Annotated in this window: 52 protein-coding genes and 1 pseudogene; 25 read left to right on the top strand and 28 right to left on the bottom strand. The window is 71.1% G+C overall.

The features are described 5' to 3' along the window. The 4 genes and pseudogenes from KDK95_RS15075 to KDK95_RS15060 all read left to right on the top strand — a co-directional run. Positions 1-421: pseudogene (locus KDK95_RS15075) on the top strand (hypothetical protein); the annotation flags it as partial. Between the two features lie 10 nt (positions 422-431). Next, positions 432-896, top strand: coding sequence for a bifunctional nuclease family protein (locus KDK95_RS15070; protein ID WP_212518780.1), 465 nt, complete (start codon positions 432-434; stop codon positions 894-896). A 516-nt stretch (positions 897-1,412) separates the two neighbouring features. Further along, complete coding sequence (locus KDK95_RS15065; RefSeq protein ID WP_212518785.1) at positions 1,413-1,976, top strand: MerR family transcriptional regulator; 564 nt, start codon at positions 1,413-1,415, stop codon at positions 1,974-1,976. A 237-nt stretch (positions 1,977-2,213) separates the two neighbouring features. Further along, positions 2,214-3,986, top strand: a complete 1,773-nt coding sequence (locus tag KDK95_RS15060; RefSeq protein WP_212518779.1) for a right-handed parallel beta-helix repeat-containing protein — start codon at positions 2,214-2,216, stop codon at positions 3,984-3,986. Between the two features lie 207 nt (positions 3,987-4,193). On the opposite strand, the gene galE is transcribed toward KDK95_RS15060, so the two are convergent. The 5 genes from galE to KDK95_RS15035 form a co-directional block, all read right to left on the bottom strand. After that, a complete protein-coding gene (gene galE, locus KDK95_RS15055) occupies positions 4,194-5,237 on the bottom strand; it encodes a UDP-glucose 4-epimerase GalE (protein WP_212518778.1) in 1,044 nt (347 codons plus the stop codon). A gap of 51 nt (positions 5,238-5,288) precedes the next feature. Beyond that, a complete protein-coding gene (locus KDK95_RS15050) occupies positions 5,289-7,130 on the bottom strand; it encodes a glycosyltransferase (protein ID WP_212518777.1) in 1,842 nt (613 codons plus the stop codon). Positions 7,131-7,134: 4 nt separating this feature from the next. Beyond that, entirely contained in the window at positions 7,135-8,193 is a 1,059-nt protein-coding gene (locus KDK95_RS15045) for an NAD-dependent epimerase/dehydratase family protein (protein ID WP_212518776.1), read from the bottom strand. A gap of 115 nt (positions 8,194-8,308) precedes the next feature. Continuing rightward, a complete protein-coding gene (locus KDK95_RS15040; protein WP_212518775.1) occupies positions 8,309-9,676 on the bottom strand; it encodes a UDP-glucose dehydrogenase family protein in 1,368 nt (455 codons plus the stop codon). A 249-nt stretch (positions 9,677-9,925) separates the two neighbouring features. Further along, positions 9,926-11,005, bottom strand: coding sequence for a hypothetical protein (locus KDK95_RS15035; protein ID WP_212518774.1), 1,080 nt, complete (start codon positions 11,003-11,005; stop codon positions 9,926-9,928). A gap of 118 nt (positions 11,006-11,123) precedes the next feature. Here KDK95_RS15035 and KDK95_RS15030 point away from each other — a divergent pair, with 118 nt between their 5' ends. After that, entirely contained in the window at positions 11,124-13,289 is a 2,166-nt protein-coding gene (locus KDK95_RS15030) for an alpha-galactosidase (protein ID WP_212518773.1), read from the top strand. Positions 13,290-13,384: 95 nt separating this feature from the next. Continuing rightward, positions 13,385-14,497, top strand: a complete 1,113-nt coding sequence (locus KDK95_RS15025) for an LLM class flavin-dependent oxidoreductase (RefSeq protein WP_212518772.1) — start codon at positions 13,385-13,387, stop codon at positions 14,495-14,497. A gap of 269 nt (positions 14,498-14,766) precedes the next feature. Here KDK95_RS15025 and KDK95_RS15020 read toward each other — a convergent pair whose 3' ends face one another. From KDK95_RS15020 to KDK95_RS14985, 8 genes are all read right to left on the bottom strand, one after another. After that, positions 14,767-15,546, bottom strand: a complete 780-nt coding sequence (locus tag KDK95_RS15020; RefSeq protein WP_212518771.1) for a VOC family protein — start codon at positions 15,544-15,546, stop codon at positions 14,767-14,769. A gap of 277 nt (positions 15,547-15,823) precedes the next feature. Beyond that, positions 15,824-16,615, bottom strand: a complete 792-nt coding sequence (locus tag KDK95_RS15015; RefSeq protein ID WP_212518770.1) for a class I SAM-dependent methyltransferase — start codon at positions 16,613-16,615, stop codon at positions 15,824-15,826. 57 nt (positions 16,616-16,672) lie between these two features. Continuing rightward, entirely contained in the window at positions 16,673-17,254 is a 582-nt protein-coding gene (locus KDK95_RS15010) for a YdeI/OmpD-associated family protein (protein ID WP_212518769.1), read from the bottom strand. A gap of 296 nt (positions 17,255-17,550) precedes the next feature. Beyond that, positions 17,551-17,757, bottom strand: a complete 207-nt coding sequence (locus KDK95_RS15005) for a DUF5302 domain-containing protein (RefSeq protein ID WP_212518768.1) — start codon at positions 17,755-17,757, stop codon at positions 17,551-17,553. Positions 17,758-18,042: 285 nt separating this feature from the next. Next, entirely contained in the window at positions 18,043-20,280 is a 2,238-nt protein-coding gene (locus KDK95_RS15000; RefSeq protein ID WP_212518767.1) for an ArnT family glycosyltransferase, read from the bottom strand. Between the two features lie 119 nt (positions 20,281-20,399). Continuing rightward, on the bottom strand, positions 20,400-21,518 hold the full coding sequence (locus KDK95_RS14995) for a hypothetical protein (protein ID WP_212518766.1): 1,119 nt from the start codon (positions 21,516-21,518) through the stop codon (positions 20,400-20,402). Between the two features lie 151 nt (positions 21,519-21,669). Further along, complete coding sequence (treS, locus tag KDK95_RS14990; RefSeq protein WP_372463327.1) at positions 21,670-23,382, bottom strand: maltose alpha-D-glucosyltransferase; 1,713 nt, start codon at positions 23,380-23,382, stop codon at positions 21,670-21,672. Between the two features lie 327 nt (positions 23,383-23,709). After that, the gene (locus KDK95_RS14985; RefSeq protein WP_212518784.1) at positions 23,710-25,368 is read right to left on the bottom strand and encodes an MFS transporter; all 1,659 of its coding nucleotides are present in this window, start codon (positions 25,366-25,368) and stop codon (positions 23,710-23,712) included. A gap of 148 nt (positions 25,369-25,516) precedes the next feature. Here KDK95_RS14985 and KDK95_RS14980 point away from each other — a divergent pair, with 148 nt between their 5' ends. Beyond that, on the top strand, positions 25,517-26,824 hold the full coding sequence (locus KDK95_RS14980) for an MFS transporter (protein WP_212518764.1): 1,308 nt from the start codon (positions 25,517-25,519) through the stop codon (positions 26,822-26,824). Here the strand turns inward: KDK95_RS14980 and KDK95_RS14975 are convergent. Continuing rightward, complete coding sequence (locus KDK95_RS14975) at positions 26,809-27,843, bottom strand: hypothetical protein (protein ID WP_212518763.1); 1,035 nt, start codon at positions 27,841-27,843, stop codon at positions 26,809-26,811. The two genes, KDK95_RS14980 and KDK95_RS14975, sit on opposite strands and share 16 nt — an antisense overlap. A 41-nt stretch (positions 27,844-27,884) precedes the next feature. On the opposite strand from KDK95_RS14975, the gene KDK95_RS14970 reads away from it, so the two are divergent. Genes KDK95_RS14970 through KDK95_RS14960 form a run of 3 tightly spaced genes read left to right on the top strand, consistent with a single transcriptional unit; the run spans position 27,885 to position 29,473 of the window. Beyond that, positions 27,885-28,667 (top strand): alpha/beta hydrolase family protein, encoded by a 783-nt coding sequence (locus tag KDK95_RS14970; RefSeq protein WP_212518762.1) that lies wholly within the window; start codon positions 27,885-27,887, stop codon positions 28,665-28,667. A gap of 38 nt (positions 28,668-28,705) precedes the next feature. Further along, positions 28,706-29,179: a GNAT family N-acetyltransferase gene (locus KDK95_RS14965; RefSeq protein ID WP_307844362.1), complete on the top strand. Its 474-nt coding sequence runs from the start codon at positions 28,706-28,708 to the stop codon at positions 29,177-29,179. Positions 29,180-29,239: 60 nt separating this feature from the next. Next, positions 29,240-29,473: a DUF2277 domain-containing protein gene (locus tag KDK95_RS14960; protein ID WP_212518761.1), complete on the top strand. Its 234-nt coding sequence runs from the start codon at positions 29,240-29,242 to the stop codon at positions 29,471-29,473. Here the strand turns inward: KDK95_RS14960 and KDK95_RS14955 are convergent. Together KDK95_RS14955 and KDK95_RS14950 are read right to left on the bottom strand one after the other, a co-directional pair. Continuing rightward, positions 29,436-30,002 carry a UTRA domain-containing protein gene (locus KDK95_RS14955; protein WP_212518760.1) on the bottom strand — a complete coding sequence of 189 codons (567 nt, stop codon included), beginning with the start codon at positions 30,000-30,002 and terminating at the stop codon, positions 29,436-29,438. The two genes, KDK95_RS14960 and KDK95_RS14955, sit on opposite strands and share 38 nt — an antisense overlap. A 30-nt stretch (positions 30,003-30,032) precedes the next feature. Further along, a complete protein-coding gene (locus tag KDK95_RS14950) occupies positions 30,033-31,133 on the bottom strand; it encodes a hypothetical protein (RefSeq protein ID WP_212518759.1) in 1,101 nt (366 codons plus the stop codon). 136 nt (positions 31,134-31,269) lie between these two features. On the opposite strand from KDK95_RS14950, the gene KDK95_RS14945 reads away from it, so the two are divergent. Then, positions 31,270-31,863 carry a hypothetical protein gene (locus tag KDK95_RS14945; protein ID WP_212518758.1) on the top strand — a complete coding sequence of 198 codons (594 nt, stop codon included), beginning with the start codon at positions 31,270-31,272 and terminating at the stop codon, positions 31,861-31,863. Between the two features lie 15 nt (positions 31,864-31,878). On the opposite strand, the gene KDK95_RS14940 is transcribed toward KDK95_RS14945, so the two are convergent. The 4 genes from KDK95_RS14940 to KDK95_RS14925 all read right to left on the bottom strand — a co-directional run bounded on the left by KDK95_RS14940 (position 31,879) and on the right by KDK95_RS14925 (position 35,770). Beyond that, on the bottom strand, positions 31,879-32,532 hold the full coding sequence (locus KDK95_RS14940) for a class E sortase (protein WP_212518757.1): 654 nt from the start codon (positions 32,530-32,532) through the stop codon (positions 31,879-31,881). 109 nt (positions 32,533-32,641) lie between these two features. Then, positions 32,642-33,424 carry an alpha/beta fold hydrolase gene (locus KDK95_RS14935; protein ID WP_212518756.1) on the bottom strand — a complete coding sequence of 261 codons (783 nt, stop codon included), beginning with the start codon at positions 33,422-33,424 and terminating at the stop codon, positions 32,642-32,644. 68 nt (positions 33,425-33,492) lie between these two features. After that, positions 33,493-34,773, bottom strand: coding sequence for an MFS transporter (locus tag KDK95_RS14930; protein ID WP_212518755.1), 1,281 nt, complete (start codon positions 34,771-34,773; stop codon positions 33,493-33,495). 130 nt (positions 34,774-34,903) lie between these two features. Next, positions 34,904-35,770 (bottom strand): alkaline phosphatase family protein, encoded by an 867-nt coding sequence (locus KDK95_RS14925; protein WP_307844361.1) that lies wholly within the window; start codon positions 35,768-35,770, stop codon positions 34,904-34,906. An 85-nt stretch (positions 35,771-35,855) separates the two neighbouring features. On the opposite strand from KDK95_RS14925, the gene KDK95_RS14920 reads away from it, so the two are divergent. The 8 genes from KDK95_RS14920 to KDK95_RS14885 all read left to right on the top strand — a co-directional run bounded on the left by KDK95_RS14920 (position 35,856) and on the right by KDK95_RS14885 (position 43,957). Beyond that, positions 35,856-36,941 carry a WD40/YVTN/BNR-like repeat-containing protein gene (locus KDK95_RS14920; RefSeq protein ID WP_212518754.1) on the top strand — a complete coding sequence of 362 codons (1,086 nt, stop codon included), beginning with the start codon at positions 35,856-35,858 and terminating at the stop codon, positions 36,939-36,941. Positions 36,942-36,952: 11 nt separating this feature from the next. Then, positions 36,953-37,387: a MoaD/ThiS family protein gene (locus tag KDK95_RS14915; protein WP_212518753.1), complete on the top strand. Its 435-nt coding sequence runs from the start codon at positions 36,953-36,955 to the stop codon at positions 37,385-37,387. Between the two features lie 108 nt (positions 37,388-37,495). Next, a complete protein-coding gene (locus KDK95_RS14910) occupies positions 37,496-38,251 on the top strand; it encodes a nucleotidyltransferase family protein (RefSeq protein ID WP_212518752.1) in 756 nt (251 codons plus the stop codon). A 625-nt stretch (positions 38,252-38,876) separates the two neighbouring features. After that, positions 38,877-39,602 carry a phosphatase PAP2 family protein gene (locus tag KDK95_RS14905; protein WP_212518751.1) on the top strand — a complete coding sequence of 242 codons (726 nt, stop codon included), beginning with the start codon at positions 38,877-38,879 and terminating at the stop codon, positions 39,600-39,602. Positions 39,603-39,725: 123 nt separating this feature from the next. Next, on the top strand, positions 39,726-40,166 hold the full coding sequence (locus KDK95_RS14900; protein ID WP_212518750.1) for a BlaI/MecI/CopY family transcriptional regulator: 441 nt from the start codon (positions 39,726-39,728) through the stop codon (positions 40,164-40,166). A 10-nt stretch (positions 40,167-40,176) separates the two neighbouring features. Then, entirely contained in the window at positions 40,177-41,133 is a 957-nt protein-coding gene (locus KDK95_RS14895; protein WP_212518749.1) for a M56 family metallopeptidase, read from the top strand. 442 nt (positions 41,134-41,575) lie between these two features. Next, positions 41,576-42,397, top strand: a complete 822-nt coding sequence (locus KDK95_RS14890) for a hypothetical protein (RefSeq protein WP_212518748.1) — start codon at positions 41,576-41,578, stop codon at positions 42,395-42,397. A 639-nt stretch (positions 42,398-43,036) separates the two neighbouring features. Then, on the top strand, positions 43,037-43,957 hold the full coding sequence (locus KDK95_RS14885; RefSeq protein WP_212518747.1) for an NADP-dependent oxidoreductase: 921 nt from the start codon (positions 43,037-43,039) through the stop codon (positions 43,955-43,957). A 165-nt stretch (positions 43,958-44,122) separates the two neighbouring features. Here KDK95_RS14885 and KDK95_RS14880 read toward each other — a convergent pair whose 3' ends face one another. Both KDK95_RS14880 and KDK95_RS14875 read right to left on the bottom strand, forming a co-directional pair. Continuing rightward, positions 44,123-44,644, bottom strand: coding sequence for an ATP-binding protein (locus KDK95_RS14880; protein ID WP_212518746.1), 522 nt, complete (start codon positions 44,642-44,644; stop codon positions 44,123-44,125). A gap of 14 nt (positions 44,645-44,658) precedes the next feature. Further along, positions 44,659-44,838 carry a hypothetical protein gene (locus tag KDK95_RS14875; protein WP_212518745.1) on the bottom strand — a complete coding sequence of 60 codons (180 nt, stop codon included), beginning with the start codon at positions 44,836-44,838 and terminating at the stop codon, positions 44,659-44,661. A 152-nt stretch (positions 44,839-44,990) separates the two neighbouring features. On the opposite strand from KDK95_RS14875, the gene KDK95_RS14870 reads away from it, so the two are divergent. Continuing rightward, on the top strand, positions 44,991-45,731 hold the full coding sequence (locus KDK95_RS14870) for a GntR family transcriptional regulator (protein ID WP_212518744.1): 741 nt from the start codon (positions 44,991-44,993) through the stop codon (positions 45,729-45,731). On the opposite strand, the gene pta is transcribed toward KDK95_RS14870, so the two are convergent. Continuing rightward, entirely contained in the window at positions 45,728-47,854 is a 2,127-nt protein-coding gene (pta, locus tag KDK95_RS14865) for a phosphate acetyltransferase (protein ID WP_212518743.1), read from the bottom strand. The two genes, KDK95_RS14870 and pta, sit on opposite strands and share 4 nt — an antisense overlap. Positions 47,855-47,887: 33 nt before the next feature. Next, positions 47,888-48,214: a GNAT family N-acetyltransferase gene (locus KDK95_RS14860; RefSeq protein WP_212518742.1), complete on the bottom strand. Its 327-nt coding sequence runs from the start codon at positions 48,212-48,214 to the stop codon at positions 47,888-47,890. A gap of 78 nt (positions 48,215-48,292) precedes the next feature. On the opposite strand from KDK95_RS14860, the gene KDK95_RS14855 reads away from it, so the two are divergent. From KDK95_RS14855 to KDK95_RS14845, 3 genes are all read left to right on the top strand, one after another. After that, entirely contained in the window at positions 48,293-49,270 is a 978-nt protein-coding gene (locus KDK95_RS14855; protein ID WP_212518741.1) for a pirin family protein, read from the top strand. A gap of 179 nt (positions 49,271-49,449) precedes the next feature. Next, positions 49,450-50,082, top strand: a complete 633-nt coding sequence (locus KDK95_RS14850; RefSeq protein ID WP_212518740.1) for a class I SAM-dependent methyltransferase — start codon at positions 49,450-49,452, stop codon at positions 50,080-50,082. A gap of 311 nt (positions 50,083-50,393) precedes the next feature. Continuing rightward, positions 50,394-51,200 (top strand): isocitrate lyase/PEP mutase family protein, encoded by an 807-nt coding sequence (locus tag KDK95_RS14845; RefSeq protein ID WP_212518739.1) that lies wholly within the window; start codon positions 50,394-50,396, stop codon positions 51,198-51,200. Positions 51,201-51,438: 238 nt separating this feature from the next. Here the strand turns inward: KDK95_RS14845 and KDK95_RS14840 are convergent, their stop codons facing one another. Then, the gene (locus tag KDK95_RS14840; protein WP_212518738.1) at positions 51,439-52,236 is read right to left on the bottom strand and encodes a nuclease-related domain-containing protein; all 798 of its coding nucleotides are present in this window, start codon (positions 52,234-52,236) and stop codon (positions 51,439-51,441) included. A 321-nt stretch (positions 52,237-52,557) separates the two neighbouring features. Continuing rightward, positions 52,558-53,523: an NAD-dependent epimerase/dehydratase family protein gene (locus tag KDK95_RS14835; RefSeq protein ID WP_212518737.1), complete on the bottom strand. Its 966-nt coding sequence runs from the start codon at positions 53,521-53,523 to the stop codon at positions 52,558-52,560. A 400-nt stretch (positions 53,524-53,923) separates the two neighbouring features. Between KDK95_RS14835 and KDK95_RS14830 the strand changes: the two genes are divergently transcribed. Together KDK95_RS14830 and KDK95_RS14825 are read left to right on the top strand one after the other, a co-directional pair. Continuing rightward, complete coding sequence (locus KDK95_RS14830; RefSeq protein WP_212518736.1) at positions 53,924-54,796, top strand: helix-turn-helix transcriptional regulator; 873 nt, start codon at positions 53,924-53,926, stop codon at positions 54,794-54,796. A gap of 32 nt (positions 54,797-54,828) precedes the next feature. After that, positions 54,829-55,452 (top strand): DUF1349 domain-containing protein, encoded by a 624-nt coding sequence (locus tag KDK95_RS14825; RefSeq protein WP_212518735.1) that lies wholly within the window; start codon positions 54,829-54,831, stop codon positions 55,450-55,452. A gap of 146 nt (positions 55,453-55,598) precedes the next feature. Here the strand turns inward: KDK95_RS14825 and KDK95_RS14820 are convergent, their stop codons facing one another. Together KDK95_RS14820 and KDK95_RS37710 are read right to left on the bottom strand one after the other, a co-directional pair. Then, positions 55,599-55,964, bottom strand: a complete 366-nt coding sequence (locus KDK95_RS14820; RefSeq protein WP_212518734.1) for a DUF488 domain-containing protein — start codon at positions 55,962-55,964, stop codon at positions 55,599-55,601. A gap of 15 nt (positions 55,965-55,979) precedes the next feature. Continuing rightward, positions 55,980-56,930, bottom strand: coding sequence for an MOSC domain-containing protein (locus tag KDK95_RS37710; protein WP_212518733.1), 951 nt, complete (start codon positions 56,928-56,930; stop codon positions 55,980-55,982). Between the last annotated feature and the right edge of the window lie 141 nt (positions 56,931-57,071).

The following is a 57,071-nucleotide window of genomic DNA, read 5'->3' as shown; positions in this document are numbered from 1 at the left end:
GCTCCCCGACGAGGAGTCCGCGTCAGCCGGATCGCCCAATCCCGCCCGCCGCCGCGGACGCTGGCCCGAGCCCGAGTACTTCACCCCCGAGCTCGGCGAGGTCTCCCTCGGCCGCGAGGGGCTGGCCAGGGCCGCCGGGATCGCCGAGGAGTGGCTGGACGAGCTCGCCGCCCACGGACTGATCAGCGGCCGCGAGCCGGCCACCGGCGCCGACCTGCTCGTCGCCCGTGCCGCGGCCGAGCTGCTCGGTTTCGGGATCGAACCGCGCCACCTGCGCCCGGTGGCCGCTTCCGCCGCCCGCACGGCCGCGCTGGTCAAGGCCGCGAAGGGCGGCTCCTCCCGCTCCGCGGGCGCGCAGACGGCGGCCGCGATGGTCCGCTTGGAGGCGGCCCTGCTTCGCGCCGGGCTGCTGGACGACTAGGCTAGAGCACGTGAACGAGCTCGATGTCGTTGGAGTGCGCGTCGAACTGCCCTCGAATCTCCCGATCGTGCTGTTGCGGGAGAGCTCCGGGGAGCGGTACCTGCCGATCTGGGTGGGCCAGTCGGAGGCGCAGGCGATCGCCGCCGCCCTGGAGGGCGCGCAACCGCCGCGCCCCCTCACCCACGACCTGTTCCGGGACACGTTGAAGGCCCTCGGCCGCCGGCTGACCGCGGTGCACATCACCGCGCTCCGGGGCGGCACCTTCTTCGCCGAGCTGCTGTTCGACGGCGGCGTCACGGTCTCCTCGCGGTCCTCCGACGGGATCGCGCTGGCGCTGCGCTGCGGAGCCAAGATCTTCGCCGCCGAGCCGGTCCTCGCCGAGGCGGGGATCCTGCTGCCGGACGACCAGGAGGACGAGGTCGAGCGGTTCCGCGAGTTCCTCGACCAGGTCTCCCCGGAGGACTTCGAGTCCTGAGGCGGAATCGACGGTACGGTGTGAAGGGTGCGGAGAACGACCGGAGCGTCCGCCGGCGGCCCGCGAGGCCTTGTATCGGACAGTCCGGGTCGATGATGGACGTCCGAAGTCCGGCTCGACGCGGAGTCGGCGTAGCTCCGTCGCGGGTTCCACCCCGGATTCCCGGCGGACCGGCCGCGGATTCCCGGCGATTGCACGCCGGATCGACGGCGAATCGCCGCAGCGTGCGCGATACTGCATTCGGGTGGCGTAATTCCCGGCGCGGCGGTCGTTGACGGAGCCCGGGCGGCGTGCGTAGCGTCGTGCCGTTCGCGCGGTCCCGTCACCGGTTCGGCCGGTCGGGAGCGCCCGTGGGGATTGGACACGCCGCCGACGGGACAGGATCAAGCTGAGGTGCATGTGCATCCCGGCGGAGCGTGAGCGGGCCGTCGGCGGCCCGCCGGGTGGGCGCGGCGGCCGTCGGACACGGCCCGGAACAGCCGGGTGGCAGGTGCGATCGGCGCCGCTGGTGGAGAGGTGGTGGGTGTGGGCACGCGGAATGAGGAGGCCGCCGGGCGCGAGCCTGCGACCGCGGCACGTGCGGCCTTCGGCTACCGCGGCACGGTCGCCTGCGCGGCGGCCGGCATCACGTACCGCCAGCTGGACTACTGGGCCCGCACCGGCCTCGTGGGGCCCACGCTCAGGGCCGGCAGCGGACCGGGCCTCTACAGCTTCCGCGACGTCGTCATCCTGAAGATCGTCAAGCGCCTCCTGGACGCCGGCGTCTCCCTCCACAACATCCGCGCCGCGGCGGGCCACCTCGGTACCCGCGCGGCCTCCGAGCTCGCCGGCATCACCCTCATGAGCGACGGCGCCGCCATCTTCGAGTGCTCATCCCCGAACGAGGTCATGGAGCTGCTCGAGGGCGGCCAGGGCGTCTTCGGCATCTCGGTCGGCGCCGTCTGCGCCGAGATCGAGGAAGTCCTGCGCCAGCTCCCCGGCGAGGAGCCGACCTCCGACGAGGTCGAGGTCCCCAGGGCCGTCCTCCCGCCCGGCGTGGTCGACGAACTCGCCGAGCGGCGCCGATTTCGCGCCGGCTGAACCGGATCGGCGGCCTGAGCGGCGCTGAATACCGCTCGGCAACGGCCTGTCGGCAGGACAAGACCGCTGCCCGGGCTGCGATCCCGGGTGCGCTCGCCCGCGTCGCCCGGCCGCTCGATGGAAAGAAAGGTTCTTTCATTCACATCTGCGTGTCGTGAACCGCCCGATCGCCGCCTGCCTGGGAGATTGGAGCCCAGTGCGCCGACCGGCGCACGGCGGTGGGCCCCAGGAGGCGTGATGGGCGAGACGGGGAGCGAGCGGAATTCGACGGCGGCCCGGCTGCTGGAAGCAGAGCCCCCGCGATCGCCTGCGGCGCCGCCGGCGGCGGCCGTCCGGCGGCGGGAACCCTCTCGGCGGATTGCGCTGGCCGCCGTACTCGTCGCGGCCCTTCTGGCCGTGGGGGGCTACCGCGCGCTGTGGCCGCGCGGACCGCTGGTGGCGTTCAGCACGGGCGACCGCCTCTTCGGTCCCCGCACGTTCTACCTGTCGCCGGACGGGAGTGATTCCGCCGCGGGCACCTCGCCGGAGAGCGCGTGGCGCACCCTCAGGCAGGCGGACAAGCATGCGTTCAAGCCGGGTGAACGGCTGCTTCTCCAGGGAGGCGCGCGTTTCACCGGAAGCCTGACCTTCCATCGCGGCGAGGCCGGTGATCCGCGGGACCCGGTGATCGTGGGCTCGTACGGCTCCGGCCGGGCTACCATCGCCGCCGCCGGCGGCCCGGGAGTGGACGTCTACGACACGGCCGGCATCGATATCGGGAGCCTGGTTCTGACCGGCGGGACGCCGGCCGACCGCACCGTCAGCGGTATCGCGCTTTTCAGCGACCTGGTCAAGGGCCCCAAGCTGCAGCACGTTTCGGTGACCGATGTGGACGTATCCGGTTTCCGCGTGGGGGTGTCGATGGGCGGTGCTTCGGTCGGCGCCGGTTTCCGCGACGTGCAGGTGACGGACAGTGTGCTGCACGGCAACCGGGACAGCGGACTGAGCAGCTTCGGCCCGCACTTCGACGCGGCCTCGCCGCAATACGCCAACGAGAACGTGCTCGTCTCAGGCGTTCAGGCGTTCGCGAATCTCGGCAACCCGCTCGACCATCTGCACAACACCGGCAACGGGATCGACCTCGGCAGTGTCCGCGACGCGATCGTCGAACGATCGGTCGCACACGGCAACGGCAAGTACTGCGACGCGCCCGAAGGGCCGGTCGGCATCTGGGTCTACGACTCCACCGGCGTGGTGATCCAGCACAACGTGTCGTACGACAACTACTCCGGCGGGTATACCGATGGCGGTGGATTCGACCTGGACCAGAACGTGTCCGACTCGGTCGCGCAGTACAACTACTCCCACGACAACGACGGTCCCGGCTTCCTGCTCTACACCGGAGCTGACAACAACGCATTCGCGCGCAACACCGTGCGTTTCAACGTCAGCCGGGACGACTCCCGGAAGTTTCCGCTCTACGCGAGCTTCGCGCTGGTGGGCCGGATCATCGACGCGAGCGTCTACCACAACACGGTGCTGACCCACGGCGATGCCGACGCCGCCCCCGTGCTGCGACTCGGGGACGGCCTGCGGGGCGTGACGATCCGCGACAACATCTTCGAGACCTCCGGCAGCGAGATGATCGCCGCCTCCTATCGCTTCTCGCCGGCCCAGGTCCTGCTCCAGGGCAACGACTACCACGTCGGGGACACGGGAACGTGGCTCGTCGGCTGGGGCGCAAGGTCCTTCCACTCGCTGGCCGCCTGGGCCGGGCGGACCGGTCAGGAAACGGCCGCGGCAAGGCTCGTCGGCTGGGATCTCGATCCCGGCCTGGTGCTGGTCGCGGCGCCCGCCTGGGACCCGACCCGCACGCCGCTGCCGGCGCCGCGGACCGGTTCGCCGATCACGGGCAGCGGCCTGGACCTGCAGGCCCGGTTCGCGGTGGACATCGGCCCGATGGACTACTTCGGCGCGGCTCCGGGCTCCGCCACCACGCCGGGGGCCGGCCAGCCCGCCCCCGCGCCCTGAGCGGGAAGTTCAAGCGATCAGTCCTGATAACCGTTCGGGTTGAGCTGCTGGAACCGCCACGGCCGGGGGCCGGCCAGCCGGCCCCCGCCCCCTGAGCGGGAAGCTCAAGCGATCAGTCCTGATAGCCGTTCGGGTTGAGCTGCTGGAACCGCCACGGCCGGGGGCCGGCCAGCCGGCCCCCGCGCCCTGAGCGGGAAGTTCAAGCGATCAGTCCTGATAGCCGTTCGGGTTGAGCTGCTGGAACCGCCACGCGTCGGCGCACATGGCGGACAGGTCCCGGGTCGTGTGCCAGCCCCACTCCCGCGCGACGGCCGTGGGATCGGCGACGAGATGGGCGACGTCTCCCGCCCGTCGGCCGACGATCTCGTACGGCAGCCGCTGCCCGCAGGCCGAGCTCATGGACTCCACCAGCTCGAGAACCGACGTCCCGACCCCGGTGCCGAGGTTGAGGACGTGCAGCCCGGGATGGACCGAGGATGCTTCGGGATACAGGCGTTCAAGGGCCTCGCGATGGCCGTCCGCGACGTCCATCACATGGATGTAGTCGCGAACCGCCGTTCCGTCCGGTGTGCTGTAGTCGCCGCCGAAGATGCTGAGTCTTTCGCGCCGTCCGATCGCGACCTGCATCGCGTACGGCATGACGTTGTTCGGCACCCCTCGCGGATCCTCGCCGAGCAGGCCGCTGGTATGGGCTCCGGCCGGATTGAAGTAGCGCAGCGAGAAGACGGTCAGCTCCGGCCACGCCCGGCACGCGTCGGCGAGAATCTCCTCGCACATCAACTTCGAGCGCGAATACGGATTCGTGGGACGCGGCGGCTCCTGCTCGCCGAGCGGGATCGGACGTGCGTCACCGTAGATCGAGCATGACGAGGAGAAAACGAGCCGGTGCACCTCGTGCCGGTGCATGGCGCGCAGCAGTGAGATCAACCCGGAGACGTTGATGGAGTAGTAGTCGAGCGGAATCCCGATGGACTCGCCGATGGCCTTCTTCGCCGCGAAGTGGACGACGGCGTCGATGCGATGGTCGCGGAAGACGCCGTCCAGCGACGCTTCATCGCGCACGTCCAGCGGGTAGGTCGCGAGGAGCGGACGTCCGGCGACCTTCTCCACGCGGTGCAGCGCGCCGGGGGAGCTGTTGGAGTGATCGTCGACGACGATCACTTCGTAGCCGTGCTCCAGCAGATCGACACAGGTGTGGCTTCCGATGAAACCGGCGCCTCCGGTGACCAGGACAGTCGCGGATTCGGTCATGACGATGTTGCCTCCTGCTTGTGCGGGAACGGAATCGCGGACGGGTGGGACTCACCAGCCCAGAACCCTCATCCCGTAGGCCGGGTAGTCCGCGGCGGCCAGTGCGAGGGGGGCTAGTGCGGCGATCCCGATCCCGATCGCGCCCCCCGCGGTTCTGAACGCCGCGCCGAGGGTCAGTCCGAAGGACCTTCTGGCCTCTCTGATGTGCAGCAGCGGTACGGCGAGCCCGACGACGCAGTAGCACGCGGCGCCCAGGACGCACAGCAGGATGTATCCCGGAGTGTGCCGTCCGAACTGCTCCCCGGCGTACGCGGCCAGCGACAGCGCCGCGGCGATGATCGCGTAGGGCGCGAGAAGGCGTGCGGGCAGCGTTTGGACCCCGCTGCCCGCTTTGGGTGTCACGCGGAACGTCAGCTGCTTGGGCCGGAACCTCTGGATGGTGGCGCTCAGGACGCCCAAACCGACGTACGGCCAGCGGGTGAACGTGAACAGCCAGTTCTCCCAGCTGATCACGGGCACGGACTGCGGGCGCATCAGTCCGCGCCGCCGGAGCAGCAGCACCAGAAGGATCACCCACACCGAGAGGCTGCTCAAGTGCGCCAGGAACGCCAGATAGTTGACCTTCATCCAGGTGATGCCGGTGACCGCCGAGATGACGGGCAGGGCGAGGCCGGCGACCGTGGACACCAGCAGCAACGGGTAATAGCAGAGGGCGTAGACGAAGCGGAGCGCCAGCCCCGGACTCATCCGCTTCAGGTGGGGCGGGAAGAGGTCGCACATCAGCGTGGTCAGGCTGCGCGACCACTGGAACTCCTGGGTGAGCATGTCGGCGAACGTGAGCGGCCCGTCCCCGCGCGCGATCGCGTCGATCGCGAAGCACCCGTGCCAGCCGGCCGAGTTGAGCAGGAAGGTGGTGGAGAAGTCCTCGGCCAGCTCCGGACCGAGGCCGCCGATCTCGCCGAGCGCCGCGGTCCGAACCGCGTAGTGCGAGCCGATGCAGATGGGCGCGAGGCCGAGGTTGTGGCCGAGTTGGATCGGACCGTGCCAGGTCGCCTCCCGGTGCAGGCGCCCGCGAGCGGCCCAGGAGTTGGCGGCGTTCAGGTCGCAGACACTGGGTGCGGCGACGTAGCCCACCGACGGGTCGGTGAAAGGGCGGACCATGGCGGACAGGTAGGTCGGGGCGGGCACGTGGTCGCAGTCGAGTTGGGCGACCACGTCGTAGTCCCGGTAGCCCCAATGGTCGTAGAAGTACGCCAGGTTCCCCTCTTTGCACTTGGTGCGCCTGGGCCAGGTGGCCCGATGGTATTCGGCGACTCCCGACCGGGTGGACAGCCGCACGCCGTGCTCCGCGCACCAGGCACGCACCTCGTCGGCGGGGGCCTCGTCGCACAGCCAGACGTCGAAGGCGGCCGAGCAGTCCTGGGCCAGCATCGCCATGAGGGTGTTCCGGGCCGTGGGCCAGGACTCGGAGGGCGCCTTGGTGACGACGAAGGCGATGCGCAGCGGCGGCACCTCGATGGCCGGATCGACGTGGCGCAGATGGGCGACCGCAGCCAGGAAGTAGCCGGGAACTCCGGTGAAGTAGAGCAGCAGCGCGCTGTTCACGGTGAACGCGGCGGTTCCGACCCGGTGGGCCGGTTCGAGCCACCAGGACCAGAACGCGATGAAGCAGACCAGCCAGGCCGCGGACAGCGCTCCGACGGCCACGCGGTCGGTGGCCTTGAGCGTCGCCACGAAGATGGACCCGTCGACGACCCGCTTCGGCCTCGGCGGCCCGAATTCCGGGCCGCCGGGCCGGACCCGGACCACCGTGCCGCGCGAGACCGCCCGGATGTGCTCTTCCGGGCAGAGTTCGAAGGACGGCTGGGCCGGGATCGCGTCCAATCGCGTCATGACGTCAGACCTGGGCCGAGGCGGCCTGCTCGGTGGCGGGCAACGGCTGAGCCTGCACCGGCAGCTGGTCGGCGGCCGGGCGGACGCGGTCCGCTCCCGACTGGCCGCCGCGCAGGGCGAGCGCGGCCGCCGCGACCGCGTCCGGACGGGCGGCGAACCACTGCACGGTTCGCCGCAGGCCCTCCTCGATCGAAACCTCCGGCGACCAGCCGAGGGCGTCCCGCACCCGGGTGACGACGGGGCGCCGCCGCGTCGGATCGTTCTGCGGGAGGGGGTGGTATTCGACGGCCGATGACGATCCGGTGATCTCCAGGACGAGCTGGGCGAGTTCCCGCACCGTCAGTTCCTGCGGATTGCCGATGTTGAGCGGTCCGGCCTCCGCGGAATCGATCATGGCGACCAGGCCGCGGACCAGATCGTCGACGTAGCAGAAGCTGCGCGTCTGATCGCCGCTTCCGTACACGGTCAGCGGCTCGCCGCTCAGCGCCTGGACGATGAAGCTGGACACGACGCGTCCGTCGCACGGGCGCATCCGCGGACCGTACGTGTTGAAGATGCGCAGGATTCCGGTGTTCGCGCGACGCCCCCGGTACGCCGTGGTGACCGCCTCCGCATAGCGCTTCGCCTCGTCGTAGACGCTTCGCGGACCGATCGGGTTGACGTTGCCCCAGTACTCCTCGTGCTGGGGATGCACGAGGGGGTCGCCGTACACTTCGCTGGTCGAGGCGAGAACGAAACGCGCCCCGTGCTGCGTCGCCAGGCGCAATGCGTTCTCCGTCCCGCGGCTGCCGACCGCGAGTGTCTCCAACGGCAGCCGCAGGTAGTCCGGCGGTGAAGCCGGGCTGGCCAGATGGGCGACCGCGTCGACGGTGCCGGACACCTCGAGCGGCATCGTCACATCCGCCCGCACGAACTCGCACCCGAGGTGCCGCAGGTGCTCGATGTTCTCCAGCCGTCCCGTCGAGAGATCATCGGCGCAGACCACGGCATCGCCGCGCCGAACCAGGGCTTCACACAGATGCGACCCGAGAAAACCCGCGCCGCCCGTCACCACGACCCGCATTCCAACCTCCAGCGTCAGTACCCGTCATGATCTGTGCCCGGGGCGCGGTGCCGTCCCAGGGCAGGCATAAATACGTAGGCTTGAAAATCGCTTGGTTCGTGTGGTCGGGCGGCGCTCAGCGAGCTCCGGCGCCCGCCGGAGCGGCGATGCCGTGCTGCGGGTGCAGAGCCGGGCGGCCGAGCTGCCAGACGTGCCAGCCGTTCGCCGACCACGGGTCGGCCTCGACCGCGTTGCGCACATCCACGAGAACGCGGCCCCGCGCCGCGGCGCTGGCCAGGGCCGGCAGCGAGGCGTCCTTGGTGAACTGCGGCCACTCGGTCGCGATGACCACCACGTCGGCGCCGGTGAGCGCTTCTTCCACCGTGTCCGCGCACCTCAGGTCGGGCCGCTGCCGCCGGAGGCCCGGGATAGCCTCGGGGTCGTGGATGACCGGCCGCGCGCCGAGCGCGATGAGCCTGTCGACCAGCGCGAGCGCCGGCGAGTGGCGCAGGTCGCTCGTCCCGGCCTTGAAGCTGGCGCCGAGGAAGGCGACGGGCACGCCGTCGAGCGGACCGCCGTGGGCCCGCTCGATCAGCTCGACCGCGATGGCGATGCGGGCCGCGTTGACGTCCCGGACCGATTCCAGCAGCGCCCGGGCCCGATCGGCCCCCAACTCCCCGAGGCGATGCGAGAAGGCGGCCACATCCTTGGGGAGGCAGCCGCCGCCGTAGCCGATGCCGGGCCGCATGCCGGCGTGCCCGATCCGCTCGTCGATCCCGATCGCGTGCGCGACGGTGTTCACGTCGGCATCGACCAGGCTGCACGCTTCAGACAGGGCATTGATATATGAGATCTTGGTGCACAGGAAGGCGTTGGCGGCGGATTTGACGAGCTCGGCGGTCGCCGGATCGGTGACGATCATCTCCACGCCGCGGGCGAGGATGGGCGCGTATACCTCCTCCATCGCCTTCTGGGCGGCTGCGGAGCTCACGCCCACCACGATCCGGTCCGGGCTGAGACTGTCCTGCACGGCGTGGCCTTCGCGCAGGAACTCCGGGTTCCAGACCAGCTCGATCTCGCCGATCGTCGACCGGGCGTCGATGATCCGCTGAAGCGCCGCCACCGTGCCGATCGTGATGGTGCTCTTGCCGACGATGGTGCACGGCCTCCACAGCAGGGGCGCCAGGGACTCCACAACGCCGGTAAGACAACTGATGTCGTAGCCGCAGCCGTCCTCCCGCAGCGGGGTGCCCACCGCGAGGAAGTGCATTTCGGCGAAGTCCGCCGCCTCGGCGAGGTCGGTGCTGAAACGCAGCCTTCCGGACCCGACGTGCTTGGCCAGCAGCTCGCCGAACCCGTCCTCGTAGAAGGGCGCGATCCCGGCGCTGAGAGCCGCGCACTTGTCCTTGTCGAGCTCGACGCCGATCACCTCATGCCCGAGCTCTGCCATCGCAGCAGCGTGCGGCGCACCTAAGTGGCCGCATCCGATCACGGAAACACGCATGAACGCCACCCGTCTCTGTCGTCTGTTATGGAACCAGCCGAGGACGGGCGACTCCGTGTCCGCGGTGCCCCTGGTTCCAGGCACGGGATGATCCCGTGCCGACCAGGCTGTCATGGTGTCGGCGAGCCAAGGCGGGCAAAACGGGTCATTAGCGAAAAATTAGAGCAAAATGCCCCGTTTGTACTATTCGGCCTACGGATTGCCCGCGCGGCCGAATGACGCTATTCGGCGCATTGGCCCGGGTAATACTTAGGCCGGCGTCGAGACCAATTGGGCCAGGGCCCTGACCGTGCTGCGGACCTCGAGGAGATACTTGGTGGCGGAGTAGTGCGAGAGGGCGATACGGGGACGCTCGGTGGGCTTGCCGCCGATGGTGTCCACCTCGACGCCGTAGGGGAGCGCGAGGATGCGCAGGGCGGCGACGTGCTGGGGGAGGACGTAGATGGCGGTGCTGATCAGCAGGAGGCGTTCGCCGCGCTTGAGGTTGGCCACGTGGTCGGCGAAGAACTTGTAGGAATCGGCTGAATTAGCACGCCTTGTGCCGGGTTCGGAGGAAGGGGCGGCGACGACGCGGACGGGGAGGCCGTCGGCGGTGCGGTAGTGCTTGACGCCCCAGGTGCTTCCTATGTCGTCGAAGCGCTCGCCCTCCTCGAACTCGGGCTCGCCGAGCTCGAAGGCGCGGCGGGTACCGGCGTCGAGGGCCTCGTACTCCTCGGTGAGGTCGCCCCAGCCGAGTTCCGCCGCCTGCTCGAACTCGTTGCCGACGAAGGGGCGGTGGGCGCCGAGGGTGGTGACCTCGCCGGCGGTGATCTCGCGTTCGCGGATGATGTGCGCGGCGTACGAGGGGCGGGCTACGCAGGCGCGGATGAGGCCGCCGAGCATGAGCATGTGGTCGTAGTGGCGGTGCCGTGGCGGGTCGCCGCGCAGGCCGAGGGCGTTCGACGCGTCGATGACCAACGTCTGCTGGGCGTCGGTGAGGTCGAGTTCGGCGGCGAGGTTGCGTTCGAGGCCGCGGCGCGTGTCCCAGCGCTCGGTGAACGTGTCGAGGGCGGCCAGCCGGGCCGGGAGCGGCAGGTCGGGGCGGCCGTGCCGGGTGTAGTCGGCCGGGTCGCCGCCGAATTCGGTGATCAGCGCGCCGAGCGGTTCCGAGGCGAGCCACGCCTCCGTGTCGGCCACCAGATCCCCGCTCGCCCCGATCAGCGGCTGCCGCTGGAAGCCGCGGACGTCGGTGCTCGCGCTGATCGGCGGTTGCGGTTGGGAGTCGCGGGCGCTTGCGCGTGCGCCGATTGCCGGCTGTCGCTGGAAGTCCCCGGCGTCGGTGCTCGGCACGCGCAGTGTCCTCTCGGTTCCCGGCCTCGTGCGGCGCCGGCGGTCGCTGGCGGAAGCCTAGCCGCTTCCCGTAAGCTGCTCGGTGTTTACGTAAACATGACCCCGCGCGAGGAGCACCATGCCGATCGAGACCGGTCCGTCCGGCCGCTTCTGGCTGCTGTCCGGAATCCGTTCCAGCTATGCGATCGGACTCACTCCGGACGACGGGCTGCTCAACCTGCATTGGGGTCCGCGGATCTCGCTCGCCGACGCGGAGGCGCTGGCCGCCGAGCCGGTCCCGCAGGCGCACGCCTTCGAGGGCGCCGCCGACGGGTACGAGGAGTACCCGACGGAGGGCGGCCTGCGGTTCGCCCGTCCCGCGCTGTCGGTGCGCGGGCGTGCGAGGGACTCGGTGATCCGGGGCACTGAGTGGACCTTCGCGGGATTTGAGACCGGGGCTCAGGCGGGACCGGGGGCCGGGACGGAGGCCGGAGCCGGCTCGGACGCCGCCGCGGACGAGCTGCATCTGCGGTTCGTGGATGAGCTTCTCTCGCTGGAGATATCGCTGCACTACCGGCTGCGTGCGGAATTCGACCTCGTCGAGCGCTGGGTGACCGTTGCAGCTCGCGCGACGGCGCCGGCGCCCGTCGAGTTGCTGCGGGCCGATGCGGCGGCGTGGACCCTGCCGTTGCGGGACGAGTGGCGGCTTTCGGAGCTGCACGGGCGGTTCGTGGGGGAGTCGCGACTGGAGCGCGGGACCTTGCTGCACGGCGAGCATGTGTACGGCTCGCGGCATGGGCACACCTCGCACAACCACCTGCCCTGGTTCGCGCTGGACGACGGTTCGGCGGCCGAGGAGCAGGGGCAGGTGTGGAGCGGGGCGCTGGCGTGGTCGGGGAACTGGCGGTTCGCGGTGCAGCTGCTGCCGATGGGGCGGGTGCAGGTCACGGGCGGTGCCGGCGGCGACGAATCGGGACTCGTCGAGTTGGCGCCGGGGGATGTGTATGAGAGCCCTGTCTTCGCCGCGCTCTACTCGGAGGACGGGTTCGGGGGCGCTAGCCGGGCGTGGCACGCGTATCAGCTTTCTTATGTCGTGCCCAAGGCCGATCGGCTGCGGCCGGTGCTCTACAACTCCTGGGAGGCCACGCATTTCGACGTCTCCGAGGCGAGTCAGCGCAAGCTGGCCGACCGCGCCGCGGGGCTCGGCGTGGAGCTGTTCGTGGTGGACGACGGGTGGTTCGGCTCACGGCGCGACGACCGGGCCGGGCTCGGCGACTGGACGCCGTCGGCCGAGCAGTTCCCGGACGGGCTGCGGCCGCTGGCCGAGCACGTGCACGGGCTCGGTATGCAGTTCGGCATCTGGGTCGAGCCGGAGATGGTCAACCCGGACAGCGACCTCTACCGCGCGCACCCCGAGTGGGCGCAGCACTATCCGGGCCGGCGCCGCTCCGAGTGGCGCAACCAGCTCGTGCTCAACCTCGGCCTGCCCGCCGTACGCGACCACCTCTTCGAGCAGCTCGACGCGCTGCTCGGCTCGGCCCCGATCGACTACGTGAAGTGGGACTTCAACCGCAGCTTCTCCGAACCCGGCTGGCCCGGCGAGCCGTACCCGGAGCGGCTCGGGCTCGAGCACGTGTACGGGTTCTACGGGCTGCTCGACCGGCTGCGCGCGGCGCATCCGGACGTCGCGTTCGAGTCCTGCTCGGCGGGCGGCGGCCGGATCGACCTCGGCGTGCTCGCGCGCACCGACATGGTGTGGGTCTCGGACAACACCGATCCGCTCGACCGGCTGCGCATCCAGCACGGACTGAGCCAGCTGCACCCGGCCCGGGTCGCCTCCGCGTGGGTCACCGACAGCCCGAACGCCATCACCGGCCGGGTCACGCCGCTGAGGTTCCGCTTCGTCAGCGCGATGGCCGGGCTGCTCGGGCTCGGCGGCAACCTCGTCGAGTGGAGCGACGCCGAGCTCGACGAGGCGCGCGAACTCGTGGCCCGCTACAAGGAGATCCGGCACGTCGTGCAGCACGGCGCGCTCTACCGGCTGCGTCCGCCGGGCGCCGGCCTGACCGCCGTGCAGTACGTGCTCGGCGACGAGGCGGTGGTGCTCGCCTGGCTCGGCGCGCAGGAGTTCGCGGCGGCGCCCGGACCGCTGCCGCTGGCGGCGCTGGAGGCCGGCGCCCGTTACCGGGATTTGGAATCAGGGGTCGAATACAGCGGGGCGCTGCTGCGGCACCGCGGCCTGGTCACCGGCCTGACCGGGGACTACGCGGCCGGGATCTTCCACCTCCGGCGGACCGCCGGGTAAAGGGCCGGCCATCTCCGGGTATGGGTTCGCGGTGGAATCGGGTGTTCCGCCGGAATTCGTTGACCATGAATCGGCCCTGCTGATATGAAAGATCTGTGCCCGTCGAGTTCCTCGGCTACGCCGCCACCAATGACGGCTCGGAGACCCGTGCGCGCAGCGGGCCGAGTTTCGATCCCGAGTACACGGTCCGGCTGGCTCGCGCGCACGAGGAATGGGGCTGGGACCGGATCCTGTTCGCCTACGGTTCCGGCAGCCCCGACCCCGCAGCCGCCACGGCCTACGTAGCCGCACACACCGAGCAGCTGCAGCTGCTGCTCGCGCACCGCCCGAACGTCTCGTACCCGACGTACGCGGCGAAGACCTTCGCCACGCTCGACCGGATAAGCGGCGGGCGGCTGATGGTGCATTTCATCACCGGCGGGGACGACACCGAGCAGGCGCGCGAGGGCGACTTCCTGAGCATGGCCGAGCGCTACGCCCGCACCGGCGAGTACATCGGCATCGTCAAGCGGGCCTGGACCGAGCGCGAGCCGTTCAGCCACCACGGCTGGTACTTCGACTTCGACTCCTTCGTCAGCGACGTGTTCCCCGCCGCCGGCCACTGCCCGCTGGTCTCGGTCGGCGGCTGCGTCCCCGAGGCGTACGCGGTGGGCGCGGCCCAGGCGGACGTGTACTGCCTGTGGGGAGAGCCGCTGGAGCGCACCTTCGAGCAGATCGAGGCGATCCGCGCCGCGTCCGACGAGGCGGGCCGCGAGGTCCCGCCGCGCATCCAGGTCTCCTTCCGCCCGATCATCGCCGCGACCGAGCAGGCGGCCTGGGACAAGGCGAACCGGATAGTCGCCGAGATCAAGGGCAACCGGGGCCGCCGGCTGTCGATGGTGCCCGCGCAGAGCACCGGAAGCAGGAGGCTGAGCGCGCTCGCCGGGCACAGCGAGCGCTTCGACCGCGCCCTGTGGACGCCGGCCGCTCTCGCCACCGAGGGCGCCGACGCGTCCAACGCGCTCGTCGGCACGCCCGAGACGGTCGCCCAGGCGCTGCTCGACTACTACGACCTCGGCGCGCAGATCTTCTCGGCGCGCGGATACGACCTGCTCGAGGACGCGATCGACTTCGGCCGGCATGTCATCCCGATCGTCCGCGAGGAGGTCGCGAAGCGGGACGCGGCCCTCGGCTCGGCCGCGCGCGCCTACGCGCCCGAGTGCATGTGACGGAGCGGCCCTCGACGCCGGGGAGGGCCCGGCTGACCGGCTGACCGGCTCGGACACGGTGACGAGCTGGCGAATCAGTTTTCTGAGTGTGCCTGCCGTCGCAATCGCGAGCGGCATGCGAGCCTTGGCGCCGTGTGGGCCAGTGGAGCCGCGACGGCGCGGGCCGTGGCGCTCGTCGAGGGGATCGACCTGGTCCGGAGACGCCCGTGGACCGTCGAGGAGGCCGGCCCAAGCGGCTGATGATCATGCGTCCCTGGCCGCGGGTGCACCTAGTCCCCGACTCCCGGGAGGGTGTCCAGGAGGGCGTTGAGCTGGTCGATCGAGCTCTGCGTCTGGCGGACCTCGGGGTCGGTGCGGTGGCGCTCGATCTCGGCGCGGAAGGAGCTGACCTCGGCTCGGAGTTCGTGGACGAGGGCCTGGGTGCGCTGTTCGGCGCGGGCGCGCTCGCGGGCCTTGGCGCGCAGGGCCTCCAGGCCCGGGTGGCTGGGGGAGCGGGCGGCGAGGACGGAGATGTCGCGGTCGAGGCGCTTGCGCTGGGCGGCGATCTCGGCGAGGCGGCGGCGGGCGTGGCCGAGCAGGCGCAGCTGGCTGTCGTAGGCGTGGTCGAGCTCGACGCGCAGGTGCTCGTCGGCGGCGGACTCCAGGGACGGCGAGCGCTCCGCGCGGGAGCGCTCCAGGCAGAATTCATTGCCCTCGGGGTCGGCGAGCACGATCCAGCCGGTGCCGTCAGGCTCGCGGCGATCGTCGACCAGGCGCGCGCCGAGCTCCAGCGCCCGCTGCAGCGCCTGATCCCGGGTCAGCGGAGCGCCGCCGTCCGCGGCGTCCGGCCAGACGTCGAAGTGCACGCGGTTCTTGGCCGCCTTCGGCTCCGGCACCCGGATGAACAGCAGCCCGGCGGTGCCCTGCGGATCCAGGATCAGCGCCTCCTCGGCGTCCCGCGGATTCGGGTCGCGCGGATTCTCCCGGTAGCCGAGCAGATCGGACCAGAAGCGGGCGAGGAGGTACGGATCGGCGCAGTCGAAAGTGATGTGCCTGATGCGAAGGCTCATGTCGCCAGGGTGCCATGGCACTGAGACACGGTCCAGCATACGGACGATCGGCTGCGTCGAGCGGTCGGCCTCGCGCGGTCGGCCTCAAGCAGTCGGCCTCGAGCGGTCGGCCTCGAGCGGTCGGCCTCGAGCGGTCGGCCTCGAGCGGTCGGCCTCGAGCGGTCGGCCTCGAGCGGTCGGCCTCGAGCGGTCGGCCTCGAGCGGTCGGCCTCGAGCGGTCGGCCTCAAGCGGTCGGCCTCACGCGGTCGGCCTCACGCGGTCGGCCTCACGCGGGCCTCACGCGGTGTGGACGACGGCGAGCAGGTGCGCGTTGGCGGCGAGCATGGCGGGCTCGTCCTCCACCTGCCGCGCCGCGCGCACGGCGGCCTCGAAGTACTCCGGCCGGTCCTCGGCGAGGCCGCTCCGGATCAGCGGCAGCAGCGGGCCTTCGATCCCGTACACGGACGGCTCGTCGAGCCCGGCCGCCGCGAAGTCCGCGCGGATCTCCTCGAGGCGGTGGAAGTAGGCGACGGTGAAGCCGGTCCCCGGGTCGTTCGCGCCGGTGTTCCGCAGCCGGCTCACGTGCCCGACCATGGCGTCGTCGTTGATGCGCAGCGTCGCGGCGACGTCGAGGATCGGTGCGTGCCGCGAGATGAAGGCGGCCGCGATCACGCCGCCGCCGGGTCGGACCACGCGGCGTGCCTCGGCGAGGGCGCGGGAGCGGTCGGCGGGATCGACGAGGTGGTAGAGCGGGCCGAGCATCAAGACGACGTCGGCCGACGCGTCGGGCGCGGTCAGAGCCCTGGCGTCGCCGTCCTCGACCGCGAAGGTGCCGAAGATGCGCGCCTGTTCGCGGTGCCGGGCCACGGGATCGACGAGCGTCACGTCGTACCCGATCGTGGCGAGCCAGGAGGCGTACACGCCTGGACCGCCGCCGACGTCGAGCACGCGCGCCGGAGCCGGCGGCAGAAACCGCAGCAGCAGCTCCTTGGTGCGCTCGCGTTCGAGGCGCCCGACCGCGTCGATGCTCAGGCGGTCGATCTCGTCGAAGTCATCGGAGTAGTAGCGGTCGATCTCCGTGTCCACCATGGAGGAATCCTTCCGCCTCCGAGGGCCGGCGCGCCACGGAATTACGTCAGGGGCCGATCACTTCGCGGTGCGGCGCGGGTGGATGGTCTCACCCGCGTGCAGCATGGCGACGAACTTCTCGATCCGCTTGGCACGGGTGTCGGCGCGCTTGGCCTCGTTCACGCGGTAGAGCACGGCGTAGCGGTTCGCGCGGTCGAGGGTCGCGAAGAACGCGGCGGCCTGCGGATCGGCGTCGAGCGCGGCCTGCAGGTCCGCGGGAACCTCGGCCGAGCTCTGGCTCTCGTACGCGGCGTCCCAGCGGCCGTCCTCGCGCGCCCGCTCGACCTCGCGCAGGCCAGCCGGACGCATCCGCCCGGCCTCGATCAGCGCCGTCGCGCGGTCCCGGTTGATCCGCGACCACTTGCTGCGCGGCGTGCGCGGGGTGAAGCGCTGCAGCCAGAACGACTCGTCGAGCGGACGCTTCCGGCCGTCGATCCAGCCGAAGCAGAGCGCCGATTCCAGCGCGGTCGCGTAGTCGATGCTCGGTGTGTCGCAGCCCTTTTTCGCGAGCTTGAGCCACAGGCCGGCCGAGTCGGCGGGCTGGGCCGCGAGCCAGTCCTCCCACTCCTGCGCGGTCGCGAAGATCAGCGTCGGTTCCATAGGGGAGTCAGCCTACGCCGCCGGAGCCCCCTCTGCCGCAGCTTCCCGCCATCCCGCGCATCCGGGACCCGCGTGCTCTGGAACGCCGCCCCCGCGCCCGGCGGACCCCGCGCGCGCCGCCCCACATCAGTTGCACTCGGGCACGCCACCCCCGCGTCCGCGGTCCCCGGCCACGCCGCCCACCTCAGCCGTGCTCGGGCACGCCGCCCCCGCGCCGGCGGTCCCCGGGTGCGCCGCCCCTGTGTCCGTCCATGCCGTCAACGTGCCACAGGGGGCCGGCGCCGTTTCTTCCCGCGCTATCCGGCCTTGCGGCGGAAGGAGCGCTTGCCGCCGGCCTGGCCGTGCGTCCCGTGCGCCTTGCCGGAGTTGCCGGAGCCGCTCTCGGTGCGGTGCGACTGCGCCTGCTTGCGCTCCAGCGCCTCCCGGAACTTCCGCTTGACCTCGTCCTGCTCGGTCTCCGCGGGATCGGCCGGCGCGGCTTGATCGTGTTCAGCTTCGCTCATGGGCCAAGAGTGGCACAGCGGGAAGCGCCGCGGCCAGGACTTATCGGGAATCTCCGGCACGGCGCGGCGCGTCCTGCGGGGCAGTCACGATATAGCTTGACTTTCGAAAGACATGCCATCGCCGACCGCGCAAGGGACTGGCACTCGGAGAACGCCGAGGCGGGCGACCATCGGCCGCCCGCCGTCGACTGCTGATCCCGCACGATCAGCCGTCCTTCGTTCCCTTCACCCGTCCTGCGTTTCCTTCGGCCGTCCCGTTCCCTTCCTGACGGCCCCGGCCTCCGGTCAGCTCGACGAGCACACGTACAGCGTGCCGACGCTCGAGCTGACGGACGAGGACGAGACGGCCTTGCAGTTCGCCTTGACCCAGGACTCGATCGCCGAGGTCGAGCCGGAGCCCGAGCCGCCCATGCCCGCGCCCATTCCGCCGGAGCTGCTCAGCAGCACGTACTTCAGCTCGCCCTTCGCGATCAGCTCCTTGAACTGCGCCAGCGAGGGGTAGCCGTTGTTGCCGCTGAATCCGCCGACCGGCAGGACCGAGGCGCCGGCGTTCGCGATGTAGTCCTCGGCGTCGCCGGAGCTCATCACCGCGAACAGGTACTTGGCGCTGCCCTGATGGGCCTTCAGGTACGTCAGCAGCTGCTCCTGGGCCGTGGACAGCGTGCTGCCGCTGCCGCCGGGGGTGCTGCCGCCTCCGCCGCCCATACCGCCGCCGCCCATGCTCGGCGCTCCGGACGAGCCGGATTCGCTGGAGGACGAGCCCGGGAAGCCGCCGCTCGGCGCGCCGCTGTTCGACGAGCCCGACGAGGTGGAACCGGAGCTGCCCGAGGACGAGCCGGGGAAGCCGCCGCTCGGCGCGCCGCCCAACCCGCCGGACGACGAGCCGGAGCCGGTGTCGCTCGACGAGCCGCCCGGCATCTGGCCGGTGCCGCCGGGGCCGCCGGACGTGCTGCCCGAACCGCCGGGTCCGCCGCTCATCCCGCCGGTGCGCCCCGCGCTGCCGAACTGGCCCGAGTACGGGCCGGCCGCCGCGTTGATCGAGGTGCCGTTGTAGCCGTCCGAGGTGTCGAAGGTGGACAGCGCCCAGGCCGCGGGCGTGGCCACCATCGCCGCGGTGCCGAGCACGATCCCGGCCGCGAGCACCTTGCCGATCCGGCGCACCCGGTACGCGATCAGCAGCAGGATCGAGGCCAGGCCGAGCGCGATCACCAGCGGCGGCAGCCAGCTGAGGAACACGGTGTTCTCGTACGAGAGCCGCGTCGCCCACAGCACCGTCGCCGCGATGGCCGCCGGCAGCAGCCAGCCCAGCTTCTCCCCGTCCCGGAAGGCCCGGAACATCCCGACGATGCCGGCCGCGCCCAGCGCCGCGAGGCCCGGCGCGAGCACCGTCATGTACTGCGAGTGCGGGATCGTGCCCGCGCTGAACGCCAGCGCCGTGATGCCGAGCGTGCCGCCCCACATCAGGTAGCCCGCGCGCACGCCGTCGGCCCGGCCGGCTCCGCGCGCCTTGATCAGGCCGAAGACCAGCGCGATCAGGGCGAGCGGGTAGAGCCAGCCGATCTGCGAGGCGAAGCTCGCGCCGAGCAGCTTGCCCCAGTCGCTGCCCCCGCCGCCGAAGCTGCCGCCGCTCGTGGTCGAGCTGAGCGAGCCGAAGCGGCTGGTGAAGTTGTAGTCGAACACCATCGTGAAGATGTTGTTCGACCCGTTGGACCCGTCGATGAACGGCCGGTCCGCGGCCGGGGTCAGCTGCACGACGACCATCAGCCAGAGCGAGGCCACCGCGGTGACCGCGCCGAAGGCCAGCGTGTGCCGGATCCGCTTGAGCAGCGGGTGCGGCGCGCAGATCAGGTACACCAGGCCGAAGATCGGCACGACCGTCCAGGCCTGCACCATCTTCGTCTGGAACGCCATGCCGATCCAGAACCCGGACAGCGCCAGCGAGCGCAGCCGGCCCTCGTTCGCCGCGCGCTGGAACGCGTCGGTGGCCAGGATCAGGCACATCGTCAGCGCGTTGTCCTCGAGCCCGGAGTGGCCGAACGTGGCCGCCACGATCGGGGTCAGCGTGAACAGGCCCGCCGAGAGCAGGGCGACGTCGCTGCGCCCGGTCCAGCGCCGGGCCAGCCGGTAGAGGACCAGGACGCTGATCACGCCCTCGATCGCCTCGGGCAGGGCCAGTGCCCACGCGTGGTAGCCGAAGATCTTGACCGCCAGCGCCTGGGGCCACAGGAAGCCCCAGAGCTTGTCGATCGTGACCGAGCCCGCCGGGTCGAATGCGCCGTAGAGGAAGTTCTTCCAGCTCATCGACATGCTGCGGGCGTCGGCCGCGTAGAAGTTGTTGGTGGCCGTGTGGAACGCGCCCCAGGTGAAGATGAGCGCGGCCAGCGCGGCCACCGCGAGCAGTCCGGGCCTCGCCCAGCGTGGTTGGTCCGCGGGGAACAACCAGTCTCGGGAGGGCCGGAAACGTGACGGCCGCGGCGGTTCGCTCGCCGGGACCGTGGTGTCTTGCGTTGCCGTGATCGCCATGCCGACCAGGTTGTCCGGACGCGATTAGAGCATCATGAGACCGCGTTAAGGCGCGAGTCCGAATCGGGATCGAAGGTGTTCAGAGCGTATTCGGACCTGCATAACGGATGGTCAGAGCGTCAGAACTGCGCGTCTTCCTCGGCGTTGAGCAGGGCCCGCTGGCTGTAGCCGGCCTCGTGCAGCGTGCCGAACAGCTTCGGCAGCGAGGCCGGGTCGATCGGGTCGTCGGAGGCTGCGTCGACCGCGAGGGCGACGAGGTAGCAGCCGTGCCCGCCGATGTAGAGGCGGTCGCCGGAGCCGTCGTCGGCGACCCAGCGGCCGGCCGAGGTCTGGCTGCAGGAGAACCGGTCGCCCTCCGCGACGGAGTAGTCCGCGCTGCTCCAGTCGACCGAGCAGGGCGAGCCGGTGCCCGGGGCGACGATCACCTCGAGGTCGTCGGCGGCCGGGGTCGGGGTGTCGTGGCCCGAGTAGCTGATCGTGGCGACGCCGTCGACGTAGCCGTACGAGCTCGCCCTATAGCGGCTGGGGGGCTTCACCAGCAGCAGCATCGCGGCCGGGGCCTCGGGCTCGGCGGTCGCGGAGCGGACCGGCATGTCCGCGGCGGTCGCCTGGCCGTTGCCGACGCTCTCCATCGCCAGGCCGCCCGCGAGGACGGCGAGGCACGCGGCGCCGATCGCGTGCGTCCGGTAGCGGAGTATCCAGCGCGGCGCGATGGTCGGCGCGGGCACCGCGGCCTCGGCGGCCTCGCGCGCCGTTTTCGCGCTTACCGTGGCCATGGCCCCGACGGCGGCCACAGCATCCACCACCGGCCGCAGCGCGCGCCGCTGCACGATCGCGGCGGCCGCCGGGTACGGCAGCGTCAGCGCCGCCCACTCGAGCGCGAGCTGGTTGATCGAGGAGCCTGCCGGCAGGTCGAGGAACTGCACGAGCAGCCAGCCGGCGCTGCCGAAGCCGAGCACGAGCGCGGCGCGCTTGGCCGCGACCCTCCAGCCGGTGTTGAGCGTGCTGTGCGTCATCCACACGAACGCGCCCCACACCAGCAGCAGTCCGGCGCACGGCGCATAGGCGCTGCCCGGGCTGAAGTGGACCTGTCCCTCGTCCGCGTCCCCGCTGGCCATCCAGTAGCCCGCGGCGAGCAGCGGGCCGGCCAGCCAGCCGCACAGCGCGGCATAGCCGAGCCAGTGCAGCGGGTGAGGCTGCGTGCTGGCCGGCTTGGTCTGCGCAGCGGAGGGCGGCAAGGGCGGCTCCTACCTTTCTGCGGAGATTGTGCATGACGATCCTGAGTATTCCTAGAGGCGCAACAGCGGACTCCCGGGCACGCAGCGTGCGTGCCCGGGAGTCCGGGGGGTCGGAAACGGCCGGAACCGGCCGCCGGGGCCGGCCGCCGGGTCAGTCGCGCTCGTCCAGCCGGAACCAGAAGAAGCCGTGGCCGGAGAGGGTCAGCGGGTACGGGACGTCGCCGATCTTGCGGAACGGCACGCCGCCGATCAGCTCGACCGGTTCCGTCGCCTGGAAGCGCGCGAGGTCGAGCTCGGTCGGCTGCGGGTAGCGGGAGAGGTTCGTCGCGCACAGCACGGTCGACTCCCGGCCGTCGGGCGCCTTGTCCGCGTCGAGGTGGCGGACGAAGGCCAGCACGGCCGGGTTCGAGGACTCGATCGCGATGTACTCGCCCATGCCGAAGGCGAGATTCTGCTTGCGCAGCTCGACCATGCGCTTGGTCCAGTGCAGCAGCGAGGACGTGTCCTTCATCTGCGATTCCACGTTCGCGCGCTGGTAGCCGTACACCGGGTCCATGATCGCCGGGAGGTACATCCTGCCGGGGTCGCACTGGCTGAACCCGGCGTTGCGGTCGGGATTCCACTGCATCGGGGTGCGCACCCCGTCCCGGTCGGCGAGCCAGATGTTGTCGCCCATCCCGATCTCGTCGCCGTAGTACAGCACCGGGCTGCCGGGCAGCGAGAGCAGCAGGGCGTTGAACAGCTCGATCTGGCGGCGGTCGTTGTCCAGCAGCGGGGCCAGCCGGCGCCTGATGCCGACGTTGGCCTTCATCCGCGGGTCGGGCGCGTAATGCTCGTACATGTAGGCGCGCTCTTCGTCGGTGACCATCTCGAGCGTGAGCTCGTCGTGGTTGCGCAGGAAGATGCCCCACTGGCAGGTGTCCGGGATCGCCGGGGTCTGCGCCAGGATCTCCGCGATCGGCTGCGCGGACTCCTGCTTGACCGCCATGAAGATGCGCGGCATGACCGGGAAGTGGAAGGCCATGTGGCACTCGTTGCCGCCGACCTCCGGGTCGCCGAAGTAGTCGATCACGTCGGCGGGCCACTGGTTGGCCTCGGCGAGCAGGACCGTGTCCGGGTAGTCGCGGTCGACCATTGCGCGGACCTCCTTGAGGAACGCGTGCGACTGCGGCAGGTTCTCCCCGTTCGTGCCCTCCTCGTGGTAGAGGTACGGCACCGCGTCCAGCCGGAAGCCGTCGATGCCCAGGTCCAGCCAGAAGCGCAGCGCCGCCATCATCTTCCGGCGCACCTTCGGGTTGTAGTAGTTCAGGTCCGGCTGGTGCGAGAAGAACCGGTGGAAGAAGTACTGCTTGCGCACCGGGTCGAAGGCCCAGTTCGAGGTCTCCGTGTCGGAGAAGATGATCCGCGCCTGGGCCATGCCCTGGTCGTCGTCGGCCCAGACGTAGAAGTCGCCGTAATGGCCCTGCGGGTCGGTGCGCGAGGCCTGGAACCACGGGTGCGCGTCACTCGTGTGGTTCATCACGAAGTCGATGATCACCCGGATGCCGCGGGCGTGCGCCGCCTCCACGAACTCGACGAAGTCGCCGAGGTCGCCGAACTCCGGCAGGATCCCGGTGTAGTCCGACACGTCGTAGCCGCCGTCGCGCAGCGGCGAGTTCAGGAACGGCGGCAGCCAGATGCAGTCGATGCCGAGCCAGTGCAGGTAGTCGAGGCGCGCGGTCATCCCCCGCAGGTCCCCGGTGCCGTCCCCGTTCGCGTCGAAGAAGGTGCGGACGAAGACCTCGTAGAACACGGCGCGCTTGAACCAGTTCGGGTCGCGCTCGCTCGTGGGCAGGTCCAACGGCGAGTCGGCGACCGGCTCGATCGGCGGGGCCTGGCGCGCCCCCGCTGTGGTGATGTCGGACAACGCAGGGCTCTTCCTTCGCAGACGCGCTCGGCCTCGAGCGGTCGGATGAGTCAACGATGGCTGGTCGTCGGACCGGGCTCCCGGTCCCCGCACCGGCGCGCTGAATCACGCACCGGGTGCGGTGCGGAGTATTCGGGGCCGGACTGCGGCGACCGGCGAGTTCGTCGCCTGATGCTGCGTCATGGCACGAGGATCGGGCTAGTCGGACGATTCGTCAAGTATCCACATAATCGACCGCGAAGCGGCGTAACGCGCGGGCGCGCTTCATGCGAAGAGAGCAGGGGCTCAGTGCGTTCGGGTGACCGGCACCTGCGGCACGCCGGCCGAGCGGCCGTCCGGGTCCTTGGCGGGCGTCGCGCCGCGCAGCATCGAGGCGAGCGCCGCGAGCAGCGCCATTCCGGCGGCCGTGGCGAACACGATCATCAGGCCGTGGTGGAACGGGTCGGAGATCAGGTTCGGGAAGAAGGTCTTGCCGGTGACCGTGGCCCTCGCGGCGGGCGAGAGCGTCTCGAGCACGCCGGTCGGGCCGAGCAGCGTCTGCATCGGGTTGGCGCCGAGGAACGCCGCGAAGACGGTCGAGACCGCCGGGAGCTGCGCCGCGTGGTGCGCGGCGGCCGAGGACACGCCCTGCGAGCTCAGCCCCGAGTAGAGCGCGCCGGGAAGGCGGCCGGCCAGACCCGCGATCAGCAGGGAGAAGAAGACGCCGATCGAGAGCGACATGCCCGAGTTCTGGAACGTCGAGCGCATGCCGGACGCGGCTCCGCGATGAGTCGCCGGGACGCTGCTCATGATCGCCGACGTGTTCGGCGCCGAGAACATGCCGGAGCCGAATCCGTTCAGCGTGATCAGCAGCGCGAACGCCCAGTACGGGAAATCGAGCGGAAGCAGCAGCAGTCCGATGAAGCTGAGCGCGAAGAGCGTCAGGCCGCCGGTCGTGAAGTAGAAGACGCCGTACCGGTCGGACAGGTATCCGCACAGCGGCCCGGCGAGCAAAAACCCGGCCGTGAGCGGCAGCAGGAATATGCCGGCCCACAGCGGCGTGTCCGCGTAGTCGTATCCGTGCAGCGGCAGCCAGATGCCCTGCAGCCAGATGATCAGCATGAACTGCATGCCGCCGCGCGCCACGGAGGCGAGCAGCGCGGCCGCGTTGCCCGCCGCGAAGGCCCGGTTGCGGAACAGCGAGAGCCGGAACATCGGCTGCTCCACGCGCTGCTCGATGAGGCCGAACAGGATCAGCATCACGACGCCGACGATCAGTCCGCCGAGCACGTACGGGTTCGTCCAGCCCATCGAGTGCCCGCCGTAGGGCTGGATTCCGTACGTGATCGCGGCCAGGAGCAGCGCGAGGCCGCCCGCGAACGTCAGATTGCCCCACCAGTCGATCTTCGCGGGCCGCCGCTCGCCGACCTCGCGCAGGCTGCGATAGGCCCAGATCGTGCCGAAGACGCCGAAGGGCACGTTGATCCAGAACACCGCGCGCCAGTCCCAGACCGAGAGCACGCCGCCGAGGACCAGTCCGATGAACTGCCCGGCCAGCGCCGCGATCTGATTGACGCCGAGGGCCATGCCGCGCTGCTCGGCCGGGAACGCGTCGGTGATGATCGCCGCCGAGTTCGCCATCAGCATCGCGCCGCCGACGGCCTGCACCAGCCGCCAGACGATCAGCCAGAGCGCGCCCCCGCCGCCGTGCGCGGGGTCGAAGGAGAGCGCGATCGAGGCCAGGGTGAACACGACGAAGCCGAGGTTGTAGATCCGCACCCGGCCGAGGATGTCGCCGAGCCGCCCGAGCGTGACCACCAGGACCGCCGTGACCAGCAGGTATCCCATGATGATCCACAGCAGGTAGCTGATGTTCCCGGCGGCGAACGGGTCGAGTCCGATGCCGCGGAAGATCGCGGGCAGCGAGATGATGACGATCGAGGCGTCCACCACGGCCATGAACATGCCCAGCGTGGTGTTCGACAGGGCCACCCACTTGTACCGGTCCTCGGACACGACAGCACCTCCCGTGTCGAGGATAATTCCTTAGGAGCGCTAAGCATAGAGTGTTATGCTGAGCTAAGCTCAGTGATTTCGCGCGGGAGGAGATCCGATGAGCGGCACGAGCAGTTCAGCGGCCCGGCCGTCGACGACCTCCACCTTCTCCTCGCTCCGGATCCCCAACTACCGCCGCTACTTCACCGGGCAGGGCATCTCCCTCGTCGGCACCTGGATGCAGATGACGGCCCAGGCCTGGCTGGTGCTCACGCTCACCCACTCGCCCACCGCGCTCGGCCTGGTCACGGCCCTGCAGACGCTCCCGGTGCTGCTGCTCGGCCCCTACGGCGGCGTGATCGCCGACCGCTCCGACAAGCTCAGGCTGATGACCGTGCTGCAGGCGATCATGGGCGTCCAGGCGCTGCTGCTCGGCCTGCTCACGGTCTTCCACGTGGTCCGCTTCTGGGAGATCTGCGTCCTCGCGGTCTTCCTCGGCGTCAACAACGCCTTCGAGAACTCGCCGCGGCAGTCCTTCATCCGCGAGATGGTCGGCGTCGACCAGCTGCGCAACGCGATCACGCTCAACTCCGTCACCGTCAACGCCGCCCGCGCGGTCGGTCCCGGCATCGGCGGCCTGCTGATCGCCGGCGTCGGCGTCGGGATCTGCTTCCTGCTCAACGCGGCCAGCTTCGTCGCCGTGGTCGCCTCGCTGCTGCTGATGGATCGCGGCCAGCTGCGGCCGAGTCCGCCCGCGCCGCGCGCCAAGGGCCAGCTGCGCGAGGGCCTCAGGTACGCGATGCAGACGCGGCAGATCATCGTCCCCCTCGGCATGATGGGCCTCGTCGGACTGCTCGCCTACGAGTTCCAGGTCTCGCTGCCGGTCCTCGCCCAGCGCACCTTCCACGGCGGCTCCGAGGTCTACGGCTTCATGACGGCGTCGATGGGCGTCGGCGCCGCGGTCGGCGGCCTGATCACCGCGCGCCTCGCCCGCACCGGCATCCGCTCGATGGTCCTCGCCTCCCTCGGCTTCGGGGTGACGATCCTGCTGACCGCGTACGCCCCGAACCTGTGGGTCGTCTACGTCGCGATGCTGTTCGCGGGCTGGGCGAGCGTGTCGTTCATCTCCATCGGCAACTCGACGATCCAGCTCGCCGCGCGCCCCGAGATGCGCGGCCGGGTGATCTCGCTCTGGCAGGTCGCGTTCCAGGGCACGACGCCGATCGGCGGACCGCTCGTCGGCTGGATCATCGCCGTCTCCGACCCGCGCACCGGACTCGCCGTCGGCGGCGTCGCGTGCCTCGTCGCGGCGCTCGGCGCCGTGCTGTACGTGCGCCCGGGCCGCTCGACCCCGACGGCGCCGCCGGGATCGACTCCGCCGACGGCGCCCACGGTCGAGCAGCCCCCGGTTCAGCAGCCCGGCTGAGCCGTCGCCGTCGCCGGGCCGGTCTTCGCCGCGGGAGACGTCGAGACGGTCATCGTCACCGGTCCGCCGCAGTACGGCTGGGACGGGATCAGGTTCGCGACCACGTAGTTCGTGCTGCCGGACAGCTGGACGGTCCGGGTGACGGCCGCGCGGCCGCCGGCCCCGGAATACGTGTACGTCAGCGTGAACGGCTCCGAATTGCTCGTCGTGACCGTGGCGACGTACGCGATGTTCTGATTCGACTGATCGCCGCCGACCATCGACAGCGTCAGCCCGGTGACGGTGACGCGCTTCGTCCCTCCCGACGGCGAGGCGCCGGGGTCCTGGCTCGGGCCGATCGGGATCGTCCCGGGCGAGGGCTGCGGCCCGAGCGGCACGCCGGGCGTGGGCTGCGCGCCGATGCCCGCGGCGACCGTCGACTGCGAGGCCGACGGCGCCGCCGACGCGCTCGGCTTGGCCGCGGCGCCCCGCTTCGCCAGCGCCCTGATGCGCTCGGTGCTCATCACGCCGGGGGCGGTGGAGATGGCGTGGCCGATCGACTGGGCGGCCGGGGTGCGCGTGGGGTCGTTCTCGGTGTCCACCGACAGCCGCACGATCGGCGGCCCGTCCTCGTGCAACAGCACCGTGGCCAGCACCGACAGCAGTACGCACGCGCACGCCGCCGCGGCCATCCAGCCCATGCTCAGGGTCGGGCGGTACCACGCGTGACGAACCCGGTGGAGAGCGCCCGCGGCGCCGGCTCCCGCGGGGCCCGCCTCCGCGACGGCCGGCGCCGCCCTGCCCGGGTACAGCGTGACCGGATACGCCACGCCGTCCGGCTCGATGCTCGTCGCCACGACCGGCCCGGTCGCCCCCGACGCCGCCGCGAGCGCGACCGCCGCCTGATACGCGGCGTCCCGCATGTCCTGGCCGGGCCTGATCACGACCGGGGCGCCGTTGACCGTGGCCGTGCCGTCGGCGCGGTAGACGATCCGGACTTCACCGGAGATGGACGAGGAATTTCGGCGGTGGGCGGTCACAGACCCCTAACGGTGCACATCCGGCCGGTACTCTGCACCCGATGCGCAATTCATCAGAACGAGCGATCGGTAGCCAGATCGCGTACGGGGACCACCCCTCCCAGTTCGTCGAGATCCACCGGCCGGCGCGGGGCGGCGGCGGGCCCGGGCCCGTCGTCGTGCTGATCCACGGCGGCTTCTGGCGGCTGCCCTGGGACCGGACCCTCATGGACCCGCTGGCCCGGGACCTCGTCGAACGCGGATACACCGCCGTCTACGTCGAGTACCGGAAGCTGGGCGAGGACGGCGGCGGCTGGCCCGGGACCTGCGAGGACGTCGCCGCGGCACTGCGCGCGGCGGCGAGCGGGCTCGACATCGGCCGGCTCGCGCTCGTCGGACACTCGGCAGGCGGCCACCTCGCGCTGTGGGCCGCGCACCACGCCCCGGCGCCGGTCCGGCTCGTCGTGTCCCAGGCCGGCGTCTCCGACCTGCGCGCGGCGGCGCGAGCGCGGCTCGACGCCGGCGCGGACCGGCTGCCCGCGGCGGAGGAGTTCATGGGCGGTGAGCCGGCCGACGTGCCCGACTACGCGCTCGCCTCGCCGATCGAACTCCTGCCGCTCGGGCCGGCCGTGCACCAACTCGTCGTGCACGGAGACGCCGACGACCGCGTCCCCTTCCGGCAGGGCGTCGACTACGTCGCCGCCGCGCGGGCCGCGGGGGACAGCGCCGAACTGGCCGCGTTCACCGGGATGGGCCACTTCGAGCTGATCGATCCGGCGCACGAATCCTGGCTCAGGACCGTCGCCGAGCTGGACCGACGCCTCGGCGGGGACCCCGGCGCGTGACGGAAGCCGGGTCCGGTGATCGGACGTACGCTGAGCGCGTGACAGATTTCGCGATCCGCGCGGCCCGGCCCGACGAGGCCGCGCAGCTCAGCGCGCTCGCGCTGCGCTCGAAGGCGCACTGGGGGTACGACGCCGCGTTCATGGCGGCGGCCAGCGAGGAGCTGACCCTGCCCGCCGACCGGATCGTGGAGCGCCGCACGCAGGTGGCGGTCTCCCGCGAGCCGGACACCGACGGGCAGCTGCTCGGCTTCGGCACCATCGAGGGCGAGCCCCCGGCCGGCGAGCTCGGCATGCTCTTCGTCGACCCGCCCGCGATCGGCACCGGCGTCGGCGGCGCGCTGTTCACGCACCTGACCGCCCTGGCCCTCGACCTCGGCTTCCACCGCCTGACCATCGCCGCCGACCCGAACGCCGAGCCGTTCTACCTGGCCAGGGGCGCGGTCCGGATCGGCGGGGTGCCCTCCGGCGTGGCCCCGGGCCGCGTCCTGCCGCTGCTGGCCGTCGCGCTGTAGCGGCAGGCCCGCGACAGCCTGCTCTGGCCCGTTGTCGGTGCCGGGAGGGAGACTGCCCTCATGTGCAGAAGCATCAAGACCCTCCGCCCGCCGATGGCGACCGAAGTCGGCCCTGAGGACGTGCACGCCGCCGCGCTGCAGTACGTCCGCAAGATCTCCGGCTTCCGCGCTCCCTCCGCCCGCAACCGCGAGGTCTTCGACGCGGCAGTCGAGGCGGTCGCCGCCGCGACGCAGCAGCTGCTCGACGAGCTGGAGATCAGGCCTGCCCCGGCGGCGGCGGCGTCGGCGACCTGAACTCGTACCGGAGGCGACGGGGGACGTCCGGCGCCATGTCGCGGCTCATCAGCATGACCGCGGCCTCGAACGGCACGCCGCCCGCCGAGTAACTCGTCCGGACCAGCTCGATGACCGGCGAGTCCACGAGCACGTCGCGGAACTCCGCAGGCGTGTCGACGACGGCGACCTCCTCGACATGGCGCGCGGCCACGTAACCGAGCTCGGCGAGCGCCCGAACCGCGCCGCCCTTGATCGGCCGATCCGCCGCGAGCGGCGTTCCCTCGGCGATCGCCGCCGGATACCAGGAGTCTGAGACCTCGACCGGAACGCCGTCGAGCGTGACGAGACGCCTGCGAAGCACCGCGGCCGCCCCCTCAGCGACGCCGAGCAGACCGCTGACCCGCGCGGGCGGCACCTTCATCCCGACCAGGATCAGCCGATGAGCGCCCACGCGCCCGGCGTCGGCGGCTTCCCGCTGCCAGGGGTCGGGCGACGCCGCGTCGCGCGGCGAAAGATACGACTGCGAGGAGCTGACCCACTCGGACATACCGCCGATCCTCGCACGCCCGGGGCGCCGCTACGGGTGCTTCGCCGTCCCCGTGTTCCGCGCCGGAGGTTTCAGCACGCACAGGACCAGCGTCAGCACGAGCCCGGCCAGCACGTACCCGCCCATGATCAACATGGGGTAGCCGGTCTGCGCCCCGCCGAAGTACGAGATCGAACGCACCGCGTCCGTCCCGGCGCCCGGCGGGAGGAATGCGCCGATCGCGCGCCAGAACGGGGGCAGCATCGAGCGCGGGAACGCCCCGCCTGCCGACGGATTCCCGAGCACGACGACCAGCAGCACCGCGAGGCCGATCCCGGCGACGCCGAACGCGATCTGCAGGCCCATCGTGACCGCCCCGACGCCCACGATGAGCAGCGTGCCGGTCGCGACCATCGGCCAGAACCGACCGCTGAGCGCGCCGAGGACGTGCTGCTGGACGAGCCAGGTCCCGACGATCGCGGCGACGAAGCCGGCCAGCGCGATCGCGCCGAGCCGGACCGCCGCGCGCGTCGGATTCGCCGGACGCGAGCCCGCGCTGACGCCGAGGATCGAGGCGATCAGATACCCCGTCACGCACCAGCCCACGACCAGGTAGAACGCGGAGAGCCCGTCGAAGTCCCGGGACCCGGCGGGGACGACGTCGTCGACCTTCAGCGTGCGATTCCGCTTCTCGTCGAGCGAGGTGAAAAGCTTCTCGAGGGCCGTCGCCTGCGCGCTGCCCGCCGCCGACGCCACGATCAGCGTGTCCTGCGTCCCTGTCAGATCCGGGATGAACGCCCCGCCGGTTTCGCGGTCCTTCACCTGCTGCGTGGCCGCCGCGACCGAAGTGCCTGCCGTCGGCACGATCATCCCGGGCGGCACCGAGGACGAGAGCTGGCCCACGACCTGCTTCGTCGCCGACGGGCTCGACGAGGCGACCGTGACAGGCAGATTCCGCAGCTGCGGATCGTGCAGCGCCCCTACATACGAGAGCACGAAGCCGAGCCCGAGCCCGAGCGTCGCCACCACCAGCAGGAACGACCGCGGCGAGACGGCGTCGCGCACCTCGGCCCAGACCCCCGTGCCGCCGGCGCTCCCGGCCCCGCCCGAGCCGTCGTCGGGCTCCGTCCGCTTCGAGTCCGTGATCGCCATAGCGCCCAGCATCGGCGCCGGTCGGACCATCCGCATTTCCGATTGGTCCATCCCGGCTCCGATTGGTCCTTCCCAGCGAAGTTACCGCGAGTACGCTCGGCCGAGGCGAACCGCTTCTGGACATTCGGGAGGCCCGATGCGTTCGACACCCACCCGCACCGCCGCGGCGTACGCCATCGTCGTGGCGGCAGCACTGGGCCTGACGGCCTGTTCGGCCTCGTCGGGCGGCGACGCCCAGCCCGGCCCGGCATCCACCGCGACCGCTACCGCCACCGCCACGGGAGCCACGGGAACCGGCAGCGGCGCCGCGGGCACCGCGTCCGCCCGGCCATCCGACGGCGGCAGCTACACCACCAGCTCCGACGTGATCAGCGCCCTCAAATCGGCTGGCCACCCGTGCACGCCGCTGTCCGGCGACAGCATCACCAGCGTCAAGGCTCCCGGCCTGCAAAGTGTGACGGCGTGCTCGATTCCGAATGCGTCGTCCAGCACGGTGGCCGGCACTAACGTCACCGCGACCGTCTTCGACAACCACACCGACGCGCAGGCCTACGCAAGCACGCTGACCTCCGCCCAAGCCTCCGGACTCCTGATCGGCAGCACGTCGGAACGAGCCGTGCTAGGCCGGAACTGGGTCGTCCTCGTCCCCGACGACACCGCCTATGCCCAGCAAGTGAGCGCCTCCCTGGGCGGCACCGTCCTTGGCGGCTCCTCCAGCTCGGCAGGCTGAGCAGAAAACGGCGTCTCAGCAGGACCTGGTCACCGTCTGCACGGTCTGCCTGGACTCCAACTCACCGAAGACGATCAGCCTGCGCCACGCGTTGTACACCGGATCGCACGTCGTCAGTGTGATGTAGTGCCCTGCCTTCGTCAGGCCCGAGTGAGCGGGGATGCTGTCGAGCACGTCGCTCTCGGTCGGCGCGACGTACACCGGGTCCTCGATGACGCGGTAGGTGTACGTCGTGTTCCCGTCCTGAACGATCACGGTGTCGCCCGTCTTGACCTCGTCGAGGTAGCGGAACATGTCGCCCCACGTCCGCCGGTGCGCCGCCACTGCGAAATTCCCCGCGCCGCCCGGCTGCGCCGTCATCGGGTACCAGCCCACGCCCTGGCTCAGCTCCGTCTGCGCGGTGCCGTCCAGCACCGGCCAGACCTCGGGATTGCGGATCTGCGGGATCTGAATCGTCGCGAACGGCTGCGCCGCCTGCGGCTGCACGCTCACCGACGCCGCCCACTCCTTGCGCAAGGTGCACAGATTAGTGCGCGCCGCCTTCTGCGCGACGACGCCGGTCCAGAACAGCAGGTACAGGACGTACAGCCCGACCAGCACGCCGAGTGTGATCAGCAGCTCGCCCGATACAGCGGTCGCACCCTGCATCGCCTTGCGTAGTCCCGACATGCCATCGGATCATGCCATCGGCTTTCCGGCAATCCGGACATACAGCGCGGTATCTTTCCCTCAATCGGCCTATCCGGATGCTGATCGCAGATCTCGCGACTCGGTCGGCCTACGCCGGGGTCTCGGCGGCGGTGACGGCCATGAGGACCAGTTCGGCGACGGCGCCGGGGGCGCGGAGGGGGACCATGTGGTCGGAGCCGGGCAGGGTGAGTACGCGGCAGGAGGGGAGGCGGTCGGCGATCGCCCGGCAGCAGTCGGCGACCATCGGGTATTCGAGGTCGCCCACGAACATCGTCGCGGGGGTCCTGATCTCGCCGAGGCGGTCGAAGACCGGCGGGTCTTCGTCGAGGTACCTCGCCTGGCGCTCCATGCCTGCCACCGCGCTGCGTATCTGGGTCTCGACGGCCTCGCCGGAGCCGGCGCGGGCCCAGGTGCGCAGGCCTATCTCCACGGCGCCCTCGACGTCCCTCGCCTGCACCGCGGCCGAGATGTCGGACATGAACGGGTCGTCCCGCGGCCACGGGTAGCCGGAGGCTCCGGGGGCCAGGAGTATCAGCTCGGCTACTCGGTCCGGCTCGGCTATCGCCATGCTCAGGGCCGTTCCGCCGCCGCCGCTGTGGCCGGCGAGCACGGCGCGGCGCACGTCCAGGCGGTCGAGGACCGCGCGCAGTTCTTCGAGGGCTGTGTACCGCTGCGTCGGGGCCGAGGACTCGCCGTACCCGAGGGAGTCGTAGCGCACGACGCGGACCTGCTGGGCCTCCAGTTCGCGCGCTATCTCATCCCAGATCCCGGAGTCGCCCCAGCCGGGATGCAGCAGGACGACGGGAACGCCGTCGCCGCCGCTGTCCCGGACCCAGACCTCGCCACCGCCCGTCTGCACCATGAGCTCCATGACGGCGAGTATGCCCGTTGCCGCCGGTTTGTGGTGGAGGCGCGCCGTACGGGAGCGTGTGGCAGAGGTTACGGGTCGGTGACCGGTATGCGCGCGGCCGCTTTGGTCGCACTCGTCGCGTACCGCAGCCAGACCGCCAGCGCGACGCAGACCGCGGAAACGATCGTCAGCGTCCACGCGATGGAGCCGCCGCCGAAGACCTCGATCGCCAGGCCCAGCAACGGTCCCGCGGCCACGCCGCCGAGGTTCGCGGCCAGGATCGCGGCCGTCGCGGCCCAGCGTACGCCGGGCGCGGCGCGGTTGAGCCAGGGGAGTCCTGCCGGGAAGACGGGTGCGTTGAAGAGTCCGGCGCCGACCAGGGCGTACGGCGCGATCGACGGGACCGCGGCCAGTGCCAGGCACACGGTGGTTCCCAGGCAGCTGACGCAGACGATCGTGGGCTCGCTCCAACGCAGCGTCAGCGGCGCGACGAGGAATCGGCCGAGGGTCAGGCCGAGCCAGTAGACGGAGGTCGCGTTCGCCGCGTAGTCCGCGCCACGGCCGAGCAGCTGAAGGTATGTCGGCTCCCACGCTCCCACGCCCGTCTCGACTGCGACCTGGAGGGTGTAGAGCGCTAGGAATGCGATAATGATGGGGATGACTACGCGGGTCGGGTTTCCTTGCGTCCGTACGAAGCTGGAAGCGTGTTCCGGTTCGCTGTCTCGGCTGTCTCGGACCGTGCGCAGGACGCATGCGACGATCACCAGGAGCACCGAGGTGCCGGCGAAGGCGTACGGGTAGTTGTTGGCGCCGACCAGGCTGATCAGCAGCGGTCCGGCGACCGCGCCGACGCCGTAGAACGCGTTGAGGACGCTGAGCATCGCGGGGCTGCGCCGGCCGAAGCCGACCGAAAAGAGCTGATTCAGGCCGTAGTCCATGCCGCCTGCGCCGAAGCCGAGCACCAGACTCGCAGTCAGCGCGAGAGACCAGGTCGAGGCGAGTGCGAAGCCGAGCGAGCCGACGGCCATCAGCAGGAACGATATGAGCAGCAGGCGGCCGTTGCGCAGCTTGCGGTGCAGCGTGCCGCCGACGAGTACTCCCGCGCACGCGCCGCCGAAGTACATGCTCAGCGCTAGGCCGGCGACGGAGGGCGCCAGCCCGAAGCGGCTGCGCAGCGCGGGGATCGACGGGCCGTAATACGCCGAGAGCGCGCCGAGCAGAACGAAGCCCGCGCAGGCCGCGACCGTGGCGACGGTGGTGAACAGGGGCGCGGCTGTCGTGGGGGAGTCCGCGGTCGAGTCGGTGACGGTGCCTGCCGACGTCTCTGTCGCCTCGGACTGCGTCGTCTCGGGCTGCCGCGAACGATCCACCCGACGCACTCTAGAGGAAATATGCTGTGAACGCTCCCAGCCGTTACCGCGCAGCGGTAACCCTGCGGCGGTAGCCCCGAGGGGGTTACCCGCGCAGCCGCTACCCGTGCCGCCGCTACCCGTGCAGCCGCTATCCCGCGTCCTTGACCGTACGGAAGGGTGCGCCGTCCAGCGTCCAGTGGCGGTCCGGCTCGATGGCGAGCGCGGCGAAGGCGTGGGCGGCGACGTCGACGTGCCGCAGTTCGCGGTCCGGGGCGACGCCGGGGGCGAGGTCCGGGCCGCAGGCCGCGATCCACGCCGTGCGCTCGAGGGTGGATCGGCCGCCGTGGCCGCCATCCTCGACATGCCCGTGGTCGGTGACGACGATGACCGTCCAGTCTTCGCGCTCGTACTCGGGTCGGCCGCGCACGGCGGCGAGAAGGCGTCCGAGCCGCGCGTCGGCGTTCTCGATCGCGTCGCGATACCGCCGGCCGCAGCCGTGCAGGTGCGCGGTCTCGTCCGCGGCGCCGAGGTAGACGAACGCTGCGTCCATCGGGTCACGGCGCAGCACGGCCTCCGCGTCGACGGTGATCTCCTCGTCGACCTGCTCCCACGCCTCGGCCGTGTGCGCCTCCGGGTTGACGTAGAGCAGCCGGCTCGGCGCGCTGAACAACGGACCGCCGTCGCGGGCGAGCACCAGCGGGTCCCAGCCCGCCGCGACGAAGGTCCTGCGGCCGTAGAAGCGCGCGAGCCGCGTCGTGAAGTCGGGGAACGCACCGAGCCGGTTGCCGGTGAAGTCGTTGCTCCAGACACCGTGCTTGCCGACGTGCACGCCGGTCGCGATCGTCGCCCAGCAGGGCCCGGACATCGTCGGCGTCTGCTCGTCGACCAGCACCGGCGCGAGGAAGCCCGCGTCCCTGACCCCGTCGAGATGCGGCGTGTCGAGGGCGTCGAGCAGGTCGAGCCGCACCCCGTCGATCCCGGCCACCAGTACGCGTCGTATGCGTGCGTCATCCACGCCGGAAGACTAGCCGCCGAGCCGGAACCGTGGCGAAGGGCCGTCTGCCGGGAAAATGTCCGAACCCGGGTCTAGAGTCGGATTCATGGCCGAAACACTGCTGTTGGCCGGTACGCGCAAGGGCCTCGTCCTGGCCCGCCGGCGCGCCGGAAGCTGGGAGACCGAGTCGCTCCAACTGCCGATGCAGGCGATCTACGCCGTGGGCATCGACACGCGGGGTACCGCGCCGCGCCTGTTCGCCGGGGCGACGAGCGAGCACTGGGGGCCGACCGTCCTGCACTCGGACGACTTCGGCCGCAGCTGGCAGGAGCCGGACCACGCGCCGGTGTCCTTCCCCGAGAAGACCGCCGCCGCGCTGGGCCGCGTCTGGCAGATCCAGCCCGGACCGGAGGACCAGCCCGGCGTGGTCTATGCGGGCACCGAGCCGACCGCGCTGTTCCGCTCCGAGGACGGCGGGCGGACCTTCGAGTTCAACCAGGCGCTGTGGGACCACCCGCACCGGCCGGAATGGGCGCCCGGCGGCGGCGGGCAGGCGCTGCACACGATCGTGCCGTACCCGGGCGACCCGGACCGGATGCTGGTGGCGATGTCCTCCGGCGGCGTCTACCGGACCAGGGACGGCGGCCGCAGCTGGAGCGCGGCGAACTCCGGGATCAAGTGCACCTTCCTGCCGGAGGGGGAGCAGTACCCTGAGTTCGGCCAGTGCGTGCACAAGGTGGCGCCGGACGCGGGCGATCCGGACCGGCTCTACCTGCAGAACCACAACGGCGTCTACCGCAGCGCCGACTGGGGCGGGACCTGGACCGAGGCCGCGAAGGGGCTGCCCGCCGAGTTCGGCTTCGCCGTCGCCGCGGACAAGCACCGGCCGGGCAGCGCCTACCTGTTCCCGCTGACCAGCGACGGCTTCCGGTTCGCCCCCGACTTCCGGCGCCGGGTCTACCGCACCGAGGACGGCGGCGAGGCCTGGAGCAGCGCGAGCGAGGGCCTGCCGGCCGAGGATTTCTACGGCCTGGTGCTGCGCGACGCGCTGTGCACCGACGACGCCGACCCGGCGGGTGTGTACTTCGGCACCCGGACCGGCGAGCTCTACGCGTGCGCCGACGACCGCTGGACCACCGTGGCGACGGGCCTGCCCGACGTCCTCTCGGTCCGCGCGACGGTGCTCGATTGAGGCGGGATCAGATGCACGACAGGACCGGGACCGCGCGGCCGGCCGAGGAGTCGGTGAGGGCCGGGGAGCCGGGAACGGCCGAGTCGGTGAGGGCCGAGGAGCCGGGAACGGCCGAGGAGTCGGAGACGGCCGGGGAGTGGGCGACGGCCGCGCGGGTCGTCATCCCGAGCGCGCTCGCCGGCTTCGCGGGCGGCCGCTCCGAGATCAGCGTCGAGCTGCCGGCCGACGGCGTCGCCGGGCCGCGCTCGCCGCTGACCCTCGTCCTGGACGAGCTCCGGCGCCAGGTCCCGGCGCTGGAGCGGCGGATCCGGGACGAGCGCGGCCGGGTCCGCGGGCACGTGAACATCTACCTCGACGGCACCGACATCCGCGAGCTCGGCGGCGTCGAGACGGTCGTGGTGCCCGGCGCGACCGTGCAGATCATCGCGGCGATCAGCGGCGGCTGAGCGGCCGGCTCCGCGGCACCCGCCGGCTGATTCCGCTCAGCCGAATGTCCCTGCCCCTTGACGCGCCGGTCGGCGACTGCGCCCAGCCCTACCGGCTATCCTGCGAAGATGCCGACACAACGACGGGAGCAGGCGCCGGGCCCGGTCACGCAGGCGATCGTGCTGGCCGGCGGCAAGGGCTCGCGGCTGCGGCCGTACACCGACACGCTTCCCAAGACGCTGATCGAGATCCCCGGCACCGGCCGCACGATCCTCGAGCACCAGCTCGACTGGCTCGCGGCCGAGGGGGTGACCGACGTCGTCATCTCCTGCGGCCACCTGTCCGAGGTGCTCGAGGCGTGGATCGCGCGGACGGACCTCCCGGTGCGGGCCACGACCGCCGTCGAGGAGACCGAGCTCGGCCGCGGCGGCGGCCTCAAGTTCGCCGCGCGCCGGCTGCCGCGTCCCGACGAGCCCTGGTACGCCCTGAACGCGGACATCTGGACGCGCTTCCCGCTGCGCGACATGGCCGATCTGCACGCGCGCAGCGGCGCCCTCGGCACGCTCGCGCTCGCCCGCCCGCGCATCCCGTGGGGCGTCATCGAACTCGACGGCGACGCCGCGATTCCCGGCGGCAGCCTGATCGCCGACTTCGTCGAGTCCCCGCCCACCCCGTGGCCGGTCAACGCCGGCGTGTACGTCTTCGCCCCCGAATTCACCCCGTTGCTGCCCGACCTCGGCGATCACGAACGCAAGACGTTCCCCGCCCTCGCGCGCGAGCGCAGGCTCGCCGGCTACCTGATCCCCGAGGGCGTCTACTGGCGCGCCATCGATACGGCCAAGGACCTGGAGACCGCCGCCCGGGAACTCGCCGCCGAAAGCTGAGCCGGCCGGCCGTGTCAGGCTGAGTCCTTGAGCGGGCATCCGCTGAATTCATGCGAGGGCATCCGCTGACCCTTCGCGCGGGCGTGCGCTGAATTTTCGCGGGGGCGTCCGCTGACTCCTCGCGGGGGCGTCCGCTGGACTCAACTCTCGCGCGTTTACCTGACCAGGTAGAGAGCCAAGGCGACTGCTCCGGCGACTGTCCCCAGGACGAGCGCGCCGGTGAGGCAGGAGAGGGTTATGCCCGTCATGAGCTGGGCGACGGCCATGACCGGACCCCGTGGCTTGCCGCTGCGGCGCACTTTCGGCGCAGTGGGCGGTTCGACCACCCGGAGCGGCCGCGGGGCGCGGGTGCGCGCACTGCCCGGGGTGCGCCGCGGCCCGTTCGAGTGCCCGGCCATCGGCGACCCCCTCCTCGCGCCCCAACTTCTACACGATCGTAGTATTTCTGCGTTAGTGTAGACGGCGATGCTGAGAGCAGCGTGATGCCGGTATCCGGCCACGCTCGTTCACCTGGTTGACGGCCCGTGTTCACGAAGCGGCCGTGGAGCGTCTATGATCGCATCGGGCTTCTACAAGTTTGTAGATGCTCCGCCGACCGCTCCGCGAGAAGAAACGGCCCCCGCCCATGGCACCAGCGCTCGCCACCACCGCCGTCTCCACCGTGACCACCGCCGACGACGGCTGGTACCGCGACATCACCTCGTTCGCCCGGCACACCGCCTGGCTGCACGGGATCATGAGCCTCTACACCGTGGGCGCGGTCGCAGTGCTCGTGCTCATGGCCTGCTACGCCTGGTGGTCGGCGCGGGCGCGCGCGGACCGGGCGGCGATGGCGGCCGTGGCCTGGATCGGGATCGGCACCGTCGTCTCCGTCGCCTGCGGCCTCGGGCTCAAGCAGGTCTTCAAGGAGACGCGCCCCTGCCTGGTCATCCACGTGGCCACCGTCCAGGCCTGCCCCGGCGCGACGGACTACTCCTTCCCGTCCGACCACACGATCATCTCCGTCGCGCTCGCGGTCGGACTGCTGATCTACAGCCGCAAGCTCGGCGCCGTCGCCGCGATCATCGCGCTCGTCGAAGGCTTCTCGCGGATCTACCTCGGCCAGCACTACCCGCACGACGTGTTCGCCGCGATCGTCGTCAGCACCGTGATCATGCTTGCCGGCTGGGTGCTCCTGCGCGGCCTGCTCGACCGGCTGATCGGCGCGCTGGAGGCCACGCCGCTGCGTCCGCTGCTGACCAGCGCCGGCCGGGCCGCGGCGGCCGGCGCGAACACCGCGGCGCGGACCGAGGCCGTGCCCGGCGACGCCGCGGGGAAACTACAGCAGTCCGGTCGGCCGCTCCCGTGGTGACGACCGGGCCGCGGCAGCTCCCGTGGTGACAACCGGGCCGCGGCAGCTCCCGTGGTGACAACCGGGCCGCGGCACTGGCATAGTCGGCCGCGGCCTGCCGACCGGCCGGACGAAAGGATCCCGATGGCCCCGCTGCGCAAGGCCCGTACCGCCGAAACCCCGCGCGCCACGCGCCGTGCCCACGGCACACTCGAATCGGCGGTCCTCGCGATCCTCTGGGCCGCCGACGGCCCGCTCAGCCCCGCCGACGTGCGCGAGCGGCTCGCCGCGCACCACGGCGACGGCGCCGACGAACTCGCGTACACCACCGTCGTGACGATTCTGACCCGTCTGTTCGACAAGGGCGCGCTCTCCCGCGAGCGCGACGGCCGCGCCTTCCGCTACGCGCCGGTCGCCGACGAGGCGGGCCTGGCCGCGCGCCGGCTGACCGCGATGCTCGACGCGGCCGCGGACCGGACCGCGGTGCTCTCCCGATTCGTCGAAGACCTCGGCGATCACGACGAGCAGCTCCTGCGCGGCCTGCTCGACGCGCGCCTCCAGCAGCCGGCCGCAGACGCCGAGTAGGGGACGCGGCATGCGCGTGTTCGTGTACGTCACCCTGCTCTTCCCGTTCGCCGCGCTCCCGCTGGCCCGCCTGGCCACCACGCGCCTGCACCCGAGATACGCGACCTGGCTGCTGACGCTCGCCGCCGTCGTACTCGCCGGGACCAGTTGCGGCGCCCTCGGCCTGCTCGCGCTCGCGGCACTCGTGCGCGTCCCGGCGTTCGCGCGCCTCGGGCACCTGTCCACGACCATCGTCGAGGGCGGCGATCCGGTCTCGGCCGCGATCGCGCTCGTCGCCGGGGTACTGTTCGGCGCTGCGCTGCTCGCAACGGCGAGTTTCGCCCTCGAACGGACCCGAGCGCTGCGCATCGCCTTCACCCACGCCCGGCATCTGCCCGGGCAGCAGAGCCTCGTGATCACACCCGATCCGGCCGCCGACGCCTACACGGTCCCCGGCCTGCCCGGCCGCATCGTCGTGTCCGCCGGCATGCTCGACGCCCTCGACGAGCCCGGCCGCCACGCGCTCCTCGCCCACGAGCACGCCCACCTGAGCGGCCACCACTACATCTACACGAGCGCCGCGCGGCTCGCCGCGGCCGCCAATCCGCTGCTGCGTCCGCTGGCCGGAGCGGTGGACTACGCGGTGGAGCGCTGGGCCGACGAGGACGCCGCGCGAACCGTCGGCGACCGCCGGCAGGTCGCGACCGCCGTGGCGCGCGCGGCCATCGCCACCAAGCACGCGCGCGCACACCGCAGCCCGATCCTCGCGCTCGGCGCGGTATTCAGCCGCGAATCAGGGCGTTCGCTCGCCGGCGCCGGACCCGTGCCGCGCCGTGTCGCGGCCCTGCTCGATCCCGCACCGGCCACAAGCCTCATCGCACTCGCCGCCGGCCTCGGCTTCCTCGCCGTCGCCAGCCTGTGCGCCCTCGAAGCGGCCAACGACCTCCAGGACCTTCTCTCCCTCGCGCACTTCGTCGACCGGCACTGAGCGAAATCCCTCAGAGGGGTCGCCGGTGAGGGTGTGCGCCGCAGCGCGGCATATCGTCTTGCACGCTTCCGCGGTGTCGGTCAGCCGCGTCACTAGCAGATGAAGCTCGCGCACGGGCCAGCGTCGGCGGTCGGCTGCGATGCTCTCGACGTTCTGGCTGATCGCTGTTTCCACCAGTGCCAGTGCGGCCCAGATCATAGTGTCGAGTTCGGCCTGTGGGTTCGGCCCGCTCACGTCGCGCAGGGCGATCTGGGCGAGCGCACCGCTGCGCATATCCGGTTGGACACTGCCCGCGCCGCCGCGCCCGCAACGGATACGCGAGCGGCTGCAACGCACGGTAAAAAAGGCCAACCACACCTCCGAGTAAGGAGCAGCCGGCGGACGCAGGCCGTGCCGCGATATTCCACGGCGCCGCGGCGGCTGCTCCGATATCGTCCCTGCCATGTGCGTTTCGATGGCACCGGCCGAGTTCTCGGGCACTATCCTTTACTGCGGTCGGCGGTGTCATCCGCAGCACGGGTGGATCGAGGTGCTCGGCTACCAGAACGCCGCGGTCAACCTCGCGACGGGCCCGAACGCCATGCTCCTGCACCTATCGGCGAAATCAGTGTCCTCCCGCCAGTTCCTGCGAGTCGGCAGCGCCGACCGGGTGCTGCACAGCATGGTCGACGCGGTCAGGCCCATACCCGCTGGCCCAACGCTCGGAACGCGCGGCCCCATCGCCATCGCCGCCGCGCCTCGCGTCGAGATATTCCAACACGACATCTACACCGTTGTGCTGGCGCACAACGCCGCACACATCCCCGACGCACTCGAACGCGTCGAGCCCCGCAAGCGCCCCGCGCTCAACCGCGACCTTTTCGACTTCTACGCCGACCTATACCCCGGCCAACCCATCGTGTTGTGCTGCTTCGACAATAAAGACGCCGCCGACGCTAAGCCCCTGATGCTCTGGTACGAGCCGCGAGATGAAGACCGCCTCGTCCTGCCCGCTATCGACTGCCACACCGGAGCCATCCCCGACCTCGACAGCAACGTGCTCACCGACCACTGGCTGCTCTTCGGTTCAGACCGAGCGGACTGGCTCTGGGGCGAGAAGGTCCACTATGGCAGGAAACCGTCCCCGAAACTCCTCGAATACCTTCCCCCGCGCGTCATGGGCTGGCACTTCGACGAAACCATGCCGAACGGCGACTTCGCCATCGCCCACGACGACCTGCTCAGAGGCGAGCCGACCGCGATCGAGCGCGTCAGCCCACTGTAGGCAGACTGGCTTTCGGCCGGCCGCCCGGATCATGGTTAGGTCGGATCGTGAGCACGCCACCCGTACCGCGGGATCGGCCGAGATGCGCGAAGCGCTAGTCTCAGCTCCCGCGAGCGAGGCGACGAACCCTGGCACGAACCGCTACCTGGTGCTGCATGACTACGGGATGGGCGGACTGTGGTGGTGGGTACGCGCCCGCTCACCCAGGGAGATCGTCGGGTGGAAGATAAACCGGAGCCCGGCCCGCAGTGGCTCATCGAGCTTGGACCGTCCGGACGCTGGATCCGGCAAGTCGAACAACACCCGAACGGCGACGGTGTCAGATCTCGTGCTGAGGACTGGCCCGTCAACCCACCGCTCGATCTCTACGATCCCAAGCTTGCCGCCATGGAGATCTCCCACGACGAGTTCGAAGGCGCCTGGACCCGAGCACACACGGAATCCTATCCTCGTCTTCGACTGGCCGGCCGTGCACATCTACCGCCGACTCTGACCACGAGTCCGCACACCGGGTCGCGTGCTCACCCATCCACCTGAATGCCGCATACTCGCGATCCGCGAGAGCGCCAGGGGGCACACCACTCTGCGGGGCCGACCGGCGTGGCCGGCACGGCAACGAGACACCGGAGGCTGATAGCGATGCGCGCAGTCCGTTTCGAGCAGTACGGCGGCATCGACGTGCTGCACGTGGCCGAGGTCCCCATGCCCGAGCCCGGTCCCGACCAGGTACTGGTCCAGGTCAAAGCGGCGGGGATCAACCCGGGCGAAGCCGGGATCCGGGAGGGAGTCATGCGTGAGCGGTTCCCGGCCCACTTCCCCTCCGGCGAGGGCAGCGACCTAGCCGGGATCGTGATGCGCATCGGGCCGGCGGTCAGCGCGTTCGCTCCGGGCGACGAGGTGATCGGCTTCACCAATCAGCGGGCCAGCCACGCCGAATACGTCCTGGTCGAGGCCGCCGACCTCGTCCGCAAGCCGCCGGGAGTCTCCTGGGAGGCGGCGGGCGGCTTGTTCATCGCAGGCACCACCGCGTACGCAGCGGTCCGGGCGGTGGCGGCGGGCCCCGGCGAGGTGGTCGTGGTCTCCGGCGCGGCCGGCGGCGTCGGTTCGATCGCCGTCCAGCTGGCGCGAAACGCCGGTGCCACGGTCATCGGCCTCGCTGGCGAGGCGAACAGGGCCTGGCTTGAAGAGCACGGAGTCATCCCCGTGGCCTACGACGGGGACAACCTGGCCGCGCGGATCCGCGAGGCGGCGGGCGGCCGTATCGACGCGTTCATCGACACCTTCGGCCACGGATATGTCGATCTGGCGCTCGACCTCGGCGTCCCGCCGGAACGCATCGACACCATCGCCGACTTCGCCGCCGCCCAGAAGTACCCGATCAAGACTGACGGCAACGCCGTCGGGGGCAACGCCACCGTCCTTGGCGAACTCGCCGACCTGGTCGCCGCCGGCGACCTTGAGATCCCGATCGCCGCGGTCTACCCCCTCGACCACGTCCGCGACGCCTACCGAGACCTCGAGCAACGCCACACCCGCGGCAAGATCGTGCTGCAACCCTGAAGGAACGCAATCGGCAGAACCGAGTCACGCCCCGAAAGAGCAGCTCGGTGGATCGAGGCTGAACACGGTGATCCGCCCCTGAGCCCCTGAACACGGTGATCCGCTGCTGCCGACCATGGTGACCCACCCCTGACCACGGTGATCCACACCCCCTGACCACGGCGATCAGCCGCCGAACACGGCTATCGACGCCCACACGCGCAGCAGGCCGAGCCCGGTGTGCTCGCTGCCCCAGTCCTTCGCAAGGGTGTCGACGATGAGCAGGCCGCGGCCGCTCTCGGCGTCGTCGGAGCGGGCCGTGGCCGGGATCTCGGGCTCGTCGTGGGCGTGCCCGAACACCTCGGTCAGCACGCTGTCTCCGGTGTAATACATCATCATCAGCACGTCGCGGCCGACGCCGTGCACGATCGCGTTCGTCACGAGCTCGCTGACGCAGGCCTCGATCGTCTCGCCGGATTCACGGTGCAGTCCCCAACGGTGCACGGCGCCGACGGCGTGCCGCCGGAACCGGCTTGCGGCCTGCGGGGAGGCCGGGAGCGCGAGCGCGGTCCAGTCGTAGACCGGCGCCGCGCCGGGTTGGCTGTCCGGGACGGCATCAGCTCCCGGATCCGCGGACGTGCGCGGTGCGTGGTCGTGCGCCGAGGGCTGCGGAGACGACGGCCCCGACGGGGGTGGGAGGGCGGTCATGCGCATCGACTTCGTCACCGGCGGGCCGTCGGCCCGGGGACGACCCGCGGGTCGAGTTCGACGGGTGGGCGCGGCGCGCAGACGGTCGTGATGAACGTCAGGACGCTGTCGTCCCTGGCGACGCTCGCGGGCCGGCGTTTGTCCCGGCGACGGGGCTCCGGCTCGTGCGGCTCGCTCCATACAGCTGCGCTCATCAGGCCTCCGCGGTGCGGTCCCATCGCAGAATGTGTAGTACTACAGGTGTACCGCCGATTCGGTTGTGGTACCACAATGGTGGTCCGTCTTGGCCGAATCTTGACCGAATGAGACCTACACTCAGGAGCAAGAGCGGCAGAAGGATCTAGGCATGACGTCGTACCGTGACATCGCCGACCTGATGGCAGAGGAGATCCTGCAACAGGAGCTCGAACAGGGCAGCAAGCTTCCCTCGGTACGCGATCTCGCGGCCCGGTACGAGGTGTCCGCGAAGACGGCGCACGCCGCGATCCGTGAGCTGCAGGCCCGTGGCCTGGTGCGTTCCTACCGCGGCGGAACGATCGTCTCGCCCTTCCAGTCGATACCGACTCCCGCCGAACGTCTCGAACGGACGCTGGTCGGCGCCGGCGCGCTGCGTCCGATGGAGCGCGCGCAGATCACGTACGCGGGCTGGGCCGGTCCCGACGTCGAATCCGACGATTGGCACGTGAAGCACGTTCATCAGGATGTGTACGACGTATTGAAGCTGCCGGAGAACGTCTCCGTCGCACGGCGCGAATACGTCATCTATCAGCGCAAGCGTCTGATCTCGCTGACCGTCTCCTGGCATCCGCCGCATATCGTCGAGCTCGTACCCGGACTGCTGGTCGCGGAGCCGATCATGCAGGGCACGGTCGCGGCGCTGCGCGAGGCGGGCGTCGAGTTCGGCTCGGGCGCGCAGACCCACCTCACGGCCCGCCGGGCCAGCGAGCGCGAGGCGCGGCTGATGGGCACCGAGGCGGACGACCCCGTCCTCGCGGCCGTCTCGCTCCGCGAGGACGCGGAGGGTCGGCCGGTCGAGTACGTCGAGACCGTCTACCGCGAGATGGAGATCCTCTCGTTTAACGTCTAGGCCTCCCGTTGGTGCGCCTGGATCGCCGTGATCGCGACCGTCGTCACGATGTCGGGCACGGTCGCGCCGCGCGAGAGGTCGTTGATCGGTTTGCGCAGGCCCTGCAGCACCGGGCCGATGGCGAGCGTGCCGGCGGTGCGCTGGACCGCCTTGTAGGTGTTGTTGCCGGTGTTCAGGTCCGGGAAGACGAACACGGTGGCCCGGCCGGCGACGGGGGAGTCGGGCAGCTTCGTCGCGGCCACGGCGGGCTCGACGGCCGCGTCGTACTGGATCGGGCCCTCGACCGGCAGGTCCGGACGCGCCTCGCGCACCAGCTCCGCCGCGCGGCGAACCTTGTCGACGTTCACGCCGTGCCCCGACGTCCCGGTCGAGTAGGAGAGCATCGCGACGCGCGGCACGACGCCGAAGTCCGCCGCGGTCCGCGCGCACTGAATAGCGATGTCCGCGAGCTGCTCGGCGTCCGGATCCGGGTTGATCGCGCAGTCGCCGTAGACGAGCACGTGGTCCGGCAGGCACATGAAGAACGCCGAGGACACCAGCGCCGCGCCCGGAGCGGTCTTGATGATCTCCAGCGCCGGGCGCAGCGTCGCCGCGGTCGAGTGCACCGCGCCGCTGACCATTCCGTCCGCGAGCCCCTGATGCACCATCAGCGTGCCGAAGTAATTCACATCGAGCACGGAGTCGAGGGCCCGCTCCAGAGTCACGCCCTTGTGCTCGCGCAGCTCGGCGTACACGGCGGCGAACCGCTCGCGCAGCCCGCTCGCCGGATCGGCCGGGTCGAGGATCCGGGCGCGGGCCGGGCCGATGCCGGGCGCACCGCCGAGCCCGAGCTGCGTCTCCATGCTCAGGCCCAGGTCGCTGATCCGGCGCCGGACGGCCGCGGGCTCGCCGAGCAGCGTCAGATGGCACACGTTGCGGCGCAGCAGCAGGTCCGCCGCGCGCAGGATCCGCTCCTCGGTGCCCTCGGCGAGCACGATCTCGGCCAGCCGCGGGCTGCGCGCCCGCTCCAGGAGCTCGTGCTCGAACATCAGCGGCGTGACCCGCTGCGGCCGGTCCAGCTCGATCCGGCCGATCAGCCCGGCGACGTCCACGTGCAGGCCGAACAGGCCGAGCGCCGTCTCCACCTTGCGCGGGCCGGTCGCCGAGAGCCGGCCCTCGAGGGGGGCGAGCCGCTGGGCGGTGGCGAAGCTCAGATCGGGCACCAGGATGACCGGCGTACCCGGGGCGAGGCGCGCGGCCAGGTCCATCACCTGCTTGTTCGGCTCCTCGCCCATGGTCAGCACGACGCCCGCGATCGCCGGGGACCCGGCTGTGTGCGCGGCCAGTGCGCCGATCAGCAGGTCGGCCCGGTCGCCCGGGGCGATGACGAGCGAACCCGGCTGCAGCGCGTCGAGGAAGCGCGGCAGCATCGCGCCGCCGAACACGTATCCGCGCACGTCGCGGTCCAAGCCGGCCGCATCGCCGAGCAGCACGCGTCCGCCGGTCTCGGCGACGACCTCCGCGACGGTCGGCGCGGCCAGCGCCGGATCCTCCGGCACCACGTAGACCGGCACGCTCGGCGCGTGGTCCAGCAGCCGCGCGGCCTGCGCGGTCTCCTCGGCGGGCACGCGGTTGGCGACGAGCGCGAGCAGGTTGCAGCCGAGCGCCGAGTACGCGCGCTCCGCGTTGCGCACCTCGGCGACGACCGTCTCAGCGTTCTGCCGGGCGCCGCCGACGACCGGCAGCACGAGCGCGCCGAACTCGTTGGCCAGCCGCGCGTTGAGCGCCAGCTCGTCCGGGATGCTGGTCTGCGCGAAGTCGGTGCCCAGGATGAGCACCGTCTCGCACTCCCGCTCGACGGCGCGGAACCGGTCCACGAGCTCGCCGACGAGCTCGTCCTCGCCGCGCTCCGCCCGCAGCGCCGCCGCGGCCTCGTAGTCCATGCCGTACAGCAGTTCGGGCGCGAGCCGGATGCGGTAGCGGACCCGCAGCAGTTCGAGGATGTGGTCCGTCGAGGGGTGGGCGAGCGGCCGGAACACGCCGACCCGGTCGGAACGCCGCGAGAGCAGCTCCATCAGCCCGAGCTCGACGACCTGCCGGCCGTCGCCCCGGCCGATCCCGGTCACGTAGATGCCGCGCGCCACGTCCGCCCCTTCCCTGCCGTCCGGACCGCCGGCTCAGAGCCCGAACTCGGCGCGCCGGTTCGCCGGGACCAGCGCCGCGTAGTCCGGGTGCTTGCCGATCCAGTCGCGGAAGAACGGGCAGAACGGCAGCACCTCGAGCCCGGAGGCCTTCGCGTCGTCGAGCGCCTTCCTGGCCAGCTGCCCGGCGAGGCCGCGGCCGCCGAACGCCTGATCCACCTCGGTGTGGGTGAAGGAGATCTGCCCGGGCCCGCGCACGTACTCCGCGCGGCCGGCGAGCACCCCGTCCACCGTCACCTCGTACCGCTCGGCGTCGGGATGGTCGACGACCTCGACCGCCTCTGCGGCCTCGTGCTCACTCATCTGTCCGCCTCGCCCTCGTTGGATCGGTGTACCACAATCATGGCAGGAGCATCCGACACAGTGATCGTCAGGAGCGTCGTGAGCAATCTGGACCAGGCCCCCGCCGTCACCGTCCGCGGCGGCCTGCAGCGCGTCTCCGCCGCCCCGGTCCACGAGGTACTGACTGCGCGGACCGTGCAACTCGGCGAGAATACCCAGGTCAGAAGGCTGCTGCCGAACATCCGCCGGCGGATGGTGGGTGCCTGGTGCTTCGTCGACCACTACGGTCCCGACGATATCGCGGACGGCTCCGGCATGCAGGTGGCGCCGCATCCGCACACCGGCCTGCAGACGCTGAGCTGGCTGCACGAGGGCGAGGTGCTGCACCGCGACAGCGTGGGCAGCGTGGCGACGATTCGGCCCTACGAGTTGGGACTGATGACGGCGGGCCACGGTATCGCCCACTCGGAGCAGTCCCCGGTCGAGCACCCGCGGCTGCTGCACGGCGCGCAACTGTGGATCGCGCTGCCGAACGCCGCGCGCGAGACTGCCCCCGCCTTCCAGCACCATACCGCCGACGAACTGCCGCTGGCCAGCACGATGGGCGGGCTGAGCGCCCGTCTGATGATCGGCCGCTTCGACGGCGCGGTCTCGCCCGGCACCGCCCACTCGCCGCTCGTCGGGCTCGACGTGGAGCTGCGGGCCGGCGCGATCGGCGCGCTTCCGCTCGTCGCCGACTTCGAATACGCCGCACTCGCGATGAGCGGCGGCGTCGAGGTGGACGGCGTGCCGATCGAGCCGGGCACGATGCTCTACCTAGGTTGCGGCCGGCGCGAGCTGATGCTGCGCAGCGACGCGGGCGGCTCGGTGATGATCCTCGGCGGCGAGCCGTTCGAGGAGGAGATCGTCATGTGGTGGAACTTCATCGGGCGCACCGCCGAGGAGGTGGCGGCCTACCGCGAGGCGTGGCAGGCCGCTGATCGGCGCTTCGGCGAGGTGGTCGGCTACGAGGGCGACCGCCTCGCCGCGCCCCCGCTGCCCGAGGTGCCGCTCAAGCCGCGGGGACGCGTGCGCTAGCGGCCGGTTGCTCGCACTCGGCGACCGGCGCGCTGATCCAGGAGACCGAAGGCGGCGATCCGTGCGCGACGTCCGACTGGAGATCGTTCGGGTACGCGGAGGGCGCGAAGGTTGGTGCTGTCGGGTGAATTCGCGACCGCACGCGAAACTTCTACGCTGCGTGATTCGTCATGTACGGTATGGCGGTCATATCCGGCGAGCGCGCGACGTCCCGTGCGTGGAACCACGACATCGCGTACCACGGCGTCGTGCGTCGCGCCGTTCCCGCAAGTGCGCGGGATCTCCTCGATGTCGGCTGTGGGCGCGGCCGACTCGCTCGCGCGCTCGCCACGGCCCGCCCCGGCCGCCGCGTCCTCGGCCTCGACCCGTCCCGCGAGATGATCGACGCCGCGCGCGCCGCGAACCAGGGCATACCAGGGCTCGAATTCGCCGAGGGCGAGTTCCTCGACCTGGACATACCGCCCGAGAGCTTCGACTTCGTCAGCTTCGTGGCCAGCCTGCATCATATGGAGCAGGCCATGGCGCTGACCAAGGCCGCCGAGATACTCCGCCCCGGCGGCCGCCTCGTCGTCATAGGCCTCGCCCGCGCGACGACCGTGCCCGAGAAGGTCGTCAGCGCGGTGCTCACCCCGGTCGCCTGGTTCAACGACCTGCGCCCCGACTTCGACGGCACCCGCGACGCCCCGGTCGTCGAACCGCTGCCCGGCTGGCACGAGACCGCCGACATGGCCCACGCCACCCTGCCGCATTCGCACTACCGCCGCCGACTCTACTTCCGCTATTCGCTGCGCTGGGCCAAGCCACGCGCGTGACGCGCTGGCCGTGCGGTGAACTGCGGTGATGTTCAGGAGCGCTTCGGCCGCCGCCGGAGGGGTGGCCTGCGGCGATATGCGACGGTTCGGCTGTTGCCGGAGGGGTGTGGCCTGCGGCGATACGCGACGACGCTTCGGCTGCCGCCGAAGGGGTGTGGCCTGCGGCGATATGTGGCGACATTTTGACCGCCGAAGGGACGACCTGCGGTGATATGCGGCGACGCTTTAACCGCCGTTGGAGAGTTGACCTCTGGCGATACGCGGCGACGTTTCGGCCGCCGCCGAAGGTTCGCGGGCATAGCGTGGGCCACATGAGCGAAACCGAGTTCGCCGCCCTCCACCGCCGCGCCGAGCCGCTGCTGCTCCCGAACGCCTGGGACCACGCGTCCGCCGCACTGCTCGCCGACGCAGGGTTCCGCGCCGTAGCTACCACGAGCCTCGGCGTAGCCGCGGCCGCAGGCCGGCCGGACGGCGCGCGAACCACGCGCGACGAGACCCTCCGCGTCGCCAAGATCCTGGGCGCAGACCGCCGCTACCTCCTCTCGATCGACGCCGAAGACGGCTACAGCGACGACCCCGCCGAGGTCGCCGCCTACGCGCGCGAACTCGCCGCGGCCGGCGCCGTCGGACTCAACCTCGAAGACGGCCGCCCCGACGGGACCCTCACCGATCCCGCGCTGCACGCCGCCAAGATCGCCGCCGTGAAGACCGCCGTCCCGGAACTCTTCGTCAACGCACGGACCGACACCCACTGGCTAGATCGCCGGCGCGAGGAAACGCTGCCCCGACTCACCGCGTACCGCGACGCCGGCGCCGACGGCGTGTTCGTGCCCGGAATCTCCGACCCGGCAGAGATCTCCGAGCTGGTCAAGGCGATCGCCCTGCCGCTCAACGTCCTCTACCGTCCCGGCGGCCTGAGCATCACGGAGCTCGGCGACATCGGCGTGCGCCGGATCAGCCTGGGCTCGCTGCTCTACCGAGTCGCCCTCGGCGCCGCGCTGCACGTCGCAGGGGAAATCGCCGAGGGGCGCCCCGCCGGCCCCGCCGAACTGCACGCCCCCTCATATGCCGACGTGCAGCAGCTCAGCGCCCCGCCAGACTCGGGCTCCGACGTGTGAAATCTCCCCCCGCTTTCCGCTGACAGGGGTAATGACAGGGGTACGGACGTCCGTGCTTACCACTGGTCTGTGCTTACCACCGGTTTGTGCTTAGGCCACGGGTCTGTGCTTAGCCACCGGTCTGAACAGCGCCGCGCCGTCGACCTCCGCCTCTATCGCGGCGACGTGGATTGCCCACGAGTTCCGGGCCTCGGCTCGGCCCCGCACATGGGCGCGCCCCTCGCCTGGATGTGGCCCGTCAGATCGTCCACAGTCCGACGCGGTGCGCGGCGGCGAGGATCCGGTCCCGCTCGGGCAAGCTCAGGGAGCCGCGGCAATCGCGCAGTTCGGCGTCGAGCCGCTCGCCGGCCACGACCAGTACGTCCGGATGCCCGTCGTGCGTATCGATCGCGGTGGCGCCGACGAAGGCCAGCACGGGGATCACCGGTACCGCCGTCGCGCCGCCGAGCGCCGAGCCGAGTCGCCGTGTGACCGCGGCTGCCTCGAAGCGCGCGTTGCGCAGGTACTCGCGGACCGCGTCGTCCACCCACACCACCTGGCTGCCCACCCGGATGCGTACGCCCCGGTGGTGCAGCGTTCTGATGGTGAATACGCCGGGTGGCCCGATGACCAGGTGCTCGACCTCGTCGCCGCCGTGCTCCTGCACCGCGCGCAGCACGTCCCAGCCGTCCCACCCGAGCCGGGCCAGCCGCCGTGCCACGACACGCTCGCCCTTCGAGCCGCGCCGCCACGGCGCGAGCCGACGCGTGCCGCGCTGCTTGGCGCGCGGGGTGCTGGCCGAGAAGGTCTCGTACCCTTCGGTCTCGGCCAGCAGTTCCGCGCTCGTCGCAGGGTACTGTGGCATCAGGTGCTGCAGCCCCGCCGGCACCGATCCGCTCAGAAAGGGCCGCAGCACGTCGACGATCTCGTACGAGCGCGCGTCGTCCTTCACTGAGAGCCTGCCGGTGCGCACGTCGTAGTAGCCGAGCTGCGCGCGCGTGTCAGTGTCCTTCACGTACAGCCGGTGCTGTCCGTTGCGCTGCCATCGCTGCACCACCAGGGCCATCGTCCGCGCCCACCCCCTTCATGATCGGCACCTACCCGGCCCGCGGCCTGCTTAGTCCGCCGCCGATTGCCGGGACTGCGTGCAGCCGCGACCTCAAGCAGCCGCCGACCGCATCAGACTGCCGCCGACCGCGTGCTCTGCTCAGCCCGTCTTCGGCTCTCCAAGGCCGCCCTCGATGTCGAGGGCCGAGCTGCACCTTGTCGCCGAGGAGAGGGGGCCCGTACCCACCTTCTCGCCGAGCCGCCCGAGATGTCCAGCCGCATGTGAGTGTTCTGCTATCGAGCGGCCGCGGTGAGCCGTCACAGGGCACCGTCACAGCGCACCGTCCCGCCACGCCGCCCGCGCGGTGGGGTAGATCGGTCGAAATCCCAGCTCACGGTACGCGCGCGTGGTGTCGGGGATGCCGAACCACGGATCCGCCACCTCGCGCCCCGCGGCAGCCTCGACGTCGAACGACCGCCCCGCGAGCTCGAACAGCTCAACCACCGTCGACGCCCCGTCACCCGCCACGTTGTACGCCCGATACGCCCCGCGCCCCCGCTGATCCGCCCGGTCCGCCTGGCCCGGCTGATCTGCTTGGCCCTCCTGATCCGACAGACCTCCCAAACACGCCAGGGGCCTAATAGCGATAGCGCCGCGAACCGCCTGGGCCACGTCCGCGTGATGCACCATCGCGAGCAGCGAGTGCGCAGCCTGACCCGCGAACCGCGGCAGGATCTCCTCGATATGCGGGTCGCCCTCGCCGTATACGAAGGCCAGCCGCAGCGTGACGACGTCCAGCCCCACCTCCGCGCTCAACGCCCGCAGTTGCTCCTCCGCCTCCGCCTTGCTGTGCGGATACGCCGAGTACGCCTCCCCGGCCACGGCCCGCAACTCGTCGCCCTCGCGCAACGGACGTCCGATGCCCGGCCCGTACGCAAGATTCGTGCTGATCTGGACGAACCTCCGCACGCCCGCCTCCGCGGCCTCCCGCGCCAGCGCCACCGCCGCGTCCCGGTTCACCACGTACATCGTCTCCGGGCTCTGCGCCAGACCACGGAATGCCGCCGCGCTGTTCACGACAACCGTCACCCCGTCCAGCGCCCGCTTCCGATCCGCCGCGTCGGTCACGTCGCCGACCACCGCCCGCGCACCCAGCGCCTCGAATCGCGCCGCCGCGTCCGCCGTGCGCACCAGCACCCGGACCTCGTCGCCCGCCGCCCGCCAGGCGAGCAGCCGCGGCACCAGCCGCTCCCCGACCTTGCCGGTAGCCCCTGTCACCAGAATCGTCTCGCCCATCGCCGCTGCACCCGTCCTGCCCGCCACCGCTGTACCCGTCCCGCTCGTCACCGGTGCACCCGTCCTGCCCGCCACCGCTGTACCCGTCCCGCCCGCCACCGCTGTACCAGTCCCGCTCGTCACCGCTGTACCCGTCCTGCCCGTCACCGCTGCGTCCGTTTCCGTGGCCATCGCGCTCGTCTCCCTGCAGATTGATCGGCTTCTGCTCTCGTCGTCGACTTCCATCGACCCTCGTCAACCGTCATCGACTTTCATCGACCTCCATCGACTCTCGTCGACTTCCGTCGACCTCCTGACCCCACCCAGCCTTCCGCGGCGTGCCCGGTTATTGCAGAGACCGCCGTAGCCTCGGACTCCCTGTCCCTGGCTACGCCGCACCAGCCGGGGGAAAATCGACTCCATGACCGGGATCGTCGACCGCGCCGCCCTTGCGGACTTCCTGCGCCGCAGCCGGGAGCGCGTGGACCCCGCGTCCGTCGGCCTCCCGCCGCGCGGACGCAGGCGAACGCCGGGCCTGCGTCGCGAGGACGTCGCCCAGTTGGCTGGAATCTCCGTCGACTACTACGCCCGTTTGGAGCAGCAACGCGGCGCCTATCCGTCCGAACAGGTGATCAAGGCCCTCGCCCGAGCCCTGCGGCTGACCGAGGACGAGTGCGATTACCTGCACCGCATCGCCGGCTATCAGACCATCGCGCGCGAATCGGCGGCCGCCCACGTACGCCCGGGGATCCTGCTCATCCTCGACCGGCTCGTCGACGCACCAGCCCAGGTCGTCAGCGACAGCGGCCAGATCCTCGCGCGCAACGCCCTGGCCGCGGCCCTCTTCGGCGCGCCCGCGCTGCCCGGGCGTCTCGGCAACGCCACCTGGAACCTCTTCACCAACCCGGCCGCGCGCACCACCGTCGTCCCCGAGGATCTCCCCGGCGTCCTCGCCAGCAACGTCGCCAACCTCCGCGCCGTCCACGCACAGCGTCCCCAGGACAGCGACGTCAACGACCTCATCCGCGACCTCCTCGACGCGAGCGCCGAGTTCCGCGAGCTCTGGGAGCGGCACGACGTCGCCGTACGCCGCAGCGCCTCGAAGACCCTCCTGCACCCCGAAGTCGGCCGCCTCGAACTCGACTGCGAAGTCCTCCTCGCCCCCTCCGGCGAGCAGAAACTCATCCTGTTCACCGCACGTCCCGGCACCGACACCGCCGACAAGCTCAAGCTGCTGCGCGTGCTCGGCAGCCAGTCCTTCGCCGGCGATCCCGCCTCGCCGAATGTGCGTTGACCCGGCGAGCGGGTCGGCGGGAGGATGCGGGAATGAATGAGCTGATACATCCCGCGCTGCCGTTCCCGCTCGCCCCGGCAGGCGGAAGGCACTGCGCCTTCGCCGTGGACGAGGCCGGCACCCTCACGCTGACCGGCGAGGGCCGCTCCGACCTCTTCCACGATCCCGCAGGCGGCGACTACAACCCGGACGCGGGATTCCTGGTCGGCGTCCCGCCGCAGGGCGATTTCACCCTCTCCGCCCGTGTCACCGTCCCGTTCAGCGCGCAGTTCGACGCCGGTGTGCTGCTGATCTGGTCCGACGAGGACCACTTCGCGAAGGCCTGTTTCGAGCTCAGCCCGCACGGCAAGCCGATGGCCGTCAGCGTCGTCACCCGCCGCCACTCGGACGACTCCAACGCCTTCACCGTCGAGGACGGCAACACCTTGTGGCTCCGTCTCACCCGCACCGGTCCCGCCTGGGCCTTCCACACCTCCGCCGACGGCACGCGCTGGGACATGCTGCGCTATTTCACCCTCGACGAACCCGCCGAGGCCCGTGACTCCGTCCGCGTCGGATTCCTCGCCCAATCCCCGGCCGGGGACGGCATCACCGTGACGTTCGCTCAGATCGCTTACAGCGAAGGCGCGCCGAAGAACCTTCGCGACGGAAGCTAGCCGCCGGGGTATGCCGCGTCCGGGGGCCGACGGGGCCGACGGGGCGTCGGGGACGTCGGGCGCCGCCGATCACTTTGGGGGACCCTGGGCCGCCTTCCCAACGCTCGATGTGAAATTTCGCATCGTGCCTGATCGGGCGCCGCCGATCACTTTTTCGCAGTGAGCTCGTCGAGGAGTACGGCCAGGTGGCTGTGCGACGGGTCGGCGGCGCCGGTCAGGAGCGTCACCGGGCCGGATTTCGCCTTTGCCCGCAGGTCGGCGAGGCGCTCCTGCTGGTCCGGGCTGGACAGCTCGGCGGCGTAGCGGTGCGCGAACTCCTCGAAGCGGGAATCGCGGTCGGCGTGGAACCACCTGCGCAGCTCGGTCGACGGGCTGAGGTCCTTGGCCCACTCGTCGAGGTGCGCGTTCTCCTTCTTCACGCCGCGCGGCCACAGCCGGTCGACCAGCACCCGCGTGCCGTCCTCCTTCGCGGCAGGGTCGTACACGCGCTTGAGTCGAAATCTATTCGGCATACGGTTCAATGCCTCCTAGTCCACGCTCACCAGGACCTTGTCGCCCGGCTCGATCCTTCCGGGCACTATGACTCGAGCATAGGCTCCGGCGCAGGGCTCCGGAGCGACATCTGCGAGCGGGGGGATGCGGTTGTGAGTGGCGACGGTGCGCAGGGCCATCGGGTCCCGAGGCAGCGGACCGTGCTCCAGCGTCGGGATCGCGCAGCGCGGGGTCGCGGCGATGATCTCAATGAGAAGGTCGGGACCGATGCGGACCTCGCGGCCGAGCCAGTCGTTCTCGAGGAAGCCGGTGGCGGGGAAATCTCCCATTGCGACGCCGCGGCCCGTGGTGCGGATCACCAGGTTCGGACGGTAGCGCTGCGGTTCGATCGCTCCGCGCGGACTGAGCTCGGCGATCCGGTCCAGCGTGGACGTCGTGATCAGGTGCAGCGGCGCGAAGTCGACGAACGTCCCGGGCGGCGAGCCGCTCCCGATCTCGACGAGCGCCGCGTCGACCTCCGCGTTCACGCCGGCGGCCAAGATCGCGTCGGGGATCGAGCGCTCGAGCGTCGCACCTTCGGGCGGTGTGTCGGTCAGGTGCACCGAGCGGCCTGTGTACGAGGACAGTCGCTCATCGACGTCGGCATCCGTAGTCCACAGCGGCTTCGCGCCGGGCAGCGTGATGCGCACGGCGGCCGCGGCAAGCGCTGCGCCGTACCGCTCGCCACCGCCACCGCCACCGCCACTGCCGGCGTCGTCGTCACGGGCTCGTGCTCCGTCATCGATTGCTGCGACGCATTTCAGCAGTTCACGCCACAGTCGCGGCGTCTTCGCGCTGGCGATCCTGCCGGTCTCCCGGTCGACGAGCGCCAGCCGTCGATCCCCGGGAAGTCCGTGTTCGTCGACCTTCGCCTCCGCGAGCCGTTGGCCCAGCATCGACTTGACGGGATACCGCCACAGCTCTTCGATCGTGCCCACCTCGCGCACAGCCCCGCTCCTCCCGTCGCGCGATACGCATTGCGCGCCCGCGCTTTTCCGCCCTCCAGCCTCACCCTACGCCGTGCCCCGACAGCGCCGATCGAATTTTTTCGCCTCAATTGCCTGACCCTCCGCCGTCCGAATCCCCGC

Origin of the sequence: Actinospica acidithermotolerans (assembly GCF_018139625.1) — a bacterium.
Lineage (GTDB): Bacteria > Actinomycetota > Actinomycetes > Streptomycetales > Catenulisporaceae > Actinospica > Actinospica acidithermotolerans.
The sequence above is the reverse complement of the archived record's forward strand: the minus strand, read 5'-3'. Positions and strand labels throughout refer to the sequence as shown.

Coding starts and splice junctions, on each gene's coding strand:
- KDK95_RS14945 (WP_212518758.1), top strand. CDS start 31,270: ATGCGTTCGACACCCACCCGCACCGCCGCGGCGTACGCCATCGTCGTG.
- KDK95_RS14970 (WP_212518762.1), top strand. CDS start 27,885: ATGCGCAATTCATCAGAACGAGCGATCGGTAGCCAGATCGCGTACGGG.
- KDK95_RS14985 (WP_212518784.1), bottom strand. CDS start 25,368: ATGTTCATGGCCGTGGTGGACGCCTCGATCGTCATCATCTCGCTGCCC.
- KDK95_RS14920 (WP_212518754.1), top strand. CDS start 35,856: ATGGCCGAAACACTGCTGTTGGCCGGTACGCGCAAGGGCCTCGTCCTG.
- KDK95_RS14890 (WP_212518748.1), top strand. CDS start 41,576: ATGTGCGTTTCGATGGCACCGGCCGAGTTCTCGGGCACTATCCTTTAC.
- KDK95_RS14870 (WP_212518744.1), top strand. CDS start 44,991: ATGACGTCGTACCGTGACATCGCCGACCTGATGGCAGAGGAGATCCTG.
- KDK95_RS15060 (WP_212518779.1), top strand. CDS start 2,214: ATGGGCGAGACGGGGAGCGAGCGGAATTCGACGGCGGCCCGGCTGCTG.
- KDK95_RS15020 (WP_212518771.1), bottom strand. CDS start 15,546: ATGAGCCTTCGCATCAGGCACATCACTTTCGACTGCGCCGATCCGTAC.
- KDK95_RS14835 (WP_212518737.1), bottom strand. CDS start 53,523: ATGGGCGAGACGATTCTGGTGACAGGGGCTACCGGCAAGGTCGGGGAG.
- KDK95_RS14885 (WP_212518747.1), top strand. CDS start 43,037: ATGCGCGCAGTCCGTTTCGAGCAGTACGGCGGCATCGACGTGCTGCAC.
- KDK95_RS15000 (WP_212518767.1), bottom strand. CDS start 20,280: ATGGCGATCACGGCAACGCAAGACACCACGGTCCCGGCGAGCGAACCG.
- KDK95_RS14905 (WP_212518751.1), top strand. CDS start 38,877: ATGGCACCAGCGCTCGCCACCACCGCCGTCTCCACCGTGACCACCGCC.
- KDK95_RS14875 (WP_212518745.1), bottom strand. CDS start 44,838: ATGAGCGCAGCTGTATGGAGCGAGCCGCACGAGCCGGAGCCCCGTCGC.
- KDK95_RS14955 (WP_212518760.1), bottom strand. CDS start 30,002: ATGTCCGAGTGGGTCAGCTCCTCGCAGTCGTATCTTTCGCCGCGCGAC.
- KDK95_RS14820 (WP_212518734.1), bottom strand. CDS start 55,964: ATGCCGAATAGATTTCGACTCAAGCGCGTGTACGACCCTGCCGCGAAG.
- KDK95_RS15050 (WP_212518777.1), bottom strand. CDS start 7,130: ATGACGCGATTGGACGCGATCCCGGCCCAGCCGTCCTTCGAACTCTGC.
- galE (WP_212518778.1), bottom strand. CDS start 5,237: ATGACCGAATCCGCGACTGTCCTGGTCACCGGAGGCGCCGGTTTCATC.
- KDK95_RS14960 (WP_212518761.1), top strand. CDS start 29,240: ATGTGCAGAAGCATCAAGACCCTCCGCCCGCCGATGGCGACCGAAGTC.
- KDK95_RS14860 (WP_212518742.1), bottom strand. CDS start 48,214: ATGAGTGAGCACGAGGCCGCAGAGGCGGTCGAGGTCGTCGACCATCCC.
- KDK95_RS14915 (WP_212518753.1), top strand. CDS start 36,953: ATGCACGACAGGACCGGGACCGCGCGGCCGGCCGAGGAGTCGGTGAGG.
- KDK95_RS14895 (WP_212518749.1), top strand. CDS start 40,177: ATGCGCGTGTTCGTGTACGTCACCCTGCTCTTCCCGTTCGCCGCGCTC.
- KDK95_RS15030 (WP_212518773.1), top strand. CDS start 11,124: ATGCCGATCGAGACCGGTCCGTCCGGCCGCTTCTGGCTGCTGTCCGGA.
- KDK95_RS14850 (WP_212518740.1), top strand. CDS start 49,450: ATGGCGGTCATATCCGGCGAGCGCGCGACGTCCCGTGCGTGGAACCAC.
- KDK95_RS14950 (WP_212518759.1), bottom strand. CDS start 31,133: ATGGCGATCACGGACTCGAAGCGGACGGAGCCCGACGACGGCTCGGGC.
- KDK95_RS14935 (WP_212518756.1), bottom strand. CDS start 33,424: ATGGAGCTCATGGTGCAGACGGGCGGTGGCGAGGTCTGGGTCCGGGAC.
- KDK95_RS14900 (WP_212518750.1), top strand. CDS start 39,726: ATGGCCCCGCTGCGCAAGGCCCGTACCGCCGAAACCCCGCGCGCCACG.
- KDK95_RS14940 (WP_212518757.1), bottom strand. CDS start 32,532: ATGTCGGGACTACGCAAGGCGATGCAGGGTGCGACCGCTGTATCGGGC.
- KDK95_RS15045 (WP_212518776.1), bottom strand. CDS start 8,193: ATGCGGGTCGTGGTGACGGGCGGCGCGGGTTTTCTCGGGTCGCATCTG.
- KDK95_RS15040 (WP_212518775.1), bottom strand. CDS start 9,676: ATGCGTGTTTCCGTGATCGGATGCGGCCACTTAGGTGCGCCGCACGCT.
- KDK95_RS14830 (WP_212518736.1), top strand. CDS start 53,924: ATGACCGGGATCGTCGACCGCGCCGCCCTTGCGGACTTCCTGCGCCGC.
- KDK95_RS15010 (WP_212518769.1), bottom strand. CDS start 17,254: ATGGAACCGACGCTGATCTTCGCGACCGCGCAGGAGTGGGAGGACTGG.
- KDK95_RS14845 (WP_212518739.1), top strand. CDS start 50,394: ATGAGCGAAACCGAGTTCGCCGCCCTCCACCGCCGCGCCGAGCCGCTG.
- KDK95_RS14880 (WP_212518746.1), bottom strand. CDS start 44,644: ATGACCGCCCTCCCACCCCCGTCGGGGCCGTCGTCTCCGCAGCCCTCG.
- KDK95_RS14980 (WP_212518764.1), top strand. CDS start 25,517: ATGAGCGGCACGAGCAGTTCAGCGGCCCGGCCGTCGACGACCTCCACC.
- KDK95_RS15005 (WP_212518768.1), bottom strand. CDS start 17,757: ATGAGCGAAGCTGAACACGATCAAGCCGCGCCGGCCGATCCCGCGGAG.
- KDK95_RS14825 (WP_212518735.1), top strand. CDS start 54,829: ATGAATGAGCTGATACATCCCGCGCTGCCGTTCCCGCTCGCCCCGGCA.
- KDK95_RS15015 (WP_212518770.1), bottom strand. CDS start 16,615: ATGGTGGACACGGAGATCGACCGCTACTACTCCGATGACTTCGACGAG.
- KDK95_RS14910 (WP_212518752.1), top strand. CDS start 37,496: ATGCCGACACAACGACGGGAGCAGGCGCCGGGCCCGGTCACGCAGGCG.